This window comes from Myxococcus sp. CA023 (assembly GCF_010998615.1).
Taxonomy (GTDB): domain Bacteria; phylum Myxococcota; class Myxococcia; order Myxococcales; family Myxococcaceae; genus Myxococcus.
The window spans coordinates 1-52,872 of record NZ_JAAEAH010000069.1 but is presented as its reverse complement, the minus strand read 5'-3'; the positions used below and the strand labels follow the sequence as shown (position 1 = coordinate 52,872).

Sequence of the window (52,872 nt, the reverse complement as noted above, 5' to 3'; positions counted from 1 at the left end):
CCCTGTTGAGGGGGAGGGAGGGTGCAGAGGGGCCGAGGAGGGCCGCTGGCGGGGCCGCCCGAGTGATGCTCCCGTCCGGTGGACAGGCCGCTTGAGCCCCCTTGGGGTACACGCCTGCCCAGACCGCGCTCCCTTCAGGTGCGTAGCAGGGGCCTGGACCTCTTGGCGCCTCTTGAGCCTCAACACCACGCGGCCTGGGCGGCCCTCGTGCCGGGCTGGCGCGCAAGCGTCTCGTGCCCGCGAAGCATTGCAGGGCAGCAGATGAATGGCGCAGCGCCTGGCGGCCGCACCACTCGGCGCGGCCGCCATCAGCCCCCCGCGGCTCAGGGCTTCTGCTGGGTGGCCGCGGCCTTCATCCGCTCGAAGGCCGCGATGTACTCCTCCAACGTATCGAGCCCCACGGCGGCGCGCCGCTCGTTCACCTTCTCGGGGGCCTCCAGCGCCTTGGGCACCATCTTTCCATCCACCTCCTCCAACTGGGTGGCGTAGCGCTGCGGCTTGCCGGTATTCACCAGCACCCGGTCCGTGAGGTACGCGAGGTCCTTCGCGGAGCCCTCCCCTTGCGCCACGGCCTTCTCCAGCATCGGAAGGACCTCGCTCTGGAAGGCCACATCCTGGTCCGCGTGCTGCACCAGCAACCACGCGGCGAAGGTACCGCGCCGGCCCACCAGGGCGCTTCCCGGCCAGCCATGCTTCGCGATGACGCCCTTGAGCCAGGTGGTGTTGCGCGCATCGACATCCATCATCTTCGCCTTGGCGGCCTCATCCTGGAAGTTCGAGGCGACGAGGGCACTGCGCGCCGCCTGGTCCTCTTCCATGCGCTTGAGCAACTCGTCCCGCAGCACAGGGTCCGCGGCCTCGTACTGCTTCGCCTCGGCGGCGATGACTCGCTGCTCCAGCGCCGCGTAGCCGGGCAGGCTCCGGACGTTGCTCAGGTCAGGGTCCTTCTGGAGGTGCTTCGCGTCATCGAAGCCTTCCTCCACGGCGCGCTCCAGCCAGACCAGCGCCTCCTCGCGCTCCGTCAGCAAGGACGCCGCGCAGGCCGCGTTGTAGGCTAAACGCCCGATCATGAATCTCGCACGCGCTCAGGCGGCGCGCCGCAGATGGACCTTGCGGAGGATAGGACTGGCACGGCGCTGGGCGTTGCGAGCGTGTAGGTAGGCATGGACGCGCCGCATGAGCTTCTGGAGGGTGCGGCAGCGATGGTTGCGAGTGACGTTGGCGTGGAGGTCCAGCCAGACGCGCTCAATGCGATTGGCGTCCGGGCAGTAAGGCGGCAGGAAGTGGAGGACAATCCGGCCACCGAGTTGCTCGAGCGCCTTTCTCGTCTTCTGGCTGCTGTGGATGGAGGCGTTGTCCAGGATGAGGTGGATTCGTGGGGCGCCACGGTACTCACCGGCGATGCGCCAAAGCAGTTGGATGAAGAGTGAGCTGGCCTTCGACTTGCCGTCCACCCAGGTGAGGCGGCCCGTCTTCGAGTCCAGGGCGCCGGCCAGGTATCGCTTCTTGTTGTTGCCTGGAGTGAGCACTACCCGACGCTGGCCGGGCAGGCACCAGTCGCGTCCCACCTTCGGATTGAGATGGATGTCCACCTCGTCCACATAGAGGACCGGCTCGTCGGACCGGGCACTTGCTTCCAGGCACCGCAACTCGAAGAGACGCCGGCGCCGCTTCCAGCCCGGCCAAGGGCAGCCCACCACGGGTTTGGCCGCCTTCAGGCTCGCACCGAGGGTGGCAAGCGCACGGCCCATGGTGGCAACCGACACCCGCGCCAGGCCCTGGCGCTCCATCTCCAACGCGAGCAACTCCCGTGTCCACGTCGGGCGGCACCAGCCCACCTCTTCGGGAGTACCCGCCAGCACGCGCGAGAGAATGGCGAGGAAGCGCTCATCCACCTTCGCCTCGCCATTGGCCGCCCTGCAGTCCACCAGGGCTTTACGCCGTCCCGTCCGGTAGCGATTGACCGCAGAGACGACTGTGGAGGTGGCGCACCCCAGAGCACGCGCTACCTGCCTGCACGATTCGCCGCGCGACACTCCCACCACCGCCATGCACCGCCGCAGGGTGAGCGGGCAGCCGCTCCTTTCACCCCAACGGATGAGGGAGCGGCGCTGCAGCCGCGAAAGACGGGGCCTACCTTTGTCCCTGGGCGGGGCCTTTCTGATTCCTGGTCTTCTGCGCACACAGAGCCGAACGGGATGTGCCCCTGCCTCTTCCTGTCGCCCAGCGCGCCCGCCCGCTCACCAACCGCGATCGAGAATCACGAGCGGTGGTTTAGGTTCCTGCTGCGCACCCCGCCTTCCCAAGCGCTTCGGAACAGGGGAAGGGCGCGCGCGTTGTCGCCCTTCATGGCCAGTCCGGATGCCTCGGAGGCAGCCGCTTTCGCCTCGGGCGTGGCGACGGGCTTTGGCGCCGCGGGCTTCGTGGCCGAGGCGGCTTCCGGCGCGGCGCCACCACCGTGGGCACATGCAACCAGGTTCAGCGCGGCAAGCAGGGCGATGATGCGACGCATGACACTCCAGGGGTATGGGGATGAATGCTGGCGCTCCACGCACGTCCTCGGAGCGCCAGCGGGCTGGCAGTGTAGGCAATTTCTTCAAGACTCCAAACGCCCAGGCGTGCCGTTCAATCCAGTCTGAAACCATCTTCCCGCGCGAGCAGGTTGCGATTGCCTCGCGTCGATTCGTCTCAATCCTTCTCTGCACGCGGTTCTTCTCCCTGGCTGTCACCCCACGCACTCCGAGCGACGCGGGAGCGGCACGGCCTTCCCCGTGCCGCCCGTCAGGCTCGCTCCGTGCTATAGGCCGCACCGCTCGCGGTACGCACCCGAGGGGGAAAACAGAGGATGTCTGAGCGGCACATTGAGATGTTCTGGCGTTGTTCGAGCTGCAGCCACCGCAACCTCGGCCGCTACATGGTGTGCCAGGGCTGCAAGAACGCCAAGGACGGCAGCGAGCAGTATGAGATGCCGGAGGACACCGCGTCCGCCGTCACGGTGACCGACGAGGCCCTGCTGAGGATGGCCACCGCCGGTCCCAACTGGCGATGCGCCTATTGCGAGAGCGACCAGCGGGCCCTGGACGGCGGCTGCAAGCACTGCGGCGCGTCCGCCGTCGAAGGCTCGATTCCCGCCGAGCCCACGCGCCCCACGCCAGACGCGAAGAAGGGGGCGAAGAGCAACAGGCGCCTGGGCTGCTACATCCTCTTCATCATCGCGTTCTTCGGCTGCTGCTGCCCCATGTGGATGTCCTCCGGCAAGAAGGGGACCGCCCCCGCGACGGCGGCGACGGCGGCCACGACAGCGCCGGAGAGGACGCGGACGCTCCAGGTCAAGGAGGTCTCCTGGGAGCACACGGTGAGCGTGGAGCGCTACCGCCTGGTGGATGACGAGGGCTTCGAGGAGGACCGGCCAGAAGGCGCCCTCCTGGTGAAGGCGCAGGGCAAGCGCCACCACCATGACGACCAGGTGCTCGCCGGCTACACGACCGTCCACTACACGGAGCGCGTCCAGCGGGGCTTCACCACGGAGACCTACCGCGACAAGGAGGCTTGCGGTGAGGACTGCACCACGACGCCCAAGAAGTGCAGCGAGCAGTGCACCAGCAACAGGAACGGCTTCGCGACCTGCAAGACGACCTGCACCGGAGGAGATCGGAGCTGCACCACCCGGTACTGCTCCGTGACGAAGAAGCGCAAGGAGCCGCGCTACGTGGACGAGCAGCGCTCACGCCAGGAGCCGCGCTACCGGAGCGTGCCGCGCCAGGCGACCTGGTACACCTGGAAGGAGTGGCGCTGGATGCACGACCGGGACGTGAAGGCGAACGGCACCACGCTCGAGGCGCGCTGGCCCACCGACGCCGAGCTGCGGCCCGCCAAGGCCTTGGGCAAGGGCGAGAAGGAACGAAACGCGCGCGACGCGCGGTACAGCGTGGTCTTCCACGGCGACGACCAGCCCGCCATCACCTACACCCCCGAAACACTCGAGGAGTTCCAGCGCTTCGCGCACGGCAGCACGCACACCCTTCAGCAGGAGCAGGGCAAGGTCTCCGTCGTGCCCCAGACGCCCCCGGCGCAGGCCACCCCGTGACCTGCGTGCCGCTCTCAAACGCGAAGTGAAATCGCGGGCCACTCCATGTCGGAACGGCTCGAAGGCGCTCCGGTTCAGGCGCGCGGCGTTCCGAGTGAAGCCAACGGCGCGCCTCGTCCAGGTACTCTCGTGGGAGGACATGCCCGCTGTCGAAGGCCTTGTGTGTCTTGCGGCGGGACGGCGCGGCATCGAACCGGGCGCGGCTGTCCGAGACGGGGGCGAAGTCATCCTGGTTCGCCGTCAGCAGCAGCCAGTCCTGGTGAATCGTCGCCATGTGTCGCGCGGGGGCAATTTCCTCCATCGATGGGTCGATGTGGGGCGGAACTCGCCAGCACGGCGGCGAGCAGTGCCTGGGCATCGCGGACGGTGTCCGCAATCATCGTCATGTACGGCGCGGGCTCGCCTTGATGGGCCCGCTTGGCGAGCGCTCCCGGCCGGGCGTCAGGGGTCGCCCGCTCTCCGTGCCGCCGCGCACCCATGAGGTAGACGCGATAGGCGCTCGGCTTCGTCAATACACCTCTGCCGTTTGACAAACGCAACGACAAGCGAGTCTGGCGCGACGAGCTTCGCTGGCGCCAAGCCTCCTGCTCAGAGGTCAAACATCGTGCCCTCGACGCCGACGGCGGCCACGCCCGTGCCAGGAGACCGCGCCAGCCGGGCGATGTCGTGGCGCAAGCCGGCATCACGCACGCGCAGTCGCACGCGCGAGGTGTCTCTCGACAAGGAGAAGCCCCAGAGCCCGAAGACCCACCAGTCGCACCAGGATGCCCCCCACCGCAGCAGCCCCAAAAAGGAAAGCACCCCGATGAAGAAGGCTGCGGTCCGAATCGGGTCCGGCTGCCCCACTGGGGACCACGGACCGGGCAGGACGTAGAGCAGCGCGAGCACCGGGAGCATGTACGCCCCCCGGAGAAGCCTTTTGCGCCGCGACCGGCAACTCCCACAGGCTGGTGCCCTCAAGGTGCGGACGACACCCCAGGAGACGACGACGAAGTCCCATCCTGAGCTCGCCTCGAACTCCACGCTGGTGGTGGCCTCGCGGCTACAGCCGACACACGTTCCCGCGGGGAATCGCAACGCAGTCACAAGCATCTCGAGCACATTCGAGCCACGGGTCGGACCGAGGACGACCTCCGGCTCGCGCGTGGCGGACAGAAAGTCCACGATCGTCGTCCCCTCCTGCCCCATCGAGGGAATCCAGGTCCATGCACCATCGTCGAAGACAATGGCCACCACCCCAGGGAACATCGGCTTCAGGCGCGAGAAGGCCGAGAGCGGACGCTGCAAGCGCAGTCTGCCGCGCCGGTACACCCGGATGCCCGCGGGCCCCATCTCGATGCGCCGGCGGCCCACCAGCGCGATCACCGCCGAGCTGCCCAGGAGGCAGTATGCCATCACCCCGAACTCGGCGATGTCCACGTCAAGGACATGCGCGACGATGAGTGCCACGAGCGCTACCAGATCGAGCAACAGCATCGCCGCCCAGCTCTCGAGGTCATGGTAGACGACAACAGGTACGTCGGGGGTACCGGTTCCCTTGTTCATTGCCTCGAACCTACCCCGGTCTCACTCCGTGCACGGGCCGATCCCCGGGAACGCGTTCCACCATTTTACCGTCGCGCCTTCTGGCGAGCACGGCTCGTCTTCGTTCATTCTCCGCGCCCGCGTCGTGACAGGTGCGGCGTGGCGAAGATGGCTGACTCCCCATCCAAGCCGTGGCTCAAGCGAGCAACTCCTTCATCTTTCGATCGATGGCGCTGGGCTGCCGGCCCAGAATCTTCGCAATTCCGTCCGAGTTGACCTTGCGGCGCACGAGCGCACCAACCGCAGCCTCCTCTTCGTCGGTCCACGGTTCATATGCGCGAGGATGTGTGCGCCGCGCTTCGACCATCTCCGGCTTCAAGTCAGTTCCCCCCGGGCTGCCCGCGCAGGACCTGGACAGCCAGATGTTCCTTCACGACGGCCCGGAGAAGGAGCGGTTCCTCGCGGATCCGCTCATCACCCACGAGAAGCTGCCCGCGCGCTCCGCCAAGGCGCTCATCGCCGCCATCGAAGCGCTCAAGGGGAGGCTCCTGGACCTGAGACTCCCCCTGCTGGTGGTGCACGGGGGCGAGGACGTCACCACCTCCATCGAAGGCAGCTGCGCCCTGGTGGCGCAGGCCACGATCGCCGACAAGCGCCTCATCATCTACGAGGGCCAGCGCCACGACCTCGCGCACGAACCCGACGCGGAGACGGTCATTGGAGACATCGTGGCCTGGGTGGAGGCCCACGTCCCGCCGAGCACCGCCCCCTGACAATGGGAGCAGTCGCGGGACACAAGTCTCCCCCTGAAACCGCCCAACCACAGCGCATCATCAGTACCGCGAGCGGCTGTTGATGCTGACCTGCGTATTGATCCAGGAACGGAACTCAGAGACCCGGGCATAGACACCAGGCAAGCCCGGCCTCGCGCAGCCCACGCCGAAGCTTGTGATTCCGTAGAGCACGTATCCGCCACCGGACTGAGCGACCAACGGCCCTCCGCTGTCCCCTTGGCAGCTATCCTTCCCCCCTGACATGTACCCAGCCCCGAGCATCACATAGGGATCGATGGTGATGCCTTCTTTCTTGTATGCAGTCTTCAGGGTCTCCGAGTTCACGGCGGGAACCCACACCTGCATCAAGATGGAGGATGTATCGTATCCCCCCTCCCTGGTATGACCCCATCCTGCGGTCACCATCATCGTGCCATCCGAGACATCCGCACCCACCGACGAGAGCCCCACAGGGTTGAGCGACGTTTCAGCCAACGGGGACTGCGCGACCAGGTTGGGACGCATGTTAACACTGCTCTTGCCGCACGAAGCACCGCTCACCGAGAACGAATCCCCCGGGAGACACACAGGCTGTACCGTGGATGTGAACTTGATGGGCTTGTCGAGCACGACAACCGCGACATCGTTCGCCGTCGTATCCGGGTCGTACGCTGGATGGTAGACAGTCTTTCTCGCGGCGACAACCTGCTGCGAGGACGACGGGCGATTAAAATCATGAGCCCCAGCGACGACAGTCAATCTGGATGTTCCGTCGTAGACGCAATGGGCAGCCGTGACCACGATATCGCTCTCCTCCTTGTTGCCAACCCTGATGAGAGAACCACCGCAGAAGTGATTGTTGTATTGCTGCAGGCTGACAATCCACGGATGACTCCCAGGACGTGCCTCGACCCCTCCCACAATCGCCTGGTCCATGCGGCCCGTCGCTTCGACGTCCTGCCTCTCCAGCTCCGGACCACCACATCCCAACAGGCTGACCGCGACAATCACTCCACTCACGAAGCGCAATGCGCCCTCCTTGCTCATGCGACACATGCCAACAGCAAGCCACATGCCATGCCTCAACTAATTGAATCCCGAGCGCATTCGACTCACGGCGCGCCGTTGACACGTCAGCGAGCTCTCGCAGAGACGAGATGACGCGTCAGCCGTCCATTCGTCGTGCCGCGCGGTGGTCTGCCCCCCGATTTTCGGACCAGTTGAAGCGTGAGAGAGTCCTCGCGGCCTGGGGTGGCCCTCGTGCCGGGGCCAGCCTCGCACATCCCGTGGGCAAGCCCAGGTGCTCCTGAATTGCCCGCACCCGGGGGCCCCCTTCACGTACGCCAAGCCCCTTAAGCCTGCCTCCACACCTCACGCAGGCGAACACGGCAGCGGACGGGGCCTCGCGCCGAGCCCTGCGCTGTCTCGCTGCCGGTGGGGCAACGCAGCACGGGGGCGGAAAACGGCTCAGCGCCCGAGCAACGCAACTCAGCTGCCTGAGCCCCCGACTCACCGTCCAGGAACTTCGGGCTTCTCCGGTACAGCGCTCTCACCAAGTGGATGGTCGCGAAAGCCCTGCTGGAGCGACTGAATGGCTCGATCCTCGGCGCGCTGTTCTTCGACCGTCCGCGGCCTCGAGTCGCAGGCGCGAAGGACGACTGGCTCATCCCAGATGGCGAGCCGCGTCACCGCGCGGTCCGAGACGAGGCCTCCATCACGGTCGTATCTCCGGATGCACCCGCTGGTGGTTCCATCGTCCCAGGTCGTCATGCAGGGGACCTCGAGGAAGTCGGGGTATTTCGGCCATCTGTCGAGTGCCGCGATCAGGGCATCAGCGTTTTCGATGACGTCCTGCACCCGATGCGCCACGAAAGGAAGGTGGCTCCCGAAGTCGCCCGTCGTCCCCAGGTAGAGACGAGCCCCATGACTCGAGAGTTCCAGTGTGCCGTCCTCTGAGACGGATGCCGTGCAATACGCAAAGAAGTGGGGTCCTACCTGCTGGACGTTGAGGTAGATGTCTCCATCGCGCTCAAAGGAGGCGAGGGTCAGCCCCGTGAAGGAGATGCGGCCCTTTCCCGCGAGCTCCACCGTCACGCCGATGTCCTCGAAGGTGATGTCCTCGTTCCCCCAGGCGTCGACCACCGTCACGCCCGGCATCTCCTCGAAGCGAGCCCGAATCTGGTTGAGTTCCCGGTAGCGCAGAGGGCCCCAGAAGCCGGTGAAGAAACCCATGACGGCGAGGACAACAGCCGCCCCTGCTGTCGCCACGACGCCTGCCACGACCAGCAGCGCAGCAGCGCGACAGAATGCGATCAGCAGGGACAGCGCTCTGCGCCAGGTTCGAGATTCCATGCTGGGGCGTGAGCCTAGTCCTCTTCGGGAAGCTGAGTGAGGTCCCAGGTCGGATGCACGGCTTGGAGGGAAGCCAGAGCGGGGGTGCACGCCCCTCTTCTCGCGGGCTCGACACGGCGGCGGGGCGCAGTGGATGAGCCACGCGAGTCCATTTAGATGGACACGGCTTCGGCCCGCTTCCCTCACCCTGCCCCTCTCCCAGAGGGAGCGGGGATTCAGCCGACGAGGTCCGCCTTCGCAAGGTTACGTGCTGCCCGCCAGGTGGTGAGTACGCCCAGCAGCGCGGGCCACCCCACGGCGATGACCAGCGCCAGGGTGGGTCCCAGGGAGTTGGCCAGCCAGAAGCCCACGGGCCCCAGCGCGGAGAGCTCCGGGTCCACGCTGCTCAGGATGCCCACGCGCGCGACCTCGGAGGGGTTGAGCGAGGAGACGAAGAACACCACCTCGGGAGGCAGGGGCGTGCGCAGCAGCACGGCGATGAGCAGCACGTCGTGCAGCGCGGCCGTCACCACCTGGGCAAGCTCGCGCTTCGCATCCACTGAGCGGCGGCGGGGCCGGGTACCCGTTTGCAGCCAGGTGCCCGGCCCCGCGCCACGGAGGGGGAGTCAGTGACTCAGCTCGCCAGCTGCTTGTTGGCGTCGAGCTGCGAATCCACCGGGGAGAGGGCGAGCGTCTTGCCATCCGCCTTCTTGAAGTCGACCGTGCGCAGGTCCAGCGTCTGCAGCCCCAGGCTGTCGTAGGTCCGGACGCCGAACGTGCGGTTCGTGAGGTCCTTCACGACGACCCACTGGGTGTAGTCGAGAGAGTCCTTGCCCGTGGCCTCGTTCAAGTCGCGGCTGGTGCCGTAGGGGATGTCGACGGTGTTGAGCAGGTGCAGCGCCAGGGAGCGGGCCTCCGCCGCGTTCTTGGGCTTCTCGGAGAACTCGCGGAGGTAGACGGCCCGGACGAACCGGGAGGGGGGCGTGGAGTCGCCGGGAATCCCGAAGAGGCCGCTGCCGCAGCCGTGAGGCGCGAATGTGCCGGTTCCCAGCTTCACGGGCGTGGCGCCACGGGACGACAGCCTCGCGTAGTTCTTGAGGTTCTCCAGGTGGTCCGGAAAGGTCGGGTGGTTGGTCAGGACAGCAACGGGGTTGTGCATGTCCAGCGGCGAGTTGCCATGACCCGTCGACGCGTACAGGAACATCTGCCGGTCGGTGAACTCGACGACCATGCTGTTGCCCTTCGCGTCGTGGAGGGCGAAGTGGAGCGGGATCTTGCTCGACATCCAGTCGCTGTGCCACAGCTCGGCGTCGCCGTTCGCCAGGGCCTCCTTCACCGCGTCCACGGTGGCGAAGTTACCCACGGCCCACTCCACGAAGAGCTCGGGCGCCAGTCCCCGGGACGGGTCCTTGGCGGCCTGGGGATACGTGGACGTGGGCATCCACAGCGCTCCGGCGGAGAGGCCTTCCGAGTTCATCGCATCGCCGATGACGGTGACGCCATAGAGCGTGACGGTGAGGCCGACGTAGTCGAACTTCGTCGTCCACTTGAGGCCATGCAGGTGCGTGAGGGAACCAGGAGACTGGACCGTATGCCCCTTGGCGTGGAACCGGAACTTGGAGCCGAGGTCGACGCCGAACTCCATACTGCGGCCAACGACGACAGCGCTCGAGCCCTCGGTTGCGACCAGAAAATCAGTGCACATGTGAAACGTCCTCGTTGATGCCTTCGCACCATGCGAAGGTCTGGTGTAGGGGGGCAGTGCGTCACCAGAGCAGGACGTGTGCCACCTGCGCCTCGCGGGTGGTTCGAGTCATTCTGCGGCTTTGCGTACGATGGGGCCGCTTGCGATGGGGCGCGTTGACGCGTCTGCGGGGGCTCGTGACACGTCAACGCCGGGGCCCGCGAGGCGCCCCGGTGTGATGCGTGTTTCCTCTTGGGACCGCCTCACCTCCCCCCAGGTGAAGCACCCGGCTCCGGACTTCGGGCTACGAGGACGGAGCGGGAACACATCCACCGCCCCCTCCTCATGGACTCAGGCCCTCACAGGGCCGTGCTGGCGTGCAGCGCGAGCACACCCTGCTGCACGGGCTGGCGCCACGTGACGCGGTAGGTGTCCGCCACGAAGTCCCACGTCACACTCCCCGCCTGGACGGGGAAGTCTCCCTGCGCGGGCGAGGCCCCCGTCCAGAAAGAGCGCGTGCCCGACGCGTAGGACAGCGCCAGGTTCACCGGCATATTGAACGCGGCTCCCGTCGCCAGGCCGCAGCCCTTCGCGTCACAGCGCAGGCTGCCCGCCCAATAGGGACGGCTGACATCCGTCGCCTCTTTCAGCCACTCCGTCCCGCTCCACCGCCACCAGCTCTTGTCGGTGTGCATCCGGAACCCGCTCGGAGACGCCGCGAGCACACCTTGGCCGTCCGCCGGCGACTTGACGATGTTCTGGCCGGACCAGGCGATGCCGTTGTGGAAGATGTAGCGGAACTCGTCGTCGAAGGGCGCCATCAACATCACCGAGTTGCCCGCCGCGACGAACTCGTAGACGTCACTGGGCATGACCGGGGCCGCGATGGGCTGCCACACGCCCGCGGTGTGGATGCTCATGTTCAGGTAGAGCTCGTTGCGCTGCGCCGACAGCGCGAAGGACTCACCCACCGTGGCCAGCCGCGTGTTGTACCAACGCGCCTCCTGGAACACCCTCGGGATGAGGGTCGCCAGGTCCCGCCACGCCACCCCATCCACGCTCCGCGCTCCGCGAATCTCCCACTCTCCCCACACCGCCATGAAGCCGCTGGGGCCATGCACCAACGCCAGGTCCGGGTCCGTGGCCGCCACGCTGTCCAACAGTTGCGGCGCCCCCACCACCCCCGCCTCGGAGGACACCACCCAGATGTCCATCAGGTCCGTCTGCGTGGACGGCTGGAGATACGCCACCACCACCCCGTTGTCGTCCACCGCCACGCGGACCTTCGTGCCCGCCGGCCCCACACGCACCGGCTCCATCCACACCGTCCCGTCGAACTCCGCCAGGAAGAGACTCCACGCCCCCGCGTCGAACTGCTCCCACGCGGCGGCCCCATGGCCGTCGGACTCGAAGTGGACGGCCACGTCCCGCACGCTGCCGACGAGCGCCGGCGTCACCAGCGCAAGCCCCGAGTCCCACTGGCCGCCTCCCAGATAGCCGCGCACCACGAGCCGCCCCGGCTGCACGAAGAGCGCACCCACGCGAGCCCCCACCGGCACCAACACCGAGGAAGTCGCCTCCCTGCCACGAAGCTGGACGCTCGGCTGCCCCCCCTGCGACGTGAGCGCCGCGCCCCAGATTTCAGCCGTGGACGACGGCTGGTTCTTCTGCATCAGGACCAGCAGGTCATCCCCCGACGCCCGCACGTCGAGCACGCTGCTCACCCCCGACGCGACCACGACCTTCGAGGTCGAGCTCCACGAGCCTCCCGTCTGCGAGACGGCACGCACCAGCGTGGCGCTGTTGATGCCGGTCCACAACGCGACGTAGTTGCCTCGGTGGGGCACCACCGCCCAGATGTCGCGAACCGCCATGTTGTCCACCAGCGATGGGGCCTGCCATGCCCCGTTCGCGCGCACCGACGCGAAAAGACCGCCCGTATCGCCGAGGACCGCCGTGATGGTGCTGCCATCCGAGGCGATGCGCAGGCTCGTCATCTGCTCGGACGTGATGAGTTCCCCCAGCCCCCACTCGCGCGTGTCCCGGTTGAAGAGCGCGAACTCCACCCCCTGGTTGGACACCCACGCCCGCCCGAAGCTGTCCCCCACGCGGATGTACTGCGCGTCCACCGAGGACGACACCGTGGACTCCAGCCACCGCACCCCGTCGAACACGACCGAGACCTCCAACGTCGTGCTCCGCCCCGACGACACCAGCACCCGGTCTCCATTCTGCAGGAGGGACACGGGCGACCCCAGGTTCGCCGCCGTGAAGACCTCCGACCACTGCGTCCCAGCATGGACCCGGAAGGTCTTCCCATTGAGGGCATAGAGATGGTTCCCCACCCCGAAAAGCCGGCCGCTGATGCCGGGCGTCACGGGCGAGAAGTCCGTCCCATCGAAGAGCGCGACGGCGCCCCCCGCGAGCGAGCGGTCCGACCAGCCCACCACGAAGCGCTCGCCCCAGGCGGACACCTGCGGCGCCAGCGTCATCGAGCGTCCCTCCCCCACCAGGACGGAGTCCCCGAAGCCCGAGCCGCTGTCGAAGGCCGCGCGGACCTGGATGGCCGTCCCCGTGTCCTCGTTCCACACGGCCAGCGTCCCCCGGGGGCCCGTGGCGAACACGGGCATCCCCGGCTGACCGGGACGCCCCGCGCTCACCCTCACTCCGGGAGCCACCGTGCGCACCGTGTACGTGTGCGGCGAGGCGAGGCCCGCCCCCTGCGGCGTCTGCACGTCCTTCACCGTCACCGTGTAGTTCGTGGCGGGCGCGAAGGGCGGCACGGGCCGGAACACCACCGTGTTCGTGGAGGACTCGTAGTTGACCAGCCCCGTGACGCCCTCGACGCCCACCGTCCGCGCGTTGACGGTGGCCGGGTCCAGCGGCCGGTCGAAGCTCACGCGCAGCGGGCTCCCCAGCGGCACGAAGCGCGCGTCCGGAGCCGGCGTCGCATCACGCACCACCGGCGGAGAGGGCTCCAGCTCCGTGACGAAGTGGAAGCCGTCGAACTGCGACAGCGTGTTGCCCGCGAGGTCCTCCACGGCGCGGACCCGCCCCTGGTAGCGCGTCTGGTACTTCAGCGGCTCATTCGGCGTGAAGGCGGCGTGGAGCTTCGCGTCGTCGTAGCGCAGCGTGCCCGGAACCCGGCGGACCACCTGCGTGCCGTCGGTGTTCAGCTCCTCCAGGTAGACGCGGTCCGGCGTGACGCTCTCCGGCCGGAGTGGCTCGCTGAAGTGGACGATGATGGGCGCATAGCGCGCGGCCACCCCCACCGACGTCGCCGCCGGCAGCGTCCCCTGCACCCGCGGCGCGGTGGTGTCGCTCGACGCCGTCACAAAGAACGCGAACGCGTGCGCCTGCGTGAGCGCATTGCCCGCCAGGTCCTTCGCCCCCGTGGAGAGTGTCCCGGTGACGAGCGCACCCGGCGCGGGCAGGGGACTGACGCGGAAGGACACCGACTGGCTCGGAGCATCGTAGGAGATGACACCCGTGAGCGGCGCCGCGGGGTTCGACCCCAGCACCTGCTCGAACCGGAGCGTGTCACCGGTGAGCGTGCGCGGGTCCATCGGCTCTCGGAAGGAGAGCGTGTACACCGGCCAGGTCGGCGACACTCGGCTCTCACCATTGAGGGGCCGAGTGGCCAGCACCTCCGGCGGCGACGTGTCCGCCTCCAGCCCCACCGTGAAGACCGATTGGTAGGGCGCCGGCAGGGACTTGCCCGTCACCAGGCGCAGCGCCGTGGAGACGCCCACCGTCACCAACGTATCCGCCGCGAAGGGACGCCCCGGCGTGAAGGTCAGCGTGCGCGTGGCGGGGTCATGCGTCACCGTTCCCGCCACCGCGACGCCGTTCTCCGACACCGTGAGGACCTCCGCGCTCACGGTGGTGACATCGAGCGCCTCGGCGAACCCCACGATGACGCGCGCGTTGCGTGGGACGGCTTCCGCGTTCGACGCGGGCAGCACGTAGCCGATGAAGCCCACGCCATCTGACGTCTGCGTCCCACCATCGCCAGTCCCACCGTCCGGAAGTCCGCCATCGGGCGTGGGCTCGTGGCCCCCATCCGGCCCGCCCGCATCGGGCTCGCCCGCGGCATCCGGCGGTGTATTTCCATCAGGCTCGCCATTCTTACAGCCAGGGACGAATGCCCAGAGGCCGAGGACGGCCAGGGCGCATCGCAGCCAGGAGAGTTTCAAGGTCATAGGGGAGTTCGCGAGACAACCGCACCACGAGGTCGCACGTCCTCGCGTGCATTCAGAGCCCCCGGTGCGTCAGGGGCCGGATGTCGGCGGTGCTTCGACGCGGACCTGGGCCGTGCGCGCCCAACCCACGGGTGCTGACTGCAACGACATACGCCATATCGTTGTCATCGCGTGGCGTAAACGCTCGATTCTAGAACAGATGTATCCCGAGTGTCTGACGTTCCTCCGGCTCGTGAAAGCACGCGTGGAGGGGGCCCTGGAAATCACCTCATGCAAGACTCGTAGGGTCTCTGTCGCCCACCGCGCAGGTGCGCATCGCCGTGCTCGACCGGGGCTCGCTCGCCCAGGCGAGGGCTACGCGGCGGCCGGCCGGAAGGACGAGGCCATCTCCCGCGACAAGAAGTCGCTGGAGCTGAACCCGAAGAACGACAACGCCGTGAAGAAGCTGCGCGAGCTCGGCGCGGCGTCGGCCACGGCGAAGTCGCGCGCGGCGCTCGGGGCCTACGCCATCTCGTCGCTCAGCCGCGCGGCCTGGGTCAGCAGGTAGTCGCGCTCGGGCAGGCTCGTGGTGCGCTCGGCCGCCTTCCGGTAGTGGACCACCGCCGCGCCCGTCTTCCCCGCGCGCTCCAGCAGGTGCGCCCGCACCGCGTCGAGCCGGTGGTTCCCCTCCAGCCGGCCCTCCCTGGCCAGCCCCTCCAGCAGCGACAGCCCGGCCCGCGGCCCGTGCACCATCGCCGTCGCGATGGCGTGGTTGAGCGCCACCATCGGGTTGTCCATCAGCCCCATCAGCACCCCGTAGAGCGCCAGCACCTGCGGCCAGTCCGTGTCCTCCGCGCGCGACGCCTCGTCATGCACCGCCGCGATGGCCGCCTGCACCTGGTACATCCCCACCGAGCCCCTCGACAGCGTCGCGGAGATGAGCGCGATGCCCTCCGCAATCATCCCCGCGTCCCACAGGCTCCGGTCCTGCGCGTCGAGCGGAATCAGCTCACCCGCGGGCCCCGTCCTCGCCGCCCTCCGCGCGTCCGTGAGCAGCATCAGCGCCAACAGCCCCGCCACCTCGCCGTCATCCGGCAGCAGCGTGTGCAACATCCGCGTCAGCCGAATCGCCTCGCCCGACAGGTCCGTGCGATGCAACTCCGGCCCCGAGGTGGCCGTGTAGCCCTCGTTGAAGATGAGGTAGAGCACGTGCAGCACCGCGCCCAGCCGCTGCGCGCTCTCCTCCGGCGTGGGCTTCTGGAACGGCACCCCGGAGCTCTTGATGCTCTGCTTGGCCCGGCTGATGCGCTGGGCCATGGTCGCCTCGGGCACGAGGAAGGCCTTGGCGATTTCCGCCGTCGTCAACCCGCCCACCGCGCGCAAGGTCAGCGCGATGGCCGACGCCGTGGACAGCGCCGGGTGACAGCACATGAACAACAGCACGAGCGCGTCATCCCGGCCCGCCAGCTCGTCGCCATCCAGGCACATCACGAGTTGGAGCTCCGGCGGCACCAGGCTGACCACCAGCTCCTCACGGTGGCGGCGCGCGGTCTCCGCGCGCACGTGGTCCGTGATTCGCCGCGAGGCGACCTGAATCAGCCAAGCGCGCGGGTCGTCCGGCACGCCCTCGCGAGGCCACTGCAAGGCCGCCGCGAGCAGCGATTCCTGCACCGCGTCCTCCGAGGCTCCGAAGTCCCGAAACCGCCGGATGACCGCGCCGAGCACCCGCGGCGCGTGCTCGCGCAACAGGTGCTCGATGCGAATGTCCCTCGACTCCGTCATCACATCAGGTCGGGCGGAGGACCGCTCATCACCTGGCGGACCTCGATGGGCATGTTCATCGGCTTGCCGCCGAGCCCAGGCGCCGCCGAGGCCTCCGCGGCGATGGCGTAGGCCCGCTCCGGGCTGTCCACCTCGATAATCCAGTAGCCCGCGAGGAACTCCTTCGACTCCGGGAACACGCCATCGGTGATGGGCTTGCCGTCCGCGCCAGCGCGCACGCGCCTGGCCTGGTCCGGCCCCGCCAGCCCCTCGGCCGCCACCAGCTCCCCCGTCTCCCCGAGCTTCGTCGCGAAGCCCGCCATGAACGCGATGTGCGCCTGGAGGTCCTTCTTCGGCCAGCTCATCACCTGGTACGGACCGCCGCCCGGGGTGTTCATCATCAGCATGTACTTCATCTTCATGGTGGCTCTCTCTTCTCTGGGCCTCCGCGCCCCGGCATTGGGTGCGCGTTCATTGGGATGTCGGAGCCACGCGCGAGGTCTCGACATCACCCCGTGAAGATTATCGGCGGGCCTCGCAAGTCAGCGGAACAACTGTGTTCTTCCGCTCCGGGGGCCGCCTGCGACGCGCAGCATTACCGGCGGAATTTCCTGCTTCGAGCGAAGCGGGACGCACGGTCGCATCGGGCATCGCCCCTGCGCCGTGCCGGCACGCAGGCGATGGGGCGCCCCGAACGGAAGCCCCATCGCGCGCAGCCCACGTCTGCCTCAAGCGGCCTGAGCGCCTGCGCGGTGCTCCTTCATGATGCGGTGCCGCGACAGGTAGCGCTCGAAAGCCTGCAGCAAGGCGTCCGGCTCTCTCAGCTTGCTCAGGCAGATGGAGCGGCGGCTCTTGAAGCGCCCTTCCCCGGGGACTTCCAGGTCCAGGTACTTCTTGAACATGCGGTCCGCGGTGGTGGCCGAGGCGATCTGCTCGAACAGGATGGGCGCCTCCCACTCCCCGTAGCGCACCTGCGCGTAGTCCATCTGAACATCGAAGCCCGCCTCCTTGCCCTCGAACACGAGCGGCGGGAAGTGCTTCTCCACATGCGCTCGCTCCGCCTCCGTGGAGGGCTCGTAGCGGTACGCGAGGGACAGGTCATGGGCCTGAGCGAAACACGCCTCGTAGGCGCCCCACAGCCGCGCCTCGATGGCGTCCGCGTCCTGAACGGTGTCCGCCCACGACGACGTCACCGGCTCCAGCAGCAACCGCACCATGTCCTCGGGCTTGAGGTGGGCCCCCACGTTCTCCATGCGCGCGGCCAACGGCGGGTGGGAGTCGAAGGGATGCGGCGTCACGGCCCCCTGCAGGTCATCATGCACGGCGTCCGACTGGGCATACGCGGAGAAGCCGTGTGCCACCCGGTCCGCGATGGCCACCGTCTGGTGCTGCTCGTCCTGGGCGAAGAGCTTCGCCTCCACACGGTCACGGAAGCTCGCGTACGCGCCCACCTTCACCAGCGAACGGGCGATGTCCTGCCCCGACGTCACCCCCGCCGCCAACCGGTCCGCCGCGAGTTCGCTGGCGCGCCGGCTGCGGCCCAGCGACAGCTCGAACAGGCCGCGGTAGGCCATCATGAAATAGAAGACGGGCCGCGTCATGCCACCGTCGTAGAGCTGCTGCAGGTAATGGCCGAAGTGCGCGAGCTTGGGCGCCAGCCGCTTGCTGTGCCCCGTGTCGCCGCCCAGCAAGTGCCCCATCTCGTGCGCCAGCACCGCCTCCGCCTCGGAGCGCTCCAGCAGGCGCAGCAGTGACAGGCTCACGAAGAGCGTGCGGCCGGTCAGCGTGCGCTCACCCACGCGCACCTCGTGCTCGGTCACGAAGAAGTTGGCGTCGATGCCAGCGAGGATGTTGTCGGGGGGCGCCGTCTGGAGCCGCTCGCAGAGGCGCCGCACGCAAGCCCACAGCTCCGGGGCGCGAGCCTCGGTGATTGCCTCGGCCTCCACGTCGAAGTCCGAGGGCGGACGGCGGAAGATGGCCACCACCACCAGGAACACCGCGCCGCCAGCCAGAACGGCCATGATGCCGATGAGCTTCGGGAAGTAGCGCTCCATCCATAGCGCCGTCATCCAATAGGAGAGCCACACGAGCAGCGCACCCTGGCCCAGCACCTGAATCGCACTGGTGACGCGGAGCACGAGCCAGCCCACCACGAAGCTGCCGAACTGAAAGGGACGCGAGGCGAACGCGGCCAGACCACAGAGAAGCGCGACCACGGTGGAGGCAAGGCCCAGCGCCAACAGCCCCCAGGATGCCAGGGACGCCCAATTGAACTGGTTCAGGTCCGCGCACGCCTTTCCCAGGCTGTTGCGGTAGCTCGCCAGCTCCGGGTCACCGCTCAGGCAGGCCATGGACGCGGGCACCGCGCGGTAGAAGTCGAGCGCCGCCTGACGGTCCGCTTCGCTGACCGCGGTGTCGCGTCCAATCTGCTGTTCGACGGCCGCGAGGACCTGTGTGTCGAAGCGGCCCGTGGCATGGCCGGAGAACCAGACACCGAACAGCGGCAGGGCGAAAAGCCAGAGAGCCGGCAGCACATAGCTGCGGAGAAAACCGGGAGATTTCTGGGAGGACATAGGACGTGTCGACACAGTTCTCGGAGTTCTCCGGCATTGCAACCTGGTGCATCAGCAATCCAGTGCGATACACCCCACGAGGTCCGTGTCGCGAGTTTCCGCGCCTGAACCGTCCAAACCAAGGGGAGCCAATCCAACATGGCCTTCACGACCGCTCCTCTCCGTGCGCTCGGCATCGTTCTGGTGACGACGCGCGCGCTGGCGGCCACGCCCCCGGCTGCGCCCACACCTCGTGCGCTCGTGTTCGCCCAGAATCCCGTCCGGACCCCTGTTCCCAGCGAGCAGGAGCTCCCGCTTCCTCCCTCGGGGAGACGACTGGCGCATCCATGGATCGAGGCACTGTCCTGTGTCGTCCCCGAAGCCCATCCGCTTCCGCCGGAGGACGCGCGCTTTCCTCCTGAGCGCGTCTGCTCTCTCCAGTCCACCGCCCGGCCTGATGCCCGCGGCCTCTTCGCCACACCGCCCCGCCAGGACGTGGACGGGTCCTCTCCGGATGCCTTCGCGGAGGCCTCGCTCTTCTTCCACGCGGCAGCGACCTTGAACTACTTCCGTTCCCTCGGGTGGGAGCGCCCCTGGCCTGACGAGAAGCCGCCGCTCCGGCTCGTGGCGGACGTGCGGATGCCCTCACGGGACGGAAAGGTCCTCCTCCCGTGGGGCGATGCGCTCTTCGTGCCCGCCACCGAGGGGGATGCGCGCGCGCACGACACCCTCTGGTTCGGACGGGGCCCCGGGGTGAACCTCGCCTATGACGGCGACACCATCGCGCATGAGGTGACCCATGCGCTCCTGGAGCCCTTCCTGCCACGGAGCGCCTGGCGGCTCGACACATTCGGCGCCGACGGCTCGCCTGGCGCCATCGATGAGGGGCTCGCGGACTACTTCGCCGCCGCCATCTCGGGAGACCCCTTCCTCGGAGAATACGCCGTGCGGGCTGCCGAACCCTGGCGCTCGCGCAACATTCACACGCTGGCCCGCTGCCCCGAGGCACTCGTGGGACAGCGCCACACCGACGCCCTGCTCCTGTCCTCCGCGCTCTGGGCCCTCCGCGAGCCCGCGAGCCCGTCCCAGCGTGGGGCCCTGGACCGCGCCGTGCTCACCACGCTCCAGACCTTCCAGCCGGCCTCCGAGCTGTCCCTGGAGCGCTTCCTGGAAGCACTTGTCACCAGGCTCACCCGGGAGGCCCCCGACTTCGCCCGCTCCGCCCAGGAGACGTTCTCCCGCCGGGGCCTCCTTCCCGCCTGCCCGCGCGTGCTGGAGCTGGAGCCAGGGCAAAGCCTTGGAGGGAGCGCTGGAGCCTTCGTGGCTCCCGGCGGGCGCTCCCTGGGGATGAAGGGACTGGCGCCCGGCCTCCTCCAATTCCATGCCCGTGTCCCGCCGGGGACCTCGGCCATGTCCCTGCGTTTCAGGAGCGGCGCCCCCCGGCCCCCACCGGGGCAGGAGCTGACGCCATTCCACCCCGTGGTCCTCGCCAGGCGCCACCGCCCTCTTCAGTGGCGCCATGACGGCCCCCAAAGCCACTCCGACGCGGACGTCACGGCGGTCCCACTGCCCGGGGCGTGGAGAAGTGCACGCATCGAAACGGAGGGCGCCTCCGACGTCTTCCTCCAACTCGCCAACGCGGGCGAGTTGGATGGCTGGTACGACCACCTCTCCCTCGAGTTCGAGAGTGGCCCTCCCGCGCCAGCCGCCCCGCCCGAGCCAGCGCCCCGCCTCCCATCTTCCTTCTGGGGATGGATGGGAGGCGCGGGCGCCGGCCTGGGAGCCTGGCTCTGGCGGAGGCGACGGAGGTCGCCGAGCGCCTAGCGGCAACTCCTGTCGAGCACGTAGCCGACGTACATGGAGGTGTTCGCGCTATCCACCACGAGCCCGCGGAGATAGCCGTTTGCGCCACAGCCGAAGGAGTACTCGGGCGGGTTGCCCACCGTGCAGCCAGCGTTCTTTCCGCCCACCCTGGGCATCACGGTGAGCTTCCCCGTCTGGAGATTCCGGCACGACAGCACAATCGTCGACAGGTTTTGCGCATTGCACCAGGTCTGATTGGGCGCTCCACTGGCCCAACCGTTGATTCCGGTGACCTTCTGGACGACTTCACCGGCTGCGCAGTCCAGGGTGAAGGAATCACCATTCGTGCCCCCAATCGCGGGGGCGCTCGTGGTGGCACTGATGATTCTTCCGGAGTCGAAGCGGGCACAGCGCATTCCGAGCGCGTCCAACCACGCGCCTTCCCGCCCGTGGATTCCGACCGCCACCTCGTCGTCCCCGCACGTGAGGACCTGGACGGTGTCGTTCTTCTCGCACTTCGTCCCCGTGGCGTCGCGCAGATACCCGGACTTACAGGTCCAGGGGCAATTGGCCTGAGCAGCCGTCGGACTCGTATACACCGCGTTCGCGGGTGCGTTCGTGCAGGCGTTACGAGCATTGGAGCTCGCGGGAGACCAATGCCCGATGCCCACGTCCACACAGACTCCATTGGAGAGGTACTGGCCCGCAGCGCAGAGGAACGACACACAGAAGTGGGGACGGGTCGACGTATCACACTCCAGACCCGCGGCGCAGTCACTCTGCTGGAGACACTTCTTTCCCTCAGAACAAGGTGCGCAGGGCCCCCCGCAGTCCACGTCGGTCTCGTTCAAATCCTTACTCCTATTATCGCACCATGTGCGCAGGCAGTACCCATCGTCTGATGAGCCGAATAGTTCACAATACAGGGGACGCCCCTCCTCCCGCAGCATACAGTCGGAGGTCTGCTTGCACTTCTTGCCGCTCTCGCAACGTGCACAGACGGAACCGCCGCAATCCACGTCCGTCTCGTCACCGGATTTCTTGCGGTCCTCGCAGGAGCTCGGGACACAGAAGGTGCCGTTGCTCACCCCGGACGCACAATCTGCCCCCACCGCGCATCGCGCTTTCACCTTGCACTTCGGGCAGTCATTTCCACCGCAGTCGATACCGCTCTCGTCGGCGTCCTTGACACCCGTGTTGCAGTGGTTCTGTACGCACGTCCCAAAATCGACTCCGGACGCCACGGGCTTCTTGCAATACCCGGATGCGCAATCCTCGGGGCGGATACAGCCCTGCTTGTTCCCGCAGGGCTTGCACTTCGAACCGCCGCAGTCGATGCCCGTTTCGTCTCCGTCCACGACACCATTGGCGCAGTGGTTCGCCGCCGAGCACTTGCCCGCGTTGCAATACCCGAGCGCGCAGTCCGAGTTGACCAAGCACTTCTTCCCCTCGGCGCAAGCGCTGCATGAGCCGCCGCCACAGTCCAGGCCCGTCTCACTCCCGTCCCTGACCCCGTTGCCACACGTGTTCGAGCAATAGCCCAGGCCGTCGTTCAGGCTGAACGTCTTCTCCAAGAGCTTGAACTGATGGTTGTAGACCTCGAGGGGGCCAATGTCCCAGCCGAGGTCCACACCGGAAGAGCCCAGGTAGCTGGTTCCTGGGGGCTGAATCCGGCCCCCCACCTGGACACCGAGATTGCCGTCGAGCCCCAGCGTGATGTCCGCCTTGGGCTTCTTCGCCTCGCAGCGCGACGCGTACTTCGCAGAGGCCACCAGCGACGCGCGGACACCGGCGTTCATTCCGAGCGCGTCGTACACGTACACGTTGATGCGGGGAATGAGCCCGCAGACAACCACGAGGCTGCCTTCACCGGTCACCGTGATGTCGGTGTTCTTCTTCTTCTCGAACTGGGCCGGCGTCGTCGTCACCTCTCCGTTCTCATAGCGAGCCTCGAACTTGAAGGTGGTGTTGTGCTCGAAGCTCACGTTCGCCTTGACGCCCGCCTTCGCCTCGAATCCACACTCGAGATCAACCTGGAGGGTCTGGGTCAGGACGACCGGCACGGGCCCGGCGAAGAGGGTCTGCACCGCCGGCTTCGTGACGAGGATGTTGCGCTTCCATCCACCCGCGGGCCGCATGTCCGGATGGCCCAGATACTTCTGTTTCGCTTGGGCGAGGACGTCCTCGACGAACTTCGTTCTCTCCGCGAGTTTGTCCTGGAGCTTCTTGCCCGTCAGACCGTCCGCGGATTCAATCTTGGCGTCCAGGATGGCCTCGACATCGAGCTTGAGCCTGGACTTGCTATCCACGTTCAGCCACATGGAGGTCGATTGGTTCCCTCCCAGGATGGGAGGCACCTTCACACCCACCTGCACACCCGGGTTGAAGGAATAGTCCACCGACGAGTTCCCCGTGCCCTTCAGGGAGAGCTTGATTGGGGTCTTCCCCGCCTCGTTGAAGCTCTTCTCATACTCGAGCTTGAACAAGGCGCTCGAGTAGTTGTTCTTGATTTCGGGTTTGATCTCCATGCCCGTGGTGATCCCCTCGACAGTCACCGCCTTCCAGACATCCACCGCCGCGTCAGCCACCGCCTTGGCCGCTCCGCCCAGGGCGTTCCCCACCGCGGTGATCGCGTTCCAGATAGAGCCCAGGAAGGGGTCTCCGGGGAGCGCCGGGTCCCCTTCCTCCTCGGCTTCGGGCAGCGGCTCGTCGTCGGGATTGCCCTCCGCCCTGGGAGACATGATGTTCGCATCGACATACAGGTGCCTGGCGGCCCAATCGAGGTCGAGCTTCGAGATATCGACGGTCTGCACTTCCGAGTAGTCGAACGTGAACTGCATCTCCCCCGTGACGATGTCCTGGAGGGCCACGGCTTCCGTCTCGACGACGAGGGAGTCATCCACCTCGGTAACGGAGACGACCCGGCGAGCGAAGCCGAGAGGATTCGCTCCCGGGCCATCGCTCGGCGCCGCCACCACCACCTTCCCTTCTTCCCAGAGCAGCACCTCGGGGTGGTCCGCCTTCGGGAAGATGAGCGTGTCCGGCCGGACGACGACGTTGCGCGCCTGCGCCTCCGTAACGACCTCCACCCAGGGCTGGGGTTGAAGGTTGTTGTAGTCGGGCTCGAACTGGGGCTCCCACACGAGGCTGTCGAGGTCCTCGTGAGGACTCTTCGCCGTAAACGTGTCCGGGTTGTCCTCCTCGGGGGTCGTGTCGCCGCACGAACCTGCCAACAGGAAAGTGACGACCATCGCCAGTCCCAGGGGGGGACAGCGACTCATCCAGGGACGCTGCGAACGCCTTCGCTTGAACATCGTTTCTCCAGGTGGGGAAAATGTTCGCGCCTCAGCAAACGCCGTTCCAAAGGGCAACCGCCGCGTTTTCGCACCTGGGAGGCCTCGAGGACGTGGCTTGACGTGTCAACGGCACGTCCGTGACGCGTCAAAGGCGCACATGAAACGCACGCGCCTGTCCGAGCAATGCCTGCTGCGCGTGGCCGCGAATCGCCGAGGGCCTGCGCGGCACGGGCAAGGTGGGCATTGATGACGGCATGAGCGCCTGCGTGCCCATGCGTCGATTTCCTTGCCCTCCGACCCGGTCCGGGTTCCGGGTGGGCGCGACGCAGCCGTAACGCGGCTCGGCTCTCCTGGCAAATGCCGGAGCCGCAGGGTCCACACTCCGCGAGACCCGCCCGGAAGCGTGCTCCTCGTGAGCCATCTCCTCAGTGGCGCAGCACCCACGCCGCGAGCGGTTGCCATGCGAGCGTCGGCGCAACCTCCGCGTACAGGAGGTCACCGTAGCCGAAGTCCTCGGCGACGCGCTCCGGGCCGAGTCGGCGGACGACGAGCGTCGTGACGTCGACCGATGACACCTGCGTCGTCGAATACAGCCCGTAGTCGTCGAACGCGCCAGCGGCACTGAGATAGCCTCGCGTCCTGATGTCCGCCGCACGCGCGTGCGGTGGCCGGGTGAATGGCCTCGGTGTCCCACGTGACGTCGGGATTGGAAGTGATGATGTGCCCTCATCGTGACGTGGGCCCTGCAGCCGGGGGCCCCGACCTGAGCCTGCAGCCCCGTCCAGCGCATCAACCGCACAGGCAGAGTGATGACCGCGCGCCTCGCTCACTCTCGAGAAGACACGTCGAACGACGGGGGAACGGCGGTGTTTCTCACGGGAATGCTCAGAGACCTGAGGAAAGTGGCCCTCCGGATTGATCAATCCCAACACCCGTGGCGTCCAAGCGGGCGAACCATGACGCCGCCCTCGCCCAGGCATGACGCCTCCGCGAGAGGCGTCCCACCTCAGGCCCACGCCCCATGTGGAAACTCCATCTCGTCCCGCTTCTGTGTCTGCTCACCACCACTACCAGTTGCACCGAGCCGCCCGCTCCCCTCGCCCATGCGGCCCCGCGCCAGCGCCCCATTCCGAACCGATACATCGTCGTGCTCCGCCCGGAGGCCCGCTCCGCATCCCAGGGGCCCCTGAAGACGCGGGAGCACGTGTCGAACCTCGCCAAGACGCATGGCGCGAAGGTGCTCCACACCTATGAACATGCGCTCCAGGGCTTCTCGGCGGAGCTGGACGACGCGCGCTTGGAGGCGCTGCGCGCCGACGAGCGCGTGGCCTTCATCGAACAGGATGCATGGGTGCGCCCGCTCGCCACGGCGGAGACGGCGGCGTGGGGCCTGGACCGCGTGGACCAGGAGTACCTGCCCCTGGATGGTCTCTATCGCCCGGCGCTGAGCGGCGCGGGTGTCCACGCGTACGTGCTCGACACGGGCATCCGCTCCACGCATGCCGAGTTCCAGGGACGCCTGGGCGAGGGCTTCGACGCGGTGGCCCCCGACGGTGGCGCGGAGGACTGCGACGGGCACGGCACCCACGTCGCGGGCATCCTCGGTGGCACTACCTGGGGCGTGGCCCGGGCCGTGACGCTGCATCCCGTGCGCATCCTGAACTGTGACGGAGAAGGCCCCCTGTCGGGCATCATCGCCGGCATCGACTGGGTCGCCGCCCATCACCAGTCCCCCGCGGTCGCCAACCTGAGCATCGGGCTGGAGGTCTCGGAGGCGCTGGACCAGGCGGTCCGCAACGTCGTGGCCGCCGGAGTCACCGCCGTGGTGGCCGCGGGCAACGACGGCGTCAGCGCGTGCGACGAGTCTCCTGCTCGCGCGGCGGAAGCCCTCACCGTGGGCGCCACCAACGTGGAGGACTCCCGCGCGTCATTCTCGAATCACGGCCCCTGCGTCGACCTGTACGCGCCGGGCGAGGACATTCGCTCCGCCGGCATCGCCAACGACACGGCAAGCGAGGTCTTCTCCGGTACCTCCATGGCCACCCCTCACGTCGCCGGCGCCGCCGCGCTCTACCTGGAGATCCACCCCACCGCCACCCCGGCCCAGGTGATGGACGCGCTCGCGGGCGCCGCCATCTCGGGCCGCGTGAAGAACGCCGGGCCGGGCTCCCCCGACCTGCTGCTCCAGGCGGGCTTCCGCCGCTCGACGGGGGACGTCCACCGCCCCTGGGCACACGTCGTAACGCCCTTCCCCTGGAGCACCGTGCGCGCCACCTCACGTGTGCGGGTGCTCGCCTGGGACGATGCGGCGGTCCGGCGCGTGGACTTCTGGGTCAACGGCCTCCTGCGCGCCAGTGACGACACCCACCCCTTCGAGCTCGACTGGGACACCCGGGAAGAGCTCAACGGCCCGGCCACCCTGGAGGTCCGCGCCTACGACACCGCGCTCAAGGCATGGCGCGCCGCGCCCATGACGGTGACGGTGCGCAACCCCGACATCGCCGACTTCGATTCGACGCTCCAGGCGCCCCGCTGCGCCACCCTCGCGTTCGCGTGCGACACCGGCGTGCTCGTGCGCGGCATGGGCACCGTGGGGCCAGAGCGCCATGCGCCCAACACGCTCGGTGCGAGCTGTGCGGATGGCATCGATGGCACCTACCTCATCACCGCGACGCTGGAGGGGCTGCGCGTCTCCAGCCAGGACGGCGGCCCTCTCACCGCCGGCAAGCCGGTGAAACTCACCGCGACCGCCTTCGGCTTCGTGCCCTTCCTGGAAGCGGTGGACCTCTTCCACGCGCCCGACGCGCGCAGCCCCCAATGGACGCATGTCGCCCGGCTCCCGCTCGAAGTGACAGGGGCGCAGGAGCTATCCACCACCTTCACGCTGCCAGAGGGAGGGCTCCAGGCGATTCGCGGCATCCTCGGCACCCATCCCACCCAGGTCAGCTGCGCCCCGGGAGCCTGGACAGACCACGACGACCTCGTCTTCCCCGTGGCCCCCTTGAGTCGCTGAAGGCCCACGGCAGCGCGCCGTTGTCGCCAGTGGGAGCGCGTCGTGTCCCCGCGTCGCGGGAAGAGTGAGCTTGCGAGCCCCCGGGCGCGGATTGTCGGACGGCGCAACGCGCACAGGGTGACCAGACGCCCCTGCTCGCGGCCGCCTCCAGCCCGGGGCTCGGGTGACTGCTTCGCTCAGGCGTCCTTACCTTGAACTGACATCACGTGCAGAGCCCGACGCTGGGATTCGGTCCACCAGGAGCGCCTGTCGCTCCGCGCGCCCAGGACGCAATGCAGCGTGCGCCCTCCCACGAGGTCCAGAGCTCCAAGCCCCTCACCGGACCACCCGGCCCCCAGGGCCTCGGACATCGACAGGCATCGGTGGACAGGTGCCCCGGCCATGCTTCTCTTGATCGCAGGGGGTGCCATGTCCTTCGAGGATCGTGTCGATGCGGGCCGGCGGCTCGCCCAACTGCTGCACGAGCGTGGCTACACGGGTGAAGGCACGCTCGTCCTGGCGTTGCCCCGCGGGGGTGTACCTGTGGCCTTTGAGGTGGCAACAGCACTGGGCGCACCGCTGGACGTCTGGGTGGTCCGCAAGGTCGGTGTGCCGGGCTACGAGGAACTGGGCCTCGGCGCGGTCGCGGAAGGCGGTGTCGCGTTCGTCAACCGGAGGCTGATGGACGAGGTGGGCGTCACCGAGGCGGACCTGCAAGGCCTCGTCCGTCAGAAGACGGATGAAGTGAAGGTCCGGGTGGCGCGCTTCCGCCAGGGCATCGGGGCGCCTCGAATCGAAGGCCAGCGCATCATCCTGGTGGACGACGGCATCGCGACGGGAGGTACCGTCCGAGCGGCCATCCAGGCGCTCCGCATGCACCGGCCCGGCAGCATCATCCTCGCGGTCCCCGTCGCGGCATCCCAGACGCTCGCAGAGCTCGCCCCCCTGGCGGATGACGTGGTGTGCGTGCTTTCAACGCCGTCGCTGTATGCCATTGGCCAGTGGTACGCCGACTTCCAGCAGGTTCCAGATGAAGCGGTCGCGACGCTACTGGCACAGGCCCGGCTCACCCTCGGTCACGACCGTCACGCGCCGCCCGGCGACACGGCCCACTCCTGACCGGGCGCCCCGAAGCATCAGCGAGCCACCACCACCCGGGCCGCGATATCCCGGTCTCACAGGAGCCCACCGGGCGCAGTTCATCCCGGCCCTCCGAAGGAGCCGCCGTTCCGGCGCGGGGATGGCAGCTTGAGCGCTGCCGTGCATCACGCTCCATCCCCACCCTTCACAGGAGGCCACCAGGCCCGAGCAGGAGCGAGTGATGCCCGTCTACGAGTTCTACTGCCGCAAGTGTAAGGAGCCCTTCACCGAGATCATGAGCGTCAAGGAGCACGATGAGCGAACGCCCAAGTGCCCACGCTGCCAGGAGACGAAGGAGGTGGAGAAGCGCATCTCCACCGTCCATACCGTGACCACCAAGAAGTGGCTGACGCTCTGACGCGCTCCCGGGCTTGCTCCGCGCCGCACCTGTGGCGGGGGTCCGACTCACGATGATTCCAGATACGCCGGACAGGGAGCGGAGCGCCCATGGCTCGACGCCTTCGGCCTCGGGGAAGGTGCTCACCCTCCTGCTCTGCGGAGATGTGATGACGGGCCGGGGCATCGACCAGGTCCTGCCCCACCCTGCTCCGCCGGGCATCCACGAGGACTACCTGAAGGATGCGCGGGACTACGTCCGGCTGGCAGAGGAACGCAATGGCCCCATCCGGACGCCCGTCGGCTTCGGTGAGCTCTGGGGTGACGCGCTCGACGAGATGGAGCGAGCCGCGCCGGATGTTCGAATCATCAACCTGGAGACGAGCGTCACCACAAGCGAGGCGTGGTGGCCAGACAAGGGCATCCATTATCGCATGCACCCGGAGAACGCGGCTTGCCTTACAGCAGCCCGGATCGATTGCTGCGCGCTGGCGAACAACCACGTGCTGGACTGGGGCTATCCGGGGCTCCTCGAAACGCTGGCGACCCTCCGGCGCCTGGGCATCGCCACCGCGGGGCTCGGGGAGGAGCAGGAGCGAGCACGGCGGCCGGCCATCCTGGATGTGACCGGGGGCCGGGTCGTCGTGTTTTCGTTCGGTGATAGCAGCAGCGGAATCCCACCCGTCTGGGCCGCGACGGAAGACCGGCCCGGCGTGGATCTGCTGCCAGCGCTGTCACCCACCGCAGTGCGGCAACTGGGCGAGCGCGTCGCGGCCGTCAAACGCACGGGCGACATCGTCGTTGCCTCCATTCACTGGGGTGGCAACTGGGGCTATGCAGTGCCGGACGCGCAGCGGGCCTTCGCGCGAGCGCTCATCGATGAAGCCGGCGTCGACATCATCCATGGCCACTCGTCGCACCACCCCCGCGGCATCGAGGTCCACCGGGGCCACCTCATCCTCTACGGCTGCGGAGACTTCCTGAACGACTATGAGGGAATTTCTGGCCACACGGCCTTCCGTCCAGACCTGACGCTGCTGTACCTGGCGTCCATCGCCCCGGCCACCGGTCAGCTGACGGGCCTCCGCATGCTCCCGATGCAGCTGCGCCAATTCCATCCCCATCATGCCTCACGACAGGACGCTGAGTGGCTGGGCGGCGTCCTGGACCGGCAGGGGCGGGACCTTGGGACCCGCACGCGGCTGGCATCAGACGGCAACGGTGCGCTCGTCCTTCAGTGGACGTGAGCCTCCCAGACAAGCGACGAGCGGCCTCAGGGCCCCTGGTTCCCCCGCACGGCGGCGGAACCTCCTTGGACGCGGTGAGCGCACGCCTCCGGTCCAATGCAACCCGGCGCTCAGCCTTTCAACACCGCGAGCGGCACCAGCCGCGCCACCTTCCGCGCGATGCCAGCCGCCTCGACCACGTCCACCACCCGATCCACGTCCTTGTAGGCCAGGGGCGCTTCCTCCGCGAGCTCCGCATTGGAGGGACACTCCACGGCGATGCCCTGACGATTCAGCGCCGCGCGCAGCTCACTTCCCACCACCTGGCGTTTGGAAGCGGCCCGGCTCAGCCGCCGTCCCGCCCCATGGCAGGCGCTGCTGAGTGAGATGGCCTCGGCAGCCTCCGTCCCCACCAGCACGAACGACGCCGTGCCCATGCTTCCGGGGATGAACACGGGCTGGCCGACCTGATGGTAGGCCGCGGGCAGCTCGGGGTGCCCTGGACCGAAGGCCCGTGTCGCGCCCTTGCGGTGTACACAGAGGCGCTGGCCTCCATGCGGCTCCAACTTCGCGATGTTGTGGGCCACGTCATAGACGATGCGAGGCCACGCAGCGGAACGGTCTCCGAACCACCGGCGGAACACCTCGCGCACCCGGTGGGTGAGCACCTGCCGGTTGGCCCAGGCGAAGTTGGCCGCGGCGCACATGGCCGCGAAGTAGTCCTGCCCCTCCGCCGACGACAGCGGCGCACAGGCGAGTTGACGGTCCACGAGCCGGATGCCCTCGCGAGCCAGGGCGCGGTCCATGGTGCGCACCGCATCCGTGCAGACCTGGTGCCCCAGTCCGCGCGAGCCCGTATGGATGAGCACGGTGAGCTGGCCCTCGAACAGCCCGAGCGCCGGGGCCGCCTCCGAGTCGAGGACGCGCTCCACCCGCTGCACTTCCAGGAAGTGGTTGCCGCCACCGAGCGTGCCAAGCTGGTCATGCCCCCGCCCCTGGGCCCGGACAGAGACCTTGGCTGTGTCGGCGCCATCGAGGCAGCCTCTGGCCTCCAGGTAGTCGACGTCCTCCGGTGTTCCCAGTCCTAGAACGTCCACCAGATAGGGGACGCCCTCCGTGAGGACTCGGTCCATCTGCTCGGGAGCCAACGACAGGCGGCCATGCCGGCCGAAGCCTGTGGGAATGCTCCGAGCGAGGTCGTGAGCCACCTCCGGCAGGACCTCCTTCACGTCCTCGTGCCGAAGCCCGGTCGCCAGCAATCTCACGCCGCAGTTGATATCGAACCCGATGCCGCCCGGCGAGATGACGCCATCCGGCAACGCTGTACCCGCCACGCCGCCCACGGGGAAGCCGTAGCCCTCGTGCATGTCCGGCATTCCGATGGCGAAGCCCTGGATGCCCGGCAGTGTGGTGACATTGACGAGCTGAGGCACGCTCCGGTCCTGGACCATCTGCTGGAGCAACTCCGAGTCCGCGACGATGCGGGCCGGTACCCGCATGTCCTCTCGGAAGCCCTGGCCCAGTTCATACAGGGCGGGCCCTATCTGCCGGATGAGCGGCTCGAGCTGCTGCGGGACCTCGGGAAGTGTCTCCATGCTTGCCTCATGACAGGGGGATGGTCTCAGACATCGAGGACGACCGTGGCCGTGAAGCCGTCGTCGTGCTCGTGCAACTCCAGGCCATGGAAGGTGGCGGCCTTCACAGCGGTCTTCAGCACGGGAGGCGAGACGCCGCGAATGTGGGCGCGCAGCGACCGCTCTTGGAGCTCGTCCACCACGAGGTCCGTGTAGACGCGCTTCGTCAGGTCCGAGCGGGCGATGAGCTCATTGAGCCAGTCGACAAGCAGGGCCTCGGTGTCCGCCGCCACGAGCGCGACGCGCACCACCGCCGATTCTGGCGAGGGCTGCGGCAACGGTGCCTCTCCGAGCATGAGCTCCGCGAGCGCATACCCGGCCTCCTCGAAGAGTTCCGGGAGTCCCGTGCCTGAGATGCGGAGTTGAACCTCACTGACGTGCGGTTCGAATTGATGCGTACCTGACTCCACGACCGCCTCCTTCCCGCGCCCGAAGTGGAGATGCCCCCATCCGACGACAACATCGTTGACGGCTCACGAAGGCGACGGTGGAGAAGCGTCCTGCTCCTCTGCCCCCATGGAGCGCGTTGCTTGTTCGACCTCGGCCTCCGACGACGGGCCTGTCCGCACCGGAAGTTCCAGCCGCCGCCATGCCGACATGCCGCCCAGCACGTTCGAGACCTGCTGGAAGCCGTTGCGGAGCAGGATGCTCGTGGCAAGTCCGGAGCGGTGGCCCGTGCTGCACACCACCGCGACCGGATGGTCCTCGCGCAGTCCCAGTTCGGAGAGGCACTCCTCCAGCTCTGTCACATACGCATGTCGTGCGCTCAGAATGTGGCCACGCTCGAACTCCGAGCGCTCGCGCACGTCGAGCACCTGGAAGCCCTCCCACTGGGAAAAGAGCGCCTCGGGCGTCAGCGTGCCGCTGCTCTTGATAGGCAACCCCGCGTTGCGCCATGCCCCGAATCCCCCCGTGAGAATGCCCTCCACCTGGTCGAGGCCGACGCGGGCCAGGGCCAGCACGGCCTCCTTCGAGTCCGCGTGCGCAGGCAGGACGAGGAACAGCCGTGTGCCCGGCTGTACCATCTGTCCACTGAACACGGACAACCCCTGCATCCAGACATTCAGCGAGCCCGGGATGTGCCCCCCAGCGAAGGACTCGGGCTCACGCACGTCCAGGACAAGGCCACTGTGACTTGCCAACTGAAAGCGTTTCGGCTCCAGGAAGGGGATGGCGGATGAACCCGCGGAGAGTGGCACGCCACCGCGTATGTTCACCTCCTCCATGCGCAAGAAATACGAAGGCCGGTGAAGCCGCTCCTGCACCTTGCTCTGGATGAAGTCGCTCCGGCTGGAGGTGAACACGGGGTTGTGCAGGCGCTCGAAGCCCAGTGTCGTCAACTCCCTGTCCGCGATGCCGCTGCCACACACCGAGCCTGCTCCGTGGGCCGGGAAGACCAGTGTCTGGTCGCCCAGGGGCAGTACCTTCTGATGGAGCGAATCAAAGAGGAGCGCGGCATTCTCGTAGACCCGCTCTGGCGCAGCCAGGTCCGTGCGCCCTGTCTCTCCAGCAAAGAGTGCGTCGCCCGTGAAGACGCCCCAAGCCTGGGCATGGTGGGGATCCAGGTAGACGGCCCAGCTCATGCTCTCTGGAGTGTGGCCCGGCGTATGAAGCGCCACCAGCGTCAAGGCCCCCAGGTGTAGCCGCTCTCGCTCGCCCATCCGCACGTCGGCATGGCCGGTGATGGGGTGCCGGCCAGCCACCACCTGCGCGCCTGCAAAGCGGGCAAGCGCGGAAGTGCCCTCAACGAAGTCTTCCTGGCGGTGCGTCTGGAGCACGAAGCGCAGCCGCAACTCCTGCCGCCGCAACACGTCCAGGTAGATGTCGATATCACGCCGGGGGTCGACGACGAGCGCCTCGCCGTCACTGCCCAGGATGTAGGTGATTTGGGCAAGGCCCTCGGTCTTGATGGCCTGGAAGTACATGGCCCCTCCTCCGCTGAAGGTGGGCGCCATGACTGGAAAGAGCATCACGGGCACGATGCGTTGCCGCCTGCATGGCCCGCCGGGAGTCCGGCCAGGAGCGGAGCATCCTTCCCCTCTTCTGAGTTGCTACCGCACGCCTGCCTGAGTGAATGGCGTCCGTGGAATTTCCATCTCGCCTTCGCAACGCCGCGTGGAGGGCACCGCTGCTTTTCCTGGCAGGTCTCTCTCCATTCTCAGTGCTCGATCATCGGCGCGCTGGTGCCCGAGGACATACCAGGGCTGCCCTGGTACGCGGACGTGGCGCGTGCGCTCGCCGTCTTCGACTGGAGGGGCGAGCGCGTTCAGACGATCAGGGCACCAGCTCGGCCGTGAGCGTGAGTGGAGTCACCGAGTGGGGGTGGGGCCGCACCCTGCCATCGTGGATGCAAGTGATTCGAGAGTCTCTGGGGCTCGAAAGGGGGGCGGCCCCCGCGGCAGGGACCGTCACCTGGAATGCCGGCGTGCCAGCGTCAGGAGATTCTGATGCTGGAGGTGTTGTTGTTCATCGCGCCCAGGGTCGGGGCGTCGGAATTCACGGGCAGCGTGTCGCCGGAGAAGTTGTCGTTCTTGAATAGGACGACCGCCAGGCCTTGCGGCTTCACCGAGCTGATGGTGTTGTTGTCGATGCCGTACCGCTCCAGCTCGGCCTGGGTGTACTGGCCAGGAGGCAGGTCCACCTCCTTGCCATCGAACTGCTCTTTGTAGAAGAACCTGGCCCTGGGCTGCACGGGCACGGATATGACCCTGATGCTGGAGACGTTGTTGTTCAGCGGGCCCAGCTCCTCGGCATTGGCCACCACTTCGATCTGGTCGCCGGTGAAACCATCGTTCTTGAAGAGGACAGCCTTCACGCCAGGCGGCACCTTCACCGAGCTGATGGTGTTGTTCTCGATGCCCAGCGCCTCCAGTTGGGCCCGGGTGTAGTTGCCAGGCGGCAGATCGACCTGTGCACCACCGAAGTCTTCGTTGGTAAAAACGGTAATGTTTGCCATTGCAGTTCTCCTCCTTTGAGCGGTCCCGGCCCATTCGTTGCCAGAAGCCGCCGGAAGCATTGGGCACCGCGCTCCGGAAAAGCAATCCGTCCAAAGTACCGTATCCGTCCGGCCAAGAACGTGCTGAGAGGCATTGAGTGAGGAGTCGGCGCCGAGGCCCCTGGCGGGAATGTCAAAGCCGGTGGAGAAGCAGGAGTGGTTCCGGGTCGCTGAAGCCTTCGAGGCGAGCGGACTGACGCAGAAGGAGTTTTCCCAGCATCGAGGCGTGCGGTTGAGCACGTTGCAGTCGTGGGTGTACCGGCGTCGACGACAGCAAGGCGAGAATGGCAAAGCGGTTCGCCTGCTGCCGGTGGAGGTGGCGACGACGCCAGCGGCGGCAGAAGCGCCGGGAGAGAGCCTCCCGGAAGGCGGAGGAGGCACCCGCACGGGAGATTCGTCGCCGACGTCCTGCTGCGCGTGCAGACACATCCCAACTCACGCATCGGCGAGCTGCTGCCCCACGAGTGGAAACGGCGAAGCGTCGCCGACCCGCCCGACTCACCCCTCCAGCCCAGCCTCTGAATCCTCGCGGCGTGCGTCGACCACGGTCCTCGTCCGTCGGCAACCGCTCACGTCACGTCATTGCCCGGACGGTTACACAGTACCGCGCGGGCGGGCCTGGGAGCGTCAGTTCGCGCCCAGGCTCCAGCGCTGCACCAGCTCCGTCCTGCGGGACGGGTCCTTCAGCAGCTGGTTGGCCCAGTGCAGGGGGCCGGCCCGCCGCACCATCTCGAACTCGGCCGCGAGCAGGGGGATGACCCAAAGCAGGTTCACGGGCGAGCCTGGAGGCAAGGGCACGGCGGGCCCCTGTGCGATGACGAAGTGGCGCAGCCCCAGGAGCGGGTCGGAGACGACGGCGATGTCGCCCGGCGCCCAGGCCGGCTGGCTGCCCTCGTTCGATTGCTTCAGCGTCCCCAGCGCCGACAGGGCCAGGGCGCGCTCCGGGCTGTGCGAGTCCATCCACGCCGCCAGTTCCTCATGGGTGGCACTTGAATCCCGCTTTCCGCTCGCCTGCGGCACCCGGCCGAAGCCATTGGTGACGACCGTGAAGCCGCTCTGGCCCAGGCGCGTGCGCACGAGTACCTCATGCGGGGGAAGCGCCTGCGAGGCCGGAGGTGCAATCTGGGCGATGGTGTCGCCCGGCAAGGCGCCTTCCAGGGCATGGCGGAAGAGGGCCTGGTACGTATTGACGCCCACGCTCGAGGAGAACGGCTTGCCCGGTGCCGACGCCCGCGCCCAGCGGGTGAAGGGCTCCGCGGCATCCGAGAGGCGCTCGAGCATCAGGCTGGAAGGCTCGCCGGCGCGAACCCGGTAGCTCATGGTGTCTCCGCCGAATGGCTCGGGCCAGGAGCCGGGCTGCACGCCCAGCGGCACCTCCAGGACCTCATCCGCGGAGAGCGGGCGGTTCTCACGAACCATGCGATAGGCGGCGAAGTACAGGGCCTCCCGGCCACGCGACGTCTCCCACGTGTCCCACTCCTCCGGTGCGAGCTGGAGATCCGGCAGCCCGAAGCTCTCCAGGCCGCGCAGCTGAAGGTAGCGGCTGCCCTGGCGGCGGGAGAGATCGACCCAGGCGCGGAACGGACGGTAGTCGGGGTGGGCCAGCCCCCGGAGCAGCCGAGCGAAGATCCTGGCGTCCTTCACGAGCGAGCCTGCCTGGTGCAAAACCACCGCTGTGCCGTTGAGGGCAAGGCGTGAGACCAACAGCGAGAAGACGCGCATCACACCGTCCTCTGCCCATGGGTCCGGCCTGGCGCCGCCTCGCATCGACTGCTCCTCGCCCTGACGCGGGGAGATGCCGGAAGCGAGCGTCAGGTAGCAGCCCTCCCGTGGAAGGTTCGGAAACTGCCGCAGGTCCAGGCCCTCACGGGGCAGGGGGTCGTTTCCCCTGAAGACACGCACGGTGTGCCGGCCGTTCGTGAGCCGGACTTCCTGGCCGACCTCCACGGTGAAGCCCAGCTCTGCCAGGCCCAGTCTCGAGAGCCACGCGCCTGGAGCCTCCGCGAGGCCGGGCAGGGGCTCCGCGAAGAGGACCGAGGCATGAGCCAGCGGGCGGGGAGGCGAGAGTCTCGCCGGGCCGTCGGCAATGGAGATGGCGTCTGGAGAGGAGTTCACGAGAGCGGATCGGGGATCGGGCATGAGAATGGGGACACAGGGAGCCTGGCCGGGCGACGGCAGCGCCTTCGCGCGGGGGCTCATCTCTCAACGCGCCAGAGCCCTCCGTCACTCCTGACCTCCTGAGCCGGAGTTGGGCCCCTCCGTGTGCCTGTCCCTGTCCGAGCAGCGTGCGCATCGTTGCGCCCAGGGAGGAGGGCCGCCGATGCCAGTCACCGGAAACCGACCGTGGAACCTCGCCCTCGGGCTCAACCTGGGCTGGATCCAGCAGGGTGCGGGGTTCGGTGGCCGACCTCGAGCGGATCCGCCTGAGTGCGGGTCATGCGGGCTACTCCCAAACCCGGTCTCCTCGCACATGCCGTCGGCAAGCCCAGGTGCTCCAGAATTGCCCGCACCCCGGGGGCCCCCTTCACGTACGCCAAGACCCTCAAGTCTGCCTCCACACCTCACGCAGGCGAACACCTCGAAGTCGAACGTCCTCCTGAGCAACTCTGCGAAAGTCCACTCGCGGTGTCCTCTCCTTCAGCCGCTCCTTCCTGGCCGATGCCTCAAGCCCCGCGCTCGCCTCCTGCGCACCTGCTCGAGGGACCAGAAATGGCCGCAGTTTGGCGCCTGGAGCGAAGACGCCGTGGAACCTCGTGAGGTTTGCCCGAGGCTCAGGCAACCAGGGACGCCAGGCGACGCAGCAACTCCAACCCGGTGAAGAGGTGGTGCGTGGTGCCGTCCGGCAGCGGGCGCTTCATCCGGTAGGCGATGCGGCCGTCCTCCGCTCGGCGCAGCCGTTGCTGCAGGGAGTGCGCCTGGTACGCCTGCAGCGCGTCCTCAGGCCCTTGCGCGGGCAGGGCCCCTCTTTTCTCCAGCAGGCGCAGCACCCGGTGACGCACCACCCTCAGCAGCCGCTCCAACCCCGACATGAAAAGGACGTACTCCGGCGCGGAGTCCGGTGCCGGCGCCGTCTATACATGGAAGGGCAATGACGACGTGGGCGAGGGTCGGATGACCCTCGATGAGAGCAAGCCCCACGAGTTCGCCCGCATCAAGCTGGAGTTCATCAAGCCCTTTGCCGCCACCAGCACCACCACCTTTACCTTCACGCCCGTGGAGGGCGGCACCCAGGTCGTTTGGAGCATGAGCGGCACCAACAGCTTCATCGCCAAGGCGATATGCATGTTCGTGGACATGGATGCGATGGTGGGCAAGGACTTCGAGTTGGGCTTCGCCAACCTGCAGACGGTGGTAGAGGCGGAGGCGAAGAAGCGCGCTGCGACTGGATCGGGCGAGGCTGCCGCGCCGTAGTTTCGCGCGAGAGGTCTTCGCCTGCTCTCTGTGTGGAGGACGCAGGCGGGTGCTGGCATCCCTGACGGCCCCGGTGGGGTGCACGCCATGCTGGAGTGGTCTGCTCCCTGAAGTTCGGACCAGCAGTCCCGCGAGTCCTCGCGGCCAGGAGATGGGCCGGCCGGAAAGAAGAGTTGGCTCACCGAGGAGCGAATGGGTCCTCATTGTTGGCCACCGCCAACCGAACAGCGCCCGCGAGCAGTGTCACGGCTCGGCCCCAGAAACTACCCCTCCCCAGCAAGCGTAGGAGATGGGGAAGCGAACATGGCGAGTCTGACGAGCGCGGTGGGGCGAGGAGCCTGGGTCTGGTTATTCGGAGGGTTGCTGTTGTCCTCTGGGGCGGTGGCCCATGAAGGTCCGAGACGGTTCGAGGAGAAGTTCGGCCCGGTGTTGAACCTGAGCGACACACCGACCTTCAACTTCGAGTACGAGATAGCCGTCTCAGGAAACGACGTCTATGTCGTCTGGAGTGACACTCCGGCCGGGGGCATCACCAGCGTCTTCCTGCGGAGGAGCTCGGACCGGGGCAAGAGCTTCAGCCCGACCCAGCTTCTGAGCAGCGGCATCACGCCCGCCTTCTTCCCGTCCGTGTTCGCGGAGGGAAAGAAGGTCTACGTCGCCTGGAGCGAGCAGGGCATCCAGCTCCGCGCGAGCCACGACCACGGCAGGACGTTCGAGCCGGCCCTGACACTCAGCACCAGTGGCTTCACGCCCCGGCTCGCGGCGGAGAACAGCGACGTGTACGTGACGTGGGGCGTCTCGACCGGTGAGGAGTCAGTCGACCAACTCTTCCGGGCGAGCCACGACCGGGGCCAGAGCTTTGGCCCCACGCTGACCATCGACAATGGCCAGGAGATTGGCGTCACGGAAATCGTCGCGTCGAACAACGGAGTGTTCCTGGTCGGAGATGACGCGGGAGTGGATGACATTCCCGACGTGCGCTTCCGCCGCAGCACCAACGAGGGACGTACCTTCGCCCCCCTCATCAACCTCAGCGCCACCCAGGGCCCTCTCCAGCCGTCACAGCGCGCCCGTATCGCGGTGAAAGACCAGAAGGTCCACGTGGTCTGGGAAGAGTGTAATGACTTCTTCCCCACCCGTTGTGACATTGTCTACCGGTGCAGCCGCAACCGGGGGGCCACCTTCGAGCCGGCCGTGGTCCTGAGCGACGGGGCGGGCCTGGCGCTCGACCCGGACCTCGAGATCTCAGGCCAACACGTCTTCGTGGCGTGGCAGGACAATGGCCCCGGGAACTTCGACATCTTTCTCCGTATCAGCGACGACCGCGGCGACTCGTTCGCCAAGGCCCGGAACCTGAGCAAGAGCTCCGGTGACTCCGGGGCCGTCAGCCTCTCCGCCGAGGACGAGTTCCTCCGCGTCGCATGGGAAGACAGCACGCCGGGCCCAACCGACATCTTCTACCGAGCCAGCGGCGACTTCGGTGACTCCTTCGAGCCCATCAAGAACCTGAGCGACTCCCCCGTGCGGTCCTCCACCCCACGGGTCCTCTCATCCAAGGGGGGAAAGAACGGCTACGTGGGCTGGCTGGAGGACCTGTCGGACGACAACACGGACGTGTTCTTCCGGCGCACCGAGGTGAAGTAAGCCGCGTCGGCCCCGGCGGCATACACTCCGGAGGACGGTCGCGCGCATCATTGTCAACGCACCCTGGCACCGCGGCCGTCCGATGGGTAGCGGTGCCTGTTCAGCTCAGCCCCCGTGATTCCCATTTGCACGTTGAACTGAGAGGGCCTAGTTCCGTGGCCCCCCCGAGACGTGATGGAAGGAGCACGGGATGTTCGCGAACGAGGAGAAGCCGAAGTAGCCCCGCAGGCCCAACTCAACGCGCTCGCCGGAAGCCAGTGATGCGGCGCGGCTCAAGAAACTGGAGAAGGAGAACGCGCGTCTGAAGAAGCTGCTGGCCAAAGGGACCTCGAAATCGAGGTCATGAAGGAAATCTCCATGAAATGGCGAGCGCGCCCGTCCGCCGTCGGCAGGTGCGGTACAAATTCAACGTTCGTAATGTCGACGAGTTCGCGGCTGCGTCGACTGCATCGACCTGACGAAGTCCACAAAGGCACGCAGCGGCGTCGGCAGGTACTGACGACTGGGATAGTAGAGAAAGGGTCCGGAGAAGCTCAGCCACCACGATTGGAGTACGGGAACCAACGCTCCTCGGTCGAGGAAGGGACGTAGCCAATCCTCGAACAGATAGATGATCCCGCTACCCGCCACAGCTGCATCCACAGCGAGATCCGTGGTGCCACCGAAACCGGCGATCAGCGGGCCCTTCGGGTCGACTTTGATCGTCTCGCCGTCTCGTTCGAATACCCACGGGTGCAGCGGCCCGTTCGTGAAGCGCCATCGCAAGCAATCATGTTCGAGCAGTTCATGTGGGTGTGTGGGACGACCACGACGAGAAAGATACGCGGGTGACGCGGCTGCGGCGAACCGCTGAACGCGCGGACCGATGGGAACTGCCACCATGTCCTTTTCGAGCGATTCTTCGTAGCGGACGCCAGCGTCGAAGCCTTCGGCAACCACGTCGACGATACGCTCCTCGGCGGTCACCTCGAGGCAGATGTCGGGGTACTTCGCAAGGAAGGGCGGTACGAGGTGAGGAAGGACGAGCCGTGCAGCGGCGGTCGGCACGTTGAGCCTCAGACGACCGGCGGGCCGAACGCGGAAATCGTTGACCACGTCCAGCGCCGCGCGCACTTCACCGAGCGCCGGAGTGATCCGCTCGATCAGGCGCGCTCCTGCGTCGGTGGGTGTGACGCTGCGCGTGGTGCGATGGAGCAGCCGAACTCCGAGCCGGGCTTCCAGCCGACGAACCGCGTCGCCCATGCGCGACGCGCTTGTGCCCGCCGTACGGGCGGCGCTGCGAAAGCCGCCCTCACGGGCGACCGTCAAGAACGCGGTGAGGTCTGCGAGGTCATCCATCAACTGTGCAGATTATCGTACAGCCCGTGCAGACTGCAGTGGATTGTCGCGCAGAGGGCTTCTCGTAAGGTTCGTGACGAAGTCAATCCTCAAAGGACCTCGTCATGACCGCCCCCCACATCGTAGATAGCTACCACCTCGGCTCTCACACCGTTCGTCGTCTGGGCTACGGCACCATGCAACTCGCCGGCCCCGGCGTCTTCGGACCTCCCAAGGATCGCAAGGCCGCCGTCGCCGTGCTGCGAGGGGCCATCGCTCAAGGCGTCAACCATGTCGACACGAGCGACATCTACGGTCCCCATGTCACGAACGAGCTCATCCGCGAGGCGCTGCATCCGTATCGCGAGGGCCTCGTCATCGCCACGAAGGTCGGCGCCGTGCGCGGCCCATCGGGGTCGTGGGAGCCCGCCTTCTCCGCCACCGACATCGAGCGCGCGGTTCACGACAATCTGCGCAACCTCGGCCTGGACGTGCTCGACGTCGTGAACCTTCGCGCGATGTTCAGCGCCTATGGCCCAGCGGAGGGCTCTATCGAAGCGCCGCTGACCGTGCTCGCCGAACTTCAGCGACGTGGGCTGATTCGACACATCGGCCTGAGCAACGTCACTGCCGCGCAGATCGCGGAAGGACGCAAGCTCACGGACATCGTGTGCGTGCAGAACCAGTACAACCTGACGCACCGCAATGATGACGCCATCATCGACGAACTCGCCGCGCTCCGTATCGCGTACGTTCCGTTCTACCCGCTCGGCGGGTTCTCACCGCTGCAGTCCAGCGCGCTCAACACGGTTGCCGCCCGGCTCGGGGCTACGTCGATGCAGGTGGCGCTCGCGTGGCTCTTGCGTCGCTCGCCCAACGTGCTGCTCATTCCTGGAACGTCCTCCATCGCGCACCTCAGGGAGAACCTCGCGAGCGCCTCAATCGTCCTGAGCGACGAGGACTTGGCCACGTTGAACGGGCTTGCCGAGCACTCCTGAAGGCCGACATCCCCCGAGCGGCTCCAGACCGGGCCTTGCTCCGGTGTGTCCTTCGCCGAGGCCATGCTCACGTGAATGATTCCGGTAGCCAGCCATCTGCGCGCTGGGCCTGCACGACGGCTGAAGTGTCGTGGAGGAGGCAGGCACCAGGCGCGGCTTCTCGCCTGCCTCCGCCACACCCGCCGGGCAGGGTGCTCCGACGGGGCTGTTCTTACGGCGCCGACATCCGGCACCACCCGCGCGGGAAGGACGCCCCTTCTTCCCGCGCGAGCACCGTTGCCTGGGGCCTGCCGGCCCGGCCTGATGCCCCTTGGATGGAAACCCTCCCAAAGCGGCAAACAGGATTGCCCTGACGTAGTGGTTTGCCCTATATGGACTCCAATTCCTGATTTCGGACAGGAGGGGTCCATGACAGCAGCTCGGCTGGGACGCGTCGCAGCGCTCGGCATGGCCATTGGCTGCGCCGGGGCGCCTGAACCGAGCGGTACGCGGGACTATTGGCGCTCAGGGCAACACGTCCACGTGCGGGGCCCATGGGAAGCCATCACCCCGTCAACCGACGTGGACGAGGTCATCGACCAACTCTGCCCTGCCGTCATGGAGCTGCCGCGCGCGATGGAGCGCGACTATGGGCAAGAGTACTGCGGCGCCATCTACTCGTTGGGAGACGGCATCTACTACGCCAGCATGCCCTCCCCCCCTGGGTGAGCCTGTCCCCGTGGGCCCGTCGAAGAAGAAGACGTGCATCCCCCCGCGCTACGTCGTCGACGACAGAGGCCGGGCGATTGTGCTCGGGGACTTCCACAGCCATCCGTGGTCCCCGTCGTCCATGTCGCCCACGGACCGCTTCGCGGCGATGCAGATTTGGAGCATCCGCATCCAGTTCGACCGCGCCTGCACCATCACCAAACTGGTGCCGAATCTCGGCAGCGAGCAACCCGGAGAGGTCTACCTCCGACAACGCAAGCGCTGGAAGTTGGTGGGCATCATCAAGCACGAGGACAAGGGCCTCGGGTTCGTCACTGCGGTGGATGACTGAGGGCTAAGCGTGTCGATACACATTCGGATTCGTGGCCCGCACGGAGGCCCCATGAAGCGCGTTCTGCTGCCCCTTCTCTGCATCCTCCCGGCATGCGCCCTATTCCAGAAGCCGCCGCGCCCGGTCCACGCCCCGCCGGAAGAGGCTGCCGCTGTCGAAATCCCGCTCGAGTTTCCGACTGAGGGACGGCAGGTCATCAACGGAACCACCCTGCGCGCCATCCAGCTCGCCATGGAGGACTACCTCCCATGGGACCGGAAGCTGCCCAGCGACGCCACGCCGCTCTACGAGTGCCTCAACCGCCGCGAGTCTTACGTGGTCGCCGCGGCACCCGCCTCGCCGGGCGTCGTGCTCGTCAGCATCCTCCCGAACCCGGATGCATGCGACATCGCCACGGCCCCCATCCTGGACGTGGGCGCCACCTATGCGGTTGATGTGAACGACTGGCGCATCCTCGCGGTGCAGCCGTAACGCATCAGAGGGATGGGGGCCCTGTTGAGCGGGAGGGAGGGTGCAGAGGGGCCGAAGAGGGCCGCTGACGGGGCCGCCCGAGTGATGCTCCCGTCCGGTGGACAGGCCGCGCCCCCCCTTGGGGTACACGCCTGCCCAGACCGCGCTCCCTTCAGGTGCGTAGCAGGGGCCTGGACCTCTTGGCGCCTCTTGAGCCTCAACCGGAACAGCTCTCTCAACTTCCGCATGGACAGCCTTTCTGCCGCCATCTCCACCTCCGAATCAGGAGGGCGGAGTGGCCTGTTGCTGCCCAGTGCCGTCAACGCTCTTGCCGACCGCCCCCCCTCGCCGCGGGTGCTCGGCTTGCCCGGAGTGCCTGCTCGGGATCCCCGGAATCCGTGCTCGCCATGCCCGGAATGCTTGCTCGGCATCCCCGGAACAGCTGCTCACCTTGCTCCGGAATCGCTGCTCACCTTGCTCCGGAATCGGTGCTCACCTTGCTCCGGAATCGGTGCTCGGCATGCCCCGGAACACGCAGCCAGGCGACGCAGCAACTCCAACCCGGTGAAGAGGTGGTGCGTGGTGCCGTCCGGCTGCGGGCGCTTCATCCGATAGGCGATGCGGCCGTCCTCCGCTCGTGACAGCCGCTCCAGCGCCAGCGCACCGCGCGCCCCGTAGCGGCATCGCCGTTCCAGTCCCTGCCTCTCGTTGGCATGCAGGTGCGTGTTGGCGTGCAGGGAGAAACCCTCCAGCAAGGCGCACCGCGGCTGCTTGTTGAGAGGGCGCCGGACGTCCACCTCCGTCCAGCGCAGCCGTTGCTGCAGGGAGTGCGCCTGGTACGCCTGCAGCGCGTCCTCAGGCCCTTGCGCGGGCAGGGCCCCTCTTTTCTCCAGCAGGCGCAGCACCCGGTGACGCACCACCCTTAGCAGCCGCTCCACCTCACCTTGCGTGGGCGGCGGCAACGCCTCGAAGCGCACGCCGCCCTCCCCCGGCAAGAAGACACCTTCCGGCACCAGCGCATGGTCGTGAGGGGTTACTTGCAAGGCCGAGCCGAAAAGGGTGAGGACGTCCGAGAGCAGCCCCTTCGCCTTCAGCAGTACCCATCGCACCCGGTGCGGAAAGGAGCGAAGGGCCCATCTGCCGGCTGGGCAGCCCCCAGTTCGACATCGGGATGACGCTGCACACCACCTTCCTGCCCCCGGGACTCCCGGACCTCCTGGAGGGCCAGCCACCGGGCAACGAGGCGCCCTACTGCGTCGACGTGACGAGTAGGCCCTGAACTTCCCCAAGCTGCGCAAGGTGCTCGAAGAGGATGTGTACCCGCACTTCCCGCGCAGGTGAGGCGGGTGTGAGCGCCCCGCCTCACCTCGCTTCGCGTTCAACGCTTCGACGAGGGGCTGAGAAGGCACCACAGCGTTGCCGCCCGCGGCACGACGGCCAGCCAGTCATTGGACCAGGCCATCCAAACAAAGACAGCCGTTCTAAGTACCATCCCTGATGGGCTTTCCTGAAAATTTCCAAACAAACAACATACAACAACACCAGCGCACGAACGAACACTCCCAGGCGCAATTCCTATTTACTCCCAGTGAAGATCGGGATTATAGGATGTGCCGGTGCTTCGGCACCTACACAAAGGGGTGATGCTCACGTGAGAATCAAATTCGCGCATCTGGTGTTCGTCGCTCTCCTATCAGCGTCTTCGTCCGCTCTCGCGCAAGTCGAGACCCGATGCTTCAACGACGACCAGATCATCAATCCAGTCGACGCCCAGGGCCGCAACGCCTGGGCGCGAAAGTGCGGCTATATCGATACCCGGCGTGAAGCGGGCTACAACTCATTTGGCGACTACGTCATCTTTGCCAATGGTTGCCACATGTACCCCAATCACCCGACCGGGACTGCATGTACCTTCCGCGTCCCTCTCACCGAGTCGGCGCCTTGCCTCACCTTCACGCCAGCGCTCCTCGGAACCTGCGTGGTGGGATGCTATACCGCCCGCGAAGAGCTTCGGTTCGACGATAGGTATTGGCCCATCGAGGATGCACCCCAAGGGGGCGTCACGTCCGTTACGGCCCTCACCCAGAATGCAACCCTATTGCGGCCGGATTTCGCCGAGCAGCCCATCCAATCCTATGTGGCGGGCGACACCGTGGAAGACATCTTCGTCCTCGAAACGGCGGATGGCCACAAGGTGGAGGTGACGTCCGAACACCCCATGGTGAACGGCGATGGCGTCATGGTCCGCGCCAACACGCTCAAGGTGGGCGACACCCTGCTTCGGGTCGACGGCCGCAAGGTCGATCTGACCCAGGTGTCTGTCTTCCGCTACACGGGCAAGGTCTGGAACGTCAAGCCCCAGAGCAAGGTCAAGATGGAGAACGTTCTGGACGTGGAGGGGCTGATGACCGGCTCCGTCCGTTTCCAGAATGAGTGGGCCAATGACTACTTCCGGTTGACGGTTCGCGAAGCGCTCGACGTCGACGGACTCTGACCCATCCCCTTCTCATCGCATGCTGTCCGCCGTCAGCGCCGCCTGACGGCGAGACGGTTGCATGCATGCATTCCGCGCCGGCGTGGCGCACGCCACCCGGCGCATTTCCTGGAGTACACCTGTGCCTCAGACGCTCTTCCCTTCCTGCATGACTCGCGGATTGCGTGTCACCCTGGTGGTGGCCCCGCTCTTCATGAATGTGGTGGGCTGCGATAGCGATAGGAACGCCCTCGTCCCGATCCAGGATTCAGGGGGCAGCATCGTCCTGCCTGGCGACATTCCAACGGACGTTCAGGAGTACCACTACGCCTTCAACCTCGGCACGCGCGAGGCGCACTCCAAGCTCAATCTCAACGTCGCGCCCCCGGGCGGGGATTGCGTCACCCTGGATGCCCCCACGGGAATCAGCGACCTCCGCTGGAACGGGGCAGCGCCCGTCGATATCGAGCAGGATGGCGGCTCGCTCCGCATCTGTGGCCCCTCGCTCTATGCGGGACAAATCATGCTCGAAGGCCGATTCCTCGTCCCGGAGCAAACCTACGACTTCACACCGGTAGGCTTCACCCGGACGCAAGCTCGCGACAACACGGTGTTCTCGTACCTGCTGGGCTGGGTCGAGCAGTGTGATCGTTTCGGGTTGTGCGACGACTCCCCCGCGAGCCAGGCGAGATTCGTGCTCGACGTGACCCACGCCCGCGGCGAGCTCACGCTGTGCCCGGGACAACGGACGCAGGTGAGCCAAACCCATACGCGGTGTGAGCTCTTACAGACGCCGGCGCCCACCTACTCGGCCTTCGCCATCGCCTCGAACCCTGGCTGGAACCGCACCGAGTGGCTCAATGTCGATGGAACGAAGCTCATCTTCTTCGAAACCCAGAGTGGGCGGCTCGCCCGGTCACTCTCCAAGCCGGAGATGACCGACTTTCTGAGGTGGGCCAAGAATCTCCTGGGACCGCTTCCGTATGGCCAGGAGCTGCGCATCGCAGGCGCGCCGACGCATTGGCTGGGAATGGAACACCCCGCCAACATCATCCTGCGTGACACCCTGCCCGACCTCCCCAACAGGGAGTACGCGAACATGACGCGTCACGTCCTCATGCATGAGATCATCCATCAGTGGGCGGGCAACCGCATCACCATGGCGCATGCCACGGACTTCTCCTGGAAGGAAGGCATCGCCGAGTACCTCACCTACGTCTACGAGCTGTCGAAGTGGCCTGCGGATGCCGCCAAGACACGCGCGCACTGGGATCGCCTGGCGCGCACCGCGATGTACTACCCGGGGACGTCTGACAATCCGGTGCCGTTCCTGACGTTCGCGGGAGAGACGTATGGCACCGGCTCCATGATCTTCTTCGTTCAGCTCGAGGACCTGCTGCCAGGCGGCCAGGAGACCATCGTCCGCGCCATCACGGACTTCTTGTCCGGGCCCCCCCGTGCGCGCAGCGTGGCAGAGCTGCAAGGCGCGCTGGAGCAGGCCTCCGGAGAAGACCTGGGCGACTACTTCCAGGCCTGGGTCTACGGCACGGGAGACGCCGATTGGCCCACCTTCCAGACGGATGCAGTTCGAGCCAACGGAGAGCTGAGCCTGACCGTGACGCAGTCCGCCCTGCAACCTGGGAAGCTCTACCCGGCGAAGGTGGTGATCCGGCTGAAGGGCGACACCCAGGAGCTGGACGTGCCCATCGACTTTGGTCTGCACCCCACGACGGGCACCATCACCGTGTCCGTGCCGTTCGAGGAAGACGTCAAATCGATTGGCGTCGACCCTGAGAACCGGGTCGTGAGCTGGAACGCCAATGCCAGCCTGTCTCCCCTGGAAGCCCCCCCTCAACACTGGATCTTCTAGGCCATCCGAGGAGCCTTCATGCAAAGCAATGCTCAGCCCCGCCGCAAGGCGTTTGCTGGCCGATGGGCAGCGCCCGCCGTGGCTCTCGTCATCCTTTCCGCGGCAGCGCTCTACACCGCGCTGATGCGAGGACGGCCAGGAACGCCGCCTCCCGATGATGGCATGCCGCCGCGCCCCGGCGCCTCCAGCGGCGCCCTGGCCGGGGAGCCGGCTCGCATCACCGCCAAGGCCACGGTGCCCACCAGCGCGCCGCCAGGCCGCGAGCTGCGTCCCCTCACGCGACCGCTTCCAGGTGAGGCGGCGACACCACCGGCGCCCGATACCGGCATCGAGGAGACGCGCCGGGATGCCATCCAGAAGGCCGCGCGCAGCTATCGGGAGGGCCGCTTCAACGTCTTCTTCCGAGAGGAAGCCTTCATCCAAGAGCTGGCGAATCACGGGGCGGAAAATGTCGCGGCGCTACAGGACGCGCTCGCCGACACCCGCAGCCTCTCCGCGCTTCCTGATGACACCCGATTCACCGAGCAACGTCCGGAGACAGTGCTGGATCGCATGGCCATGATCGATCTGCTCCACACGCTCGCACCGGAGGACGACTCGGCCCGTGCGGCAATGCTCGCCCTCGCGACCTCGCCCATCGACCCTTCCTTGTCGGACGTCGCCAAGAAGGGGCTCGTGGGTGAGAAGTACGACCTCTTCTTCAAACTGGCCCAGATCGACCGGCAGGCCGCGGTCGACGCCTTCGGGCGGCTGGACAACCCGAAGCTTCGAAGCCTGCTACGCGAAGCGCTGCTCGCGGGGCTTCATGAGTCGGGCGCTTCGTATGAAGAGGTCCAGCGACTGACGCGGCACCTCTGAGCAGAACCGGTTGCGAGCGTTGTCCGCTCGCGCAGCAGCCGCCCGTTGTGTCCGGGCGGCATCCCCACTCAGGCCAGGTGGTGTCTTCCGTCTCGGACGGCACGCCCTTCGTGTGTCCTGGCCTCGAGCCGTAGCAGAGCAGTCCCCACCTGAAGCAAGGGAGAACATCGTGACGACAAACTGGACTCGCAGTCTGGCGAGAGTGTGCCTCGTTGCCCTCGGTTCCGCGTGCGGTGAGTTGCCCGACGCGGGGAGCCCGGGCTCCGCGGATGTGTCGGAAATGGGGCAGGCGAACATGGAGCTGAGCAATGGCTCCGCCATCATCCGGGGACGGCTCGGGGCCATCTCCGCACCGCAGTCCCTCTCCGGGCTGCGCGGCCAGGACCTCACCCTCGCCGCGGACCAGGCGCTCAGGCCCGTGCTCGGAGGCGTTGCCTCGCGGTTCGGACTGAGCCCCAAGGAGCTACGCGTCCGCTCCGCTCGCGTGGACGAGGTGGGGCTGACTCACGTCAGGTATGACCAGGTGCGCGAGGGACTGCGCGTGGTGGGTGGAGAGCTCATCGTCCATGTCGACACGTCCGGCCAGATCTTCGCGGTGAACGGCTCCGCCAGGGGCGCCCAGGCTCCGAGCTCGCTTTCGCGCGTCTCTCCCGACGCGGCGATGGCGGCGGCCGTCAAGGGATTGCCTGACATGAAGCCGATGGGAACCACCCAGTTGGTGTACTTCCTGGATGCCCAGGGCTCACTCTTCCTGGCCTATGAGCTCGTCCGCGAGGGCGAGCGTGACGACGCCCCCGCGCGCGACACCGTCTATGTGGACGCCGCGACGGGGCGCGTCCTCGACGTTCATCCGCAGTTCCACGCCGCGCAGAACCGGCGGATCCACTCGGCGGGCAACGGCAGCAACCTCCCCGGCACGCTGCGACGCCAGGAGGGCGGCGCCGCCACCGGTGATGGCCACATCGACGACAACTACGACCACGTCGGCACCACGTACCGCTGCTACTCGACCATCTTCGGGCGGGATTCCTTCGATGACGCTGGCGCGACCATCACCAGCACCGTCCACTACGGCAGCCGCTACGTCAACGCCTTCTGGGATGGCCGGCAGATCGTCTTCGGCGACGGGGACAACTTCAACTCGGGCGAGCTGGGGCGCGATCTGGACGTCGTCTCCCACGAGTTCACGCACGCGGTCACGCAGTACGACTCCGGGCTCGTGTACCGCAATGAGTCCGGCGCCCTCAACGAGAGCCTGTCCGACATCGCCGCGGCCATCTGCGAGAGCTGGGCGCGCGGCACCGTGGACGCGGACGTCTGGAAGATTGGCGAGGACATCTGGACCCCGGGCACGTCGGGCGACGCCCTCCGCTACATGGACAACCCCACCCGGGATGGCTCCTCCCGGGACTTCTACCCGGAGCGCTACGTCGGGACTGCCGACAACGGCGGCGTGCACTGGAACTCCGGCATCCCCAATCTCGCGTTCAAGATGCTCGTGACGGGCGGCACGCACCCTCGGAACAAGACGTCCATCAACGTGTCAGGCGTGGGGATGAACCGCGCAGCGCAGACCTTCTACTACGCGAACCAGTTCTACTTCACGGCCAACACCACCATGGCCCAGGCCCGAGCCCTGACCATCCAGGCCGCCGCGGACCGCTACCCCACTGACACGGTCAACGCCGTGCGCGATGCCTGGAGCGCCGTGGGCGTGCAGTGAGCGCCGCGCCCCATCATTCCCAGAGGCCAAACAAAGGACCGACCATGAAGAAGAACCTTCTGATTGCGATTGCAGTCACCGCCGCAGCCTTGTCCAGCACCGCCTTCGCGCAGCTCGAGACCCGCTGCTTCCAGGACGACCAGCTCCTCACGCGGGAACTGGCAGCCGGGCGCAACGCGTGGGCTCGCAAGTGCGGCCTCATCACCGCCGAGCGAGAGGTCTACCTGAACGAGTACGCCGAGTATCAGGTGTTCACCAACGGCTGCTACTCGTACCCGGCCGTCCCGGCGGGCTCGTCGTGCAGGTTCCACGTCCCCGCCAACGAATCCGCCAACTGCATCGCCGGGCTGACGCGACTGGGGACGTGCGTGGCGGGGTGCTTCACGCCCTCGCAGCGCGTGGACTTCGGTGGCCGGCAACTCCCGGTGCCCGACGCCTACGCCGCGGGCACGACGCACGTGACGGCGCTTACCGCGGACGCGCAGCTCGGCGCGCTGACCTTCGGGGACCAGGCCATTCGCTCGTTCGTGGCGGGAGACACGCAGGAGGACATCTTCCTGTTGCAGTCCTCGGACGGCCGCAACCTCGAAGTGACGTCCGAGCACCCGATGCTCCTCGCCGACGGCACCATGGTGAAGGCCCATACCCTCAAGGTGGGAGACATGCTCCTGGGCTCGAACGGCCTCACCCTCATCCTGTCTCGCGTTACCGTCTTCAACTTCAAGGGCCAGGTGTGGAACGTGCGGCCCGCGAGCCTCAACAAGACTGAGAACGTGATGAGCGCGGAAGGCTTCCTGACGGGGTCCGTGCGCTTCCAGAATGAGTGGGCGGCGGACGCCTATCGTCTGTCCATCCGCGAGGACGTGGACGTCAGCGGTCTATAGGCCGAGTGTCCCGGCCGGCCCACACAACGCATCCGTGGACCGGCCGGGACGTGTCCTCAGCCTACAGCGGAATCTCCGGCACTGGACAGATCCTCCCAACGCAAGGCCGCCCGCAATCGCTCGGGCAACTCCAGCGGTCTTCGCCCAAGCCACAGATGCCATCGCCACAGAAGCTTCCGCAGTCCAGGTAGCATGTGTAGGCGTCCTCACCGCCATTGCAGACGCCATCTCCGCAGAGGGTGCCGCAGTCGGCGGGACAGGTAGAGGGGGTCTCGTTGTTGTTGCAGACGCCATTTCCACACTGCGCGGGACAGCCACAATCCATCGGGCAGCGGTCAACGCTCTCGTCGCCGCTGCAGATGCCGTCTCCGCACTGGCAGTCCGCCGGACACGTTGCTTCATTCTCCCAGAGGCCACACCCACCATTCCCGCAGTACTCCGCAACTCCACAATCCTCGGGACACGTGAGGGAGTCTTCTCCCACGCCGCAGATGAAGTCCCCGCAGACGCCCAGCTCAACAGGCCATTTCACGAGGCCCGGACCCTGAGCCGTCTCGCCGGCGGCTTGCTCGTGAGGGTCCGGCGGACCGCAGGCCTGCACAACCTCAGCTCGCGCTGGCGTCAGCGCCTCCGCGTAGCAGGTCCCGATCTTGATGAGGCCAGCGACACAGGGAGAGAACGCCGAAGCCGGGACGAAGTTCGCGCAGTTTGAATTGCGGCCCGCGCAAGGATATTTGAAGCACCCGTTGCTGAAGATTTGATATGAGCTGATGGAGTTCAGCATCGATTCGCGCGTGGCGTCGATGTATCCGCATTTGCGAGCCCATGCATTCCTGCCAACCACCTGATCCGGCAGAAGCTTGTCATCGTCTCCACAACGTGTGGCGACCTGCGCATCGGTCCTGATGGGTATGAAGATCAGGATGCCCATCAACACCCATAGAGTTCTCTTCATCGTCTCCTCCTCGAGGCACGTCGAAGCGGATTCACGATGGGCGAACACAGCCATCACTTCAAGAAAACGATTGCATTCTCAGGCGTCGCCGAAGGCTTGCTGAATGACTGTGTCGACGATCCTGGCGGAGCACAGCACCGCGGGCAGTCCTGCTCCGGGGTGCGTCCCCGCCCCGACCAGGTAGAGGTGGTCGACGTCTTCGTGGAGACGAACGAGCCCGGAACCCCGGCCTGGAGCGAAGACCTCCAGCGCCGGCTCAGGTGTCTCTTCCACCTGGACTCCGGTGGGCTGATGCAGCCTCGTGTCCTCCGGTGAGCAAGGCCCCCGTCACGGACGCTCTGCTCACCGCGCGGGCCTGGCCCCGGACAATGCGCTTACCTTGGAAGTGGATGATGTGTCGGCGGAGGCTCCTCTGCGACGGGTCATTCTAACTTCAAGGAGGGTTGAGTTCACCCCACACGGTCAGGTAGACGACAGATTCCCCTTTGATTCGGAGGAACCTTGTTCAAGTCGATGATCCTGGCGGTTGCGGTGTTGGGACTGACGGCATGTGGCAGCGATGACTCGGAGCAGAGCGCCGAGTGCAAGAAGTACCTGGCCTGCATCAAGGCCACGACCCCCGAGATTCAGGCCACCGCCGAAGCGACCTTCGGCGCCGACGGTTCCTGCTGGAAGAGCGACGAGACGGCCAGGGCCTGCACTGCCTCGTGCACCGACGGCCTGACGCAGCTCCGGGGCCACCACCCCGACGCGTCCGCCTGCAAGTAGGACGGAGCCCTGTAAGGGCACCCTGGCCGCGCACACGTTGCGCGGCCAGGTGCAGGACTTCAGCCCAGCAGCTTGAACGTCTCGCGGGCAATCACCATCCGCTGCACCTCGCTGGTGCCCTCGTAGAACGCATAAGAGGGATGGGGGCCCTGTTGAGGGGGAGGGAG

44 protein-coding genes and 1 pseudogene are annotated in these 52,872 nt (G+C 67.0%); 22 read left to right on the top strand and 23 right to left on the bottom strand.

Translation table 11 applies throughout. From position 1 onward, the window contains the following. Nucleotides 1-323: 323 nt before the first annotated feature. From F8M74_RS27285 to F8M74_RS27275, 3 genes are all read right to left on the bottom strand, one after another. A complete protein-coding gene (locus F8M74_RS27285; RefSeq protein WP_228560381.1) occupies nucleotides 324-1,070 on the bottom strand; it encodes a DUF6624 domain-containing protein in 747 nt (248 codons plus the stop codon). Nucleotides 1,071-1,085: 15 nt separating this feature from the next. Next, the gene (locus F8M74_RS27280; protein WP_141256168.1) at nucleotides 1,086-2,051 is read right to left on the bottom strand and encodes an IS630 family transposase; all 966 of its coding nucleotides are present in this window, start codon (nucleotides 2,049-2,051) and stop codon (nucleotides 1,086-1,088) included. 209 nt (nucleotides 2,052-2,260) lie between these two features. After that, on the bottom strand, nucleotides 2,261-2,512 hold the full coding sequence (locus F8M74_RS27275; protein WP_228560383.1) for a hypothetical protein: 252 nt from the start codon (nucleotides 2,510-2,512) through the stop codon (nucleotides 2,261-2,263). 333 nt (nucleotides 2,513-2,845) lie between these two features. On the opposite strand from F8M74_RS27275, the gene F8M74_RS27270 reads away from it, so the two are divergent. Beyond that, a complete protein-coding gene (locus F8M74_RS27270; protein WP_141256167.1) occupies nucleotides 2,846-4,087 on the top strand; it encodes a hypothetical protein in 1,242 nt (413 codons plus the stop codon). A 588-nt stretch (nucleotides 4,088-4,675) separates the two neighbouring features. Here F8M74_RS27270 and F8M74_RS27260 read toward each other — a convergent pair. Then, nucleotides 4,676-5,632 (bottom strand): hypothetical protein, encoded by a 957-nt coding sequence (locus F8M74_RS27260; RefSeq protein WP_141256166.1) that lies wholly within the window; start codon nucleotides 5,630-5,632, stop codon nucleotides 4,676-4,678. Nucleotides 5,633-5,958: 326 nt separating this feature from the next. Here F8M74_RS27260 and F8M74_RS38120 point away from each other — a divergent pair, with 326 nt between their 5' ends. Further along, the gene (locus tag F8M74_RS38120; protein ID WP_162295048.1) at nucleotides 5,959-6,384 is read left to right on the top strand and encodes an alpha/beta hydrolase; all 426 of its coding nucleotides are present in this window, start codon (nucleotides 5,959-5,961) and stop codon (nucleotides 6,382-6,384) included. Between the two features lie 60 nt (nucleotides 6,385-6,444). Here the strand turns inward: F8M74_RS38120 and F8M74_RS27250 are convergent, their stop codons facing one another. From F8M74_RS27250 to F8M74_RS27225, 5 genes are all read right to left on the bottom strand, one after another. Beyond that, nucleotides 6,445-7,470, bottom strand: a complete 1,026-nt coding sequence (locus F8M74_RS27250) for a serine protease (protein ID WP_141256164.1) — start codon at nucleotides 7,468-7,470, stop codon at nucleotides 6,445-6,447. Nucleotides 7,471-7,893: 423 nt separating this feature from the next. Continuing rightward, nucleotides 7,894-8,664, bottom strand: coding sequence for a hypothetical protein (locus tag F8M74_RS27240; protein ID WP_141256163.1), 771 nt, complete (start codon nucleotides 8,662-8,664; stop codon nucleotides 7,894-7,896). Between the two features lie 287 nt (nucleotides 8,665-8,951). Beyond that, complete coding sequence (locus tag F8M74_RS27235) at nucleotides 8,952-9,275, bottom strand: hypothetical protein (protein WP_141256162.1); 324 nt, start codon at nucleotides 9,273-9,275, stop codon at nucleotides 8,952-8,954. Between the two features lie 74 nt (nucleotides 9,276-9,349). Continuing rightward, nucleotides 9,350-10,420 carry a linear amide C-N hydrolase gene (locus F8M74_RS27230; protein WP_141256161.1) on the bottom strand — a complete coding sequence of 357 codons (1,071 nt, stop codon included), beginning with the start codon at nucleotides 10,418-10,420 and terminating at the stop codon, nucleotides 9,350-9,352. A 338-nt stretch (nucleotides 10,421-10,758) separates the two neighbouring features. Further along, nucleotides 10,759-14,601 (bottom strand): Ig-like domain-containing protein, encoded by a 3,843-nt coding sequence (locus tag F8M74_RS27225; RefSeq protein ID WP_141607796.1) that lies wholly within the window; start codon nucleotides 14,599-14,601, stop codon nucleotides 10,759-10,761. 199 nt (nucleotides 14,602-14,800) lie between these two features. Here F8M74_RS27225 and F8M74_RS27220 point away from each other — a divergent pair, with 199 nt between their 5' ends. Beyond that, nucleotides 14,801-15,148, top strand: coding sequence for a hypothetical protein (locus F8M74_RS27220; protein ID WP_141256159.1), 348 nt, complete (start codon nucleotides 14,801-14,803; stop codon nucleotides 15,146-15,148). On the opposite strand, the gene F8M74_RS27215 is transcribed toward F8M74_RS27220, so the two are convergent. From F8M74_RS27215 to F8M74_RS27205, 3 genes are all read right to left on the bottom strand, one after another. Then, complete coding sequence (locus F8M74_RS27215) at nucleotides 15,103-16,362, bottom strand: RNA polymerase sigma factor (protein ID WP_141256158.1); 1,260 nt, start codon at nucleotides 16,360-16,362, stop codon at nucleotides 15,103-15,105. The two genes, F8M74_RS27220 and F8M74_RS27215, sit on opposite strands and share 46 nt — an antisense overlap. After that, a complete protein-coding gene (locus tag F8M74_RS27210; protein ID WP_141256157.1) occupies nucleotides 16,362-16,763 on the bottom strand; it encodes a YciI family protein in 402 nt (133 codons plus the stop codon). Before F8M74_RS27210 ends, F8M74_RS27215 begins: the two co-directional genes overlap by 1 nt. A gap of 306 nt (nucleotides 16,764-17,069) precedes the next feature. After that, nucleotides 17,070-18,914: a M48 family metallopeptidase gene (locus F8M74_RS27205; RefSeq protein WP_171410310.1), complete on the bottom strand. Its 1,845-nt coding sequence runs from the start codon at nucleotides 18,912-18,914 to the stop codon at nucleotides 17,070-17,072. A 138-nt stretch (nucleotides 18,915-19,052) separates the two neighbouring features. On the opposite strand from F8M74_RS27205, the gene F8M74_RS27200 reads away from it, so the two are divergent. Continuing rightward, nucleotides 19,053-20,717 (top strand): M4 family metallopeptidase, encoded by a 1,665-nt coding sequence (locus F8M74_RS27200; RefSeq protein WP_141256155.1) that lies wholly within the window; start codon nucleotides 19,053-19,055, stop codon nucleotides 20,715-20,717. Here the strand turns inward: F8M74_RS27200 and F8M74_RS27195 are convergent. Beyond that, nucleotides 20,714-23,977, bottom strand: a complete 3,264-nt coding sequence (locus F8M74_RS27195) for a hypothetical protein (RefSeq protein ID WP_228560387.1) — start codon at nucleotides 23,975-23,977, stop codon at nucleotides 20,714-20,716. The genes F8M74_RS27200 and F8M74_RS27195 overlap by 4 nt on opposite strands. Nucleotides 23,978-24,417: 440 nt before the next feature. Further along, nucleotides 24,418-24,567, bottom strand: a complete 150-nt coding sequence (locus F8M74_RS27190) for a hypothetical protein (protein WP_228560389.1) — start codon at nucleotides 24,565-24,567, stop codon at nucleotides 24,418-24,420. Nucleotides 24,568-25,013: 446 nt separating this feature from the next. On the opposite strand from F8M74_RS27190, the gene F8M74_RS27185 reads away from it, so the two are divergent. The 4 genes from F8M74_RS27185 to F8M74_RS27170 all read left to right on the top strand — a co-directional run bounded on the left by F8M74_RS27185 (nucleotide 25,014) and on the right by F8M74_RS27170 (nucleotide 29,707). Beyond that, the gene (locus tag F8M74_RS27185) at nucleotides 25,014-27,005 is read left to right on the top strand and encodes a S8 family serine peptidase (RefSeq protein ID WP_216620204.1); all 1,992 of its coding nucleotides are present in this window, start codon (nucleotides 25,014-25,016) and stop codon (nucleotides 27,003-27,005) included. A gap of 408 nt (nucleotides 27,006-27,413) precedes the next feature. Beyond that, entirely contained in the window at nucleotides 27,414-28,103 is a 690-nt protein-coding gene (locus F8M74_RS27180) for a phosphoribosyltransferase (protein WP_141256153.1), read from the top strand. A 202-nt stretch (nucleotides 28,104-28,305) separates the two neighbouring features. Next, a complete protein-coding gene (locus F8M74_RS27175; RefSeq protein WP_011555386.1) occupies nucleotides 28,306-28,482 on the top strand; it encodes an FmdB family zinc ribbon protein in 177 nt (58 codons plus the stop codon). 52 nt (nucleotides 28,483-28,534) lie between these two features. Then, nucleotides 28,535-29,707: a CapA family protein gene (locus tag F8M74_RS27170; RefSeq protein WP_141256152.1), complete on the top strand. Its 1,173-nt coding sequence runs from the start codon at nucleotides 28,535-28,537 to the stop codon at nucleotides 29,705-29,707. A gap of 110 nt (nucleotides 29,708-29,817) precedes the next feature. Here F8M74_RS27170 and F8M74_RS27165 read toward each other — a convergent pair whose 3' ends face one another. From F8M74_RS27165 to F8M74_RS27135, 6 genes are all read right to left on the bottom strand, one after another. Beyond that, the gene (locus F8M74_RS27165; protein ID WP_228560391.1) at nucleotides 29,818-31,281 is read right to left on the bottom strand and encodes an RtcB family protein; all 1,464 of its coding nucleotides are present in this window, start codon (nucleotides 31,279-31,281) and stop codon (nucleotides 29,818-29,820) included. Between the two features lie 26 nt (nucleotides 31,282-31,307). Next, nucleotides 31,308-31,730: an archease gene (locus F8M74_RS27160; protein WP_141256150.1), complete on the bottom strand. Its 423-nt coding sequence runs from the start codon at nucleotides 31,728-31,730 to the stop codon at nucleotides 31,308-31,310. A gap of 63 nt (nucleotides 31,731-31,793) precedes the next feature. After that, nucleotides 31,794-33,290 (bottom strand): rhodanese-like domain-containing protein, encoded by a 1,497-nt coding sequence (locus tag F8M74_RS27155; RefSeq protein WP_141256149.1) that lies wholly within the window; start codon nucleotides 33,288-33,290, stop codon nucleotides 31,794-31,796. 464 nt (nucleotides 33,291-33,754) lie between these two features. Then, nucleotides 33,755-34,276, bottom strand: a complete 522-nt coding sequence (locus F8M74_RS27150; protein WP_140794495.1) for a beta/gamma crystallin-related protein — start codon at nucleotides 34,274-34,276, stop codon at nucleotides 33,755-33,757. Nucleotides 34,277-34,942: 666 nt separating this feature from the next. Continuing rightward, on the bottom strand, nucleotides 34,943-36,430 hold the full coding sequence (locus F8M74_RS27140) for a hypothetical protein (protein WP_228560393.1): 1,488 nt from the start codon (nucleotides 36,428-36,430) through the stop codon (nucleotides 34,943-34,945). 656 nt (nucleotides 36,431-37,086) lie between these two features. After that, nucleotides 37,087-37,344, bottom strand: a complete 258-nt coding sequence (locus F8M74_RS27135) for a hypothetical protein (protein ID WP_228560395.1) — start codon at nucleotides 37,342-37,344, stop codon at nucleotides 37,087-37,089. On the opposite strand from F8M74_RS27135, the gene F8M74_RS27130 reads away from it, so the two are divergent. The 3 genes and pseudogenes from F8M74_RS27130 to F8M74_RS27120 form a co-directional block, all read left to right on the top strand. Continuing rightward, the gene (locus tag F8M74_RS27130) at nucleotides 37,343-37,726 is read left to right on the top strand and encodes an SRPBCC family protein (RefSeq protein ID WP_141256148.1); all 384 of its coding nucleotides are present in this window, start codon (nucleotides 37,343-37,345) and stop codon (nucleotides 37,724-37,726) included. The genes F8M74_RS27135 and F8M74_RS27130 overlap by 2 nt on opposite strands. A 303-nt stretch (nucleotides 37,727-38,029) precedes the next feature. Beyond that, nucleotides 38,030-39,370, top strand: coding sequence for an exo-alpha-sialidase (locus F8M74_RS27125; protein ID WP_141256147.1), 1,341 nt, complete (start codon nucleotides 38,030-38,032; stop codon nucleotides 39,368-39,370). A 250-nt stretch (nucleotides 39,371-39,620) separates the two neighbouring features. Continuing rightward, nucleotides 39,621-39,771: pseudogene (locus F8M74_RS27120) on the top strand (IS3 family transposase); the annotation flags it as partial. Between the two features lie 4 nt (nucleotides 39,772-39,775). Here F8M74_RS27120 and F8M74_RS27115 read toward each other — a convergent pair. Then, nucleotides 39,776-40,708: a LysR family transcriptional regulator gene (locus F8M74_RS27115; protein WP_171410311.1), complete on the bottom strand. Its 933-nt coding sequence runs from the start codon at nucleotides 40,706-40,708 to the stop codon at nucleotides 39,776-39,778. Nucleotides 40,709-40,812: 104 nt separating this feature from the next. Here F8M74_RS27115 and F8M74_RS27110 point away from each other — a divergent pair, with 104 nt between their 5' ends. The 4 genes from F8M74_RS27110 (at nucleotide 40,813) to F8M74_RS27100 (ending at nucleotide 43,195) form a co-directional block, all read left to right on the top strand. Further along, a complete protein-coding gene (locus tag F8M74_RS27110) occupies nucleotides 40,813-41,685 on the top strand; it encodes an aldo/keto reductase family oxidoreductase (protein WP_141256145.1) in 873 nt (290 codons plus the stop codon). A 408-nt stretch (nucleotides 41,686-42,093) separates the two neighbouring features. Beyond that, nucleotides 42,094-42,393: a hypothetical protein gene (locus F8M74_RS38115; RefSeq protein ID WP_228560397.1), complete on the top strand. Its 300-nt coding sequence runs from the start codon at nucleotides 42,094-42,096 to the stop codon at nucleotides 42,391-42,393. Nucleotides 42,394-42,403: 10 nt separating this feature from the next. Then, entirely contained in the window at nucleotides 42,404-42,724 is a 321-nt protein-coding gene (locus F8M74_RS38110; RefSeq protein ID WP_228560398.1) for a hypothetical protein, read from the top strand. Between the two features lie 51 nt (nucleotides 42,725-42,775). Next, the gene (locus F8M74_RS27100) at nucleotides 42,776-43,195 is read left to right on the top strand and encodes a hypothetical protein (RefSeq protein ID WP_141256144.1); all 420 of its coding nucleotides are present in this window, start codon (nucleotides 42,776-42,778) and stop codon (nucleotides 43,193-43,195) included. Nucleotides 43,196-43,620: 425 nt separating this feature from the next. Here the strand turns inward: F8M74_RS27100 and F8M74_RS27095 are convergent, their stop codons facing one another. Then, a complete protein-coding gene (locus tag F8M74_RS27095; RefSeq protein ID WP_162295049.1) occupies nucleotides 43,621-44,283 on the bottom strand; it encodes a transposase in 663 nt (220 codons plus the stop codon). 542 nt (nucleotides 44,284-44,825) lie between these two features. On the opposite strand from F8M74_RS27095, the gene F8M74_RS27090 reads away from it, so the two are divergent. The 5 genes from F8M74_RS27090 to F8M74_RS27070 all read left to right on the top strand — a co-directional run bounded on the left by F8M74_RS27090 (nucleotide 44,826) and on the right by F8M74_RS27070 (nucleotide 50,982). Beyond that, nucleotides 44,826-45,668, top strand: a complete 843-nt coding sequence (locus F8M74_RS27090; RefSeq protein ID WP_228560400.1) for a Hint domain-containing protein — start codon at nucleotides 44,826-44,828, stop codon at nucleotides 45,666-45,668. Nucleotides 45,669-45,816: 148 nt separating this feature from the next. Next, the gene (locus F8M74_RS27085) at nucleotides 45,817-47,517 is read left to right on the top strand and encodes a M1 family aminopeptidase (protein WP_228560402.1); all 1,701 of its coding nucleotides are present in this window, start codon (nucleotides 45,817-45,819) and stop codon (nucleotides 47,515-47,517) included. Between the two features lie 18 nt (nucleotides 47,518-47,535). Beyond that, nucleotides 47,536-48,375 (top strand): hypothetical protein, encoded by an 840-nt coding sequence (locus tag F8M74_RS27080; RefSeq protein ID WP_228560404.1) that lies wholly within the window; start codon nucleotides 47,536-47,538, stop codon nucleotides 48,373-48,375. Nucleotides 48,376-48,655: 280 nt separating this feature from the next. Next, entirely contained in the window at nucleotides 48,656-50,098 is a 1,443-nt protein-coding gene (locus F8M74_RS27075; RefSeq protein ID WP_141258801.1) for a M4 family metallopeptidase, read from the top strand. Nucleotides 50,099-50,142: 44 nt separating this feature from the next. Then, the gene (locus tag F8M74_RS27070; protein WP_228560406.1) at nucleotides 50,143-50,982 is read left to right on the top strand and encodes a hypothetical protein; all 840 of its coding nucleotides are present in this window, start codon (nucleotides 50,143-50,145) and stop codon (nucleotides 50,980-50,982) included. Nucleotides 50,983-51,043: 61 nt separating this feature from the next. Here the strand turns inward: F8M74_RS27070 and F8M74_RS27065 are convergent, their stop codons facing one another. Further along, nucleotides 51,044-51,991, bottom strand: a complete 948-nt coding sequence (locus tag F8M74_RS27065) for a hypothetical protein (RefSeq protein ID WP_141258800.1) — start codon at nucleotides 51,989-51,991, stop codon at nucleotides 51,044-51,046. Nucleotides 51,992-52,096: 105 nt separating this feature from the next. Between F8M74_RS27065 and F8M74_RS27060 the strand changes: the two genes are divergently transcribed. Then, nucleotides 52,097-52,252, top strand: a complete 156-nt coding sequence (locus tag F8M74_RS27060; RefSeq protein WP_162295047.1) for a hypothetical protein — start codon at nucleotides 52,097-52,099, stop codon at nucleotides 52,250-52,252. A 186-nt stretch (nucleotides 52,253-52,438) separates the two neighbouring features. After that, complete coding sequence (locus F8M74_RS27055) at nucleotides 52,439-52,705, top strand: hypothetical protein (RefSeq protein WP_141258798.1); 267 nt, start codon at nucleotides 52,439-52,441, stop codon at nucleotides 52,703-52,705. Nucleotides 52,706-52,872 lie beyond the last annotated feature (167 nt).

Excerpts from the sequence above, each read along its gene's own strand:
- F8M74_RS27180 (WP_141256153.1), top strand. The coding sequence starts at position 27,414 with ATGTCCTTCGAGGATCGTGTCGATGCGGGCCGGCGGCTCGCCCAACTG.
- F8M74_RS27170 (WP_141256152.1), top strand. The coding sequence starts at position 28,535 with ATGATTCCAGATACGCCGGACAGGGAGCGGAGCGCCCATGGCTCGACG.
- F8M74_RS27195 (WP_228560387.1), bottom strand. The coding sequence starts at position 23,977 with ATGAGTCGCTGTCCCCCCCTGGGACTGGCGATGGTCGTCACTTTCCTG.
- F8M74_RS27125 (WP_141256147.1), top strand. The coding sequence starts at position 38,030 with ATGGCGAGTCTGACGAGCGCGGTGGGGCGAGGAGCCTGGGTCTGGTTA.
- F8M74_RS27200 (WP_141256155.1), top strand. The coding sequence starts at position 19,053 with ATGGCCTTCACGACCGCTCCTCTCCGTGCGCTCGGCATCGTTCTGGTG.
- F8M74_RS27205 (WP_171410310.1), bottom strand. The coding sequence starts at position 18,914 with ATGTCCTCCCAGAAATCTCCCGGTTTTCTCCGCAGCTATGTGCTGCCG.
- F8M74_RS27275 (WP_228560383.1), bottom strand. The coding sequence starts at position 2,512 with ATGCGTCGCATCATCGCCCTGCTTGCCGCGCTGAACCTGGTTGCATGT.
- F8M74_RS27135 (WP_228560395.1), bottom strand. The coding sequence starts at position 37,344 with ATGTCGGGGTTGGAGCGGCTGCTGAGGGTGGTGCGTCACCGGGTGCTG.
- F8M74_RS27070 (WP_228560406.1), top strand. The coding sequence starts at position 50,143 with ATGAAGAAGAACCTTCTGATTGCGATTGCAGTCACCGCCGCAGCCTTG.
- F8M74_RS27080 (WP_228560404.1), top strand. The coding sequence starts at position 47,536 with ATGCAAAGCAATGCTCAGCCCCGCCGCAAGGCGTTTGCTGGCCGATGG.
- F8M74_RS27100 (WP_141256144.1), top strand. The coding sequence starts at position 42,776 with ATGAAGCGCGTTCTGCTGCCCCTTCTCTGCATCCTCCCGGCATGCGCC.
- F8M74_RS27230 (WP_141256161.1), bottom strand. The coding sequence starts at position 10,420 with ATGTGCACTGATTTTCTGGTCGCAACCGAGGGCTCGAGCGCTGTCGTC.
- F8M74_RS27260 (WP_141256166.1), bottom strand. The coding sequence starts at position 5,632 with ATGAACAAGGGAACCGGTACCCCCGACGTACCTGTTGTCGTCTACCAT.
- F8M74_RS38115 (WP_228560397.1), top strand. The coding sequence starts at position 42,094 with ATGACAGCAGCTCGGCTGGGACGCGTCGCAGCGCTCGGCATGGCCATT.
- F8M74_RS27270 (WP_141256167.1), top strand. The coding sequence starts at position 2,846 with ATGTCTGAGCGGCACATTGAGATGTTCTGGCGTTGTTCGAGCTGCAGC.
- F8M74_RS27075 (WP_141258801.1), top strand. The coding sequence starts at position 48,656 with ATGGGGCAGGCGAACATGGAGCTGAGCAATGGCTCCGCCATCATCCGG.
- F8M74_RS27130 (WP_141256148.1), top strand. The coding sequence starts at position 37,343 with ATGAAAAGGACGTACTCCGGCGCGGAGTCCGGTGCCGGCGCCGTCTAT.
- F8M74_RS27225 (WP_141607796.1), bottom strand. The coding sequence starts at position 14,601 with ATGACCTTGAAACTCTCCTGGCTGCGATGCGCCCTGGCCGTCCTCGGC.
- F8M74_RS27165 (WP_228560391.1), bottom strand. The coding sequence starts at position 31,281 with ATGGAGACACTTCCCGAGGTCCCGCAGCAGCTCGAGCCGCTCATCCGG.
- F8M74_RS27280 (WP_141256168.1), bottom strand. The coding sequence starts at position 2,051 with ATGGCGGTGGTGGGAGTGTCGCGCGGCGAATCGTGCAGGCAGGTAGCG.
- F8M74_RS27215 (WP_141256158.1), bottom strand. The coding sequence starts at position 16,362 with ATGACGGAGTCGAGGGACATTCGCATCGAGCACCTGTTGCGCGAGCAC.
- F8M74_RS27155 (WP_141256149.1), bottom strand. The coding sequence starts at position 33,290 with ATGCTCTTTCCAGTCATGGCGCCCACCTTCAGCGGAGGAGGGGCCATG.
- F8M74_RS27085 (WP_228560402.1), top strand. The coding sequence starts at position 45,817 with ATGACTCGCGGATTGCGTGTCACCCTGGTGGTGGCCCCGCTCTTCATG.
- F8M74_RS27185 (WP_216620204.1), top strand. The coding sequence starts at position 25,014 with ATGTGGAAACTCCATCTCGTCCCGCTTCTGTGTCTGCTCACCACCACT.
- F8M74_RS27175 (WP_011555386.1), top strand. The coding sequence starts at position 28,306 with ATGCCCGTCTACGAGTTCTACTGCCGCAAGTGTAAGGAGCCCTTCACC.
- F8M74_RS27115 (WP_171410311.1), bottom strand. The coding sequence starts at position 40,708 with ATGGATGACCTCGCAGACCTCACCGCGTTCTTGACGGTCGCCCGTGAG.
- F8M74_RS27065 (WP_141258800.1), bottom strand. The coding sequence starts at position 51,991 with ATGGCTGTGTTCGCCCATCGTGAATCCGCTTCGACGTGCCTCGAGGAG.
- F8M74_RS27220 (WP_141256159.1), top strand. The coding sequence starts at position 14,801 with ATGTATCCCGAGTGTCTGACGTTCCTCCGGCTCGTGAAAGCACGCGTG.
- F8M74_RS27285 (WP_228560381.1), bottom strand. The coding sequence starts at position 1,070 with ATGATCGGGCGTTTAGCCTACAACGCGGCCTGCGCGGCGTCCTTGCTG.
- F8M74_RS27210 (WP_141256157.1), bottom strand. The coding sequence starts at position 16,763 with ATGAAGATGAAGTACATGCTGATGATGAACACCCCGGGCGGCGGTCCG.
- F8M74_RS27150 (WP_140794495.1), bottom strand. The coding sequence starts at position 34,276 with ATGGCAAACATTACCGTTTTTACCAACGAAGACTTCGGTGGTGCACAG.
- F8M74_RS27110 (WP_141256145.1), top strand. The coding sequence starts at position 40,813 with ATGACCGCCCCCCACATCGTAGATAGCTACCACCTCGGCTCTCACACC.